At 70.2% G+C, this 46,269-nt stretch carries 52 protein-coding genes; 34 read left to right on the forward strand and 18 right to left on the reverse strand.

What is annotated here, in order from left to right; genetic code table 11:
• The first annotated feature begins 62 nt into the window (after positions 1-62).
• From ACV530_RS22010 to ACV530_RS22035, 6 genes are all read left to right on the forward strand, one after another.
• Positions 63-1,439, forward strand: coding sequence for a hypothetical protein (locus ACV530_RS22010; RefSeq protein ID WP_494334299.1), 1,377 nt, complete (start codon positions 63-65; stop codon positions 1,437-1,439).
• A 160-nt stretch (positions 1,440-1,599) separates the two neighbouring features.
• Positions 1,600-3,123, forward strand: a complete 1,524-nt coding sequence (locus ACV530_RS22015) for a S8 family peptidase (RefSeq protein WP_494334300.1) — start codon at positions 1,600-1,602, stop codon at positions 3,121-3,123.
• Between the two features lie 243 nt (positions 3,124-3,366).
• On the forward strand, positions 3,367-3,570 hold the full coding sequence (locus tag ACV530_RS22020) for a bacteriocin immunity protein (protein WP_494334301.1): 204 nt from the start codon (positions 3,367-3,369) through the stop codon (positions 3,568-3,570).
• Between the two features lie 7 nt (positions 3,571-3,577).
• The gene (locus ACV530_RS22025; protein ID WP_494334302.1) at positions 3,578-4,012 is read left to right on the forward strand and encodes an SMI1/KNR4 family protein; all 435 of its coding nucleotides are present in this window, start codon (positions 3,578-3,580) and stop codon (positions 4,010-4,012) included.
• Between the two features lie 2 nt (positions 4,013-4,014).
• Complete coding sequence (locus ACV530_RS22030) at positions 4,015-4,305, forward strand: hypothetical protein (RefSeq protein ID WP_494334303.1); 291 nt, start codon at positions 4,015-4,017, stop codon at positions 4,303-4,305.
• Positions 4,306-4,341: 36 nt separating this feature from the next.
• Positions 4,342-4,872, forward strand: a complete 531-nt coding sequence (locus tag ACV530_RS22035) for an SMI1/KNR4 family protein (RefSeq protein ID WP_494334304.1) — start codon at positions 4,342-4,344, stop codon at positions 4,870-4,872.
• A gap of 402 nt (positions 4,873-5,274) precedes the next feature.
• Here the strand turns inward: ACV530_RS22035 and ACV530_RS22040 are convergent, their stop codons facing one another.
• A complete protein-coding gene (locus tag ACV530_RS22040; RefSeq protein WP_494334305.1) occupies positions 5,275-6,126 on the reverse strand; it encodes a helix-turn-helix domain-containing protein in 852 nt (283 codons plus the stop codon).
• A gap of 232 nt (positions 6,127-6,358) precedes the next feature.
• Here ACV530_RS22040 and ACV530_RS22045 point away from each other — a divergent pair, with 232 nt between their 5' ends.
• Together ACV530_RS22045 and ACV530_RS22050 are read left to right on the forward strand one after the other, a co-directional pair.
• Complete coding sequence (locus tag ACV530_RS22045; protein ID WP_494334306.1) at positions 6,359-6,811, forward strand: ATP-binding protein; 453 nt, start codon at positions 6,359-6,361, stop codon at positions 6,809-6,811.
• On the forward strand, positions 6,808-7,374 hold the full coding sequence (locus ACV530_RS22050) for a GNAT family N-acetyltransferase (RefSeq protein ID WP_494334307.1): 567 nt from the start codon (positions 6,808-6,810) through the stop codon (positions 7,372-7,374). Before ACV530_RS22045 ends, ACV530_RS22050 begins: the two co-directional genes overlap by 4 nt.
• A gap of 116 nt (positions 7,375-7,490) precedes the next feature.
• Here the strand turns inward: ACV530_RS22050 and ACV530_RS22055 are convergent, their stop codons facing one another.
• Positions 7,491-8,255, reverse strand: a complete 765-nt coding sequence (locus ACV530_RS22055; RefSeq protein WP_494334350.1) for a GNAT family N-acetyltransferase — start codon at positions 8,253-8,255, stop codon at positions 7,491-7,493.
• A 198-nt stretch (positions 8,256-8,453) separates the two neighbouring features.
• On the opposite strand from ACV530_RS22055, the gene ACV530_RS22060 reads away from it, so the two are divergent.
• The gene (locus ACV530_RS22060) at positions 8,454-8,855 is read left to right on the forward strand and encodes a hypothetical protein (protein WP_494334308.1); all 402 of its coding nucleotides are present in this window, start codon (positions 8,454-8,456) and stop codon (positions 8,853-8,855) included.
• Positions 8,856-9,071: 216 nt separating this feature from the next.
• On the opposite strand, the gene ACV530_RS22065 is transcribed toward ACV530_RS22060, so the two are convergent.
• The 4 genes from ACV530_RS22065 to ACV530_RS22080 are packed head-to-tail and all read right to left on the reverse strand — an operon-like array spanning position 9,072 to position 13,314.
• Entirely contained in the window at positions 9,072-10,577 is a 1,506-nt protein-coding gene (locus tag ACV530_RS22065; RefSeq protein ID WP_494334309.1) for a helix-turn-helix domain-containing protein, read from the reverse strand.
• Positions 10,574-11,194, reverse strand: coding sequence for a lysoplasmalogenase (locus tag ACV530_RS22070; RefSeq protein ID WP_494334310.1), 621 nt, complete (start codon positions 11,192-11,194; stop codon positions 10,574-10,576). The genes ACV530_RS22065 and ACV530_RS22070 overlap by 4 nt, the downstream gene beginning before the upstream one ends.
• Positions 11,191-12,072: a sterol desaturase family protein gene (locus ACV530_RS22075; protein WP_494334311.1), complete on the reverse strand. Its 882-nt coding sequence runs from the start codon at positions 12,070-12,072 to the stop codon at positions 11,191-11,193. The genes ACV530_RS22070 and ACV530_RS22075 overlap by 4 nt, the downstream gene beginning before the upstream one ends.
• A gap of 42 nt (positions 12,073-12,114) precedes the next feature.
• Positions 12,115-13,314, reverse strand: coding sequence for an FAD-dependent monooxygenase (locus ACV530_RS22080; protein WP_494334312.1), 1,200 nt, complete (start codon positions 13,312-13,314; stop codon positions 12,115-12,117).
• An 89-nt stretch (positions 13,315-13,403) separates the two neighbouring features.
• Here ACV530_RS22080 and ACV530_RS22085 point away from each other — a divergent pair, with 89 nt between their 5' ends.
• The 4 genes from ACV530_RS22085 (at position 13,404) to moaA (ending at position 17,524) form a co-directional block, all read left to right on the forward strand.
• Positions 13,404-14,018: a PadR family transcriptional regulator gene (locus tag ACV530_RS22085; protein ID WP_494334313.1), complete on the forward strand. Its 615-nt coding sequence runs from the start codon at positions 13,404-13,406 to the stop codon at positions 14,016-14,018.
• 449 nt (positions 14,019-14,467) lie between these two features.
• A complete protein-coding gene (locus ACV530_RS22090; protein ID WP_494334351.1) occupies positions 14,468-14,785 on the forward strand; it encodes a DUF485 domain-containing protein in 318 nt (105 codons plus the stop codon).
• A 5-nt stretch (positions 14,786-14,790) separates the two neighbouring features.
• Positions 14,791-16,425 (forward strand): monocarboxylic acid transporter, encoded by a 1,635-nt coding sequence (locus ACV530_RS22095; RefSeq protein WP_494334352.1) that lies wholly within the window; start codon positions 14,791-14,793, stop codon positions 16,423-16,425.
• Positions 16,426-16,534: 109 nt separating this feature from the next.
• Positions 16,535-17,524: a GTP 3',8-cyclase MoaA gene (gene moaA / locus ACV530_RS22100; RefSeq protein ID WP_494334314.1), complete on the forward strand. Its 990-nt coding sequence runs from the start codon at positions 16,535-16,537 to the stop codon at positions 17,522-17,524.
• On the opposite strand, the gene ACV530_RS22105 is transcribed toward moaA, so the two are convergent.
• A complete protein-coding gene (locus ACV530_RS22105) occupies positions 17,521-17,757 on the reverse strand; it encodes a hypothetical protein (RefSeq protein WP_494334315.1) in 237 nt (78 codons plus the stop codon). The genes moaA and ACV530_RS22105 overlap by 4 nt on opposite strands.
• A gap of 204 nt (positions 17,758-17,961) precedes the next feature.
• On the reverse strand, positions 17,962-18,324 hold the full coding sequence (locus tag ACV530_RS22110) for a DUF3099 domain-containing protein (RefSeq protein ID WP_494334353.1): 363 nt from the start codon (positions 18,322-18,324) through the stop codon (positions 17,962-17,964).
• A 127-nt stretch (positions 18,325-18,451) separates the two neighbouring features.
• On the opposite strand from ACV530_RS22110, the gene ACV530_RS22115 reads away from it, so the two are divergent.
• Positions 18,452-18,733: a GlsB/YeaQ/YmgE family stress response membrane protein gene (locus ACV530_RS22115; protein WP_494334316.1), complete on the forward strand. Its 282-nt coding sequence runs from the start codon at positions 18,452-18,454 to the stop codon at positions 18,731-18,733.
• A 54-nt stretch (positions 18,734-18,787) separates the two neighbouring features.
• Here ACV530_RS22115 and tyrS read toward each other — a convergent pair whose 3' ends face one another.
• The 3 genes from tyrS to ACV530_RS22130 form a co-directional block, all read right to left on the reverse strand.
• Positions 18,788-20,206, reverse strand: a complete 1,419-nt coding sequence (tyrS, locus tag ACV530_RS22120; RefSeq protein WP_494334317.1) for a tyrosine--tRNA ligase — start codon at positions 20,204-20,206, stop codon at positions 18,788-18,790.
• A 98-nt stretch (positions 20,207-20,304) separates the two neighbouring features.
• Entirely contained in the window at positions 20,305-21,723 is a 1,419-nt protein-coding gene (locus ACV530_RS22125) for a metallopeptidase TldD-related protein (protein WP_494334318.1), read from the reverse strand.
• Positions 21,720-23,243: a TldD/PmbA family protein gene (locus tag ACV530_RS22130; RefSeq protein WP_494334319.1), complete on the reverse strand. Its 1,524-nt coding sequence runs from the start codon at positions 23,241-23,243 to the stop codon at positions 21,720-21,722. The genes ACV530_RS22125 and ACV530_RS22130 overlap by 4 nt, the downstream gene beginning before the upstream one ends.
• Positions 23,244-23,436: 193 nt before the next feature.
• Between ACV530_RS22130 and fabG the strand changes: the two genes are divergently transcribed.
• From fabG to ACV530_RS22145, 3 genes are all read left to right on the forward strand, one after another.
• Positions 23,437-24,156: a 3-oxoacyl-[acyl-carrier-protein] reductase gene (fabG, locus tag ACV530_RS22135; protein ID WP_494334320.1), complete on the forward strand. Its 720-nt coding sequence runs from the start codon at positions 23,437-23,439 to the stop codon at positions 24,154-24,156.
• Between the two features lie 5 nt (positions 24,157-24,161).
• Positions 24,162-24,923: an enoyl-ACP reductase FabI gene (gene fabI, locus ACV530_RS22140; protein WP_494334321.1), complete on the forward strand. Its 762-nt coding sequence runs from the start codon at positions 24,162-24,164 to the stop codon at positions 24,921-24,923.
• Positions 24,924-25,010: 87 nt separating this feature from the next.
• Complete coding sequence (locus ACV530_RS22145; protein ID WP_494334322.1) at positions 25,011-25,352, forward strand: hypothetical protein; 342 nt, start codon at positions 25,011-25,013, stop codon at positions 25,350-25,352.
• Here ACV530_RS22145 and ACV530_RS22150 read toward each other — a convergent pair.
• Entirely contained in the window at positions 25,331-25,999 is a 669-nt protein-coding gene (locus ACV530_RS22150; protein WP_494334323.1) for a FadR/GntR family transcriptional regulator, read from the reverse strand. The genes ACV530_RS22145 and ACV530_RS22150 overlap by 22 nt on opposite strands.
• Positions 26,000-26,050: 51 nt before the next feature.
• Between ACV530_RS22150 and ACV530_RS22155 the strand changes: the two genes are divergently transcribed.
• The 4 genes from ACV530_RS22155 to ACV530_RS22170 all read left to right on the forward strand — a co-directional run bounded on the left by ACV530_RS22155 (position 26,051) and on the right by ACV530_RS22170 (position 28,448).
• Complete coding sequence (locus tag ACV530_RS22155) at positions 26,051-27,310, forward strand: MFS transporter (protein ID WP_494334354.1); 1,260 nt, start codon at positions 26,051-26,053, stop codon at positions 27,308-27,310.
• Positions 27,311-27,374: 64 nt separating this feature from the next.
• Positions 27,375-27,491, forward strand: coding sequence for an SGM_5486 family transporter-associated protein (locus ACV530_RS22160; RefSeq protein ID WP_494334324.1), 117 nt, complete (start codon positions 27,375-27,377; stop codon positions 27,489-27,491).
• 163 nt (positions 27,492-27,654) lie between these two features.
• Positions 27,655-27,855 (forward strand): hypothetical protein, encoded by a 201-nt coding sequence (locus tag ACV530_RS22165; RefSeq protein ID WP_494334325.1) that lies wholly within the window; start codon positions 27,655-27,657, stop codon positions 27,853-27,855.
• A gap of 74 nt (positions 27,856-27,929) precedes the next feature.
• Entirely contained in the window at positions 27,930-28,448 is a 519-nt protein-coding gene (locus tag ACV530_RS22170; RefSeq protein ID WP_494334326.1) for a SixA phosphatase family protein, read from the forward strand.
• Positions 28,449-28,467: 19 nt separating this feature from the next.
• Here ACV530_RS22170 and serB read toward each other — a convergent pair whose 3' ends face one another.
• Positions 28,468-29,700, reverse strand: a complete 1,233-nt coding sequence (gene serB / locus ACV530_RS22175; RefSeq protein WP_494334327.1) for a phosphoserine phosphatase SerB — start codon at positions 29,698-29,700, stop codon at positions 28,468-28,470.
• Between the two features lie 76 nt (positions 29,701-29,776).
• Positions 29,777-31,291: a streptophobe family protein gene (locus ACV530_RS22180; RefSeq protein WP_494334328.1), complete on the reverse strand. Its 1,515-nt coding sequence runs from the start codon at positions 31,289-31,291 to the stop codon at positions 29,777-29,779.
• Between the two features lie 172 nt (positions 31,292-31,463).
• Here ACV530_RS22180 and ACV530_RS22185 point away from each other — a divergent pair, with 172 nt between their 5' ends.
• Positions 31,464-33,983 carry an ABC transporter ATP-binding protein/permease gene (locus ACV530_RS22185; RefSeq protein ID WP_494334329.1) on the forward strand — a complete coding sequence of 840 codons (2,520 nt, stop codon included), beginning with the start codon at positions 31,464-31,466 and terminating at the stop codon, positions 33,981-33,983.
• A gap of 70 nt (positions 33,984-34,053) precedes the next feature.
• Here ACV530_RS22185 and ACV530_RS22190 read toward each other — a convergent pair whose 3' ends face one another.
• Entirely contained in the window at positions 34,054-34,764 is a 711-nt protein-coding gene (locus tag ACV530_RS22190) for a transglycosylase SLT domain-containing protein (RefSeq protein WP_494334330.1), read from the reverse strand.
• Positions 34,765-35,095: 331 nt separating this feature from the next.
• Positions 35,096-35,794: a nitroreductase family protein gene (locus ACV530_RS22195; RefSeq protein WP_494334331.1), complete on the reverse strand. Its 699-nt coding sequence runs from the start codon at positions 35,792-35,794 to the stop codon at positions 35,096-35,098.
• Between the two features lie 107 nt (positions 35,795-35,901).
• Between ACV530_RS22195 and ACV530_RS22200 the strand changes: the two genes are divergently transcribed.
• From ACV530_RS22200 to ACV530_RS22220, 5 genes are all read left to right on the forward strand, one after another.
• Positions 35,902-37,035, forward strand: coding sequence for a GAF domain-containing sensor histidine kinase (locus ACV530_RS22200; protein WP_494334332.1), 1,134 nt, complete (start codon positions 35,902-35,904; stop codon positions 37,033-37,035).
• Positions 37,028-37,675: a response regulator gene (locus ACV530_RS22205; RefSeq protein WP_494334333.1), complete on the forward strand. Its 648-nt coding sequence runs from the start codon at positions 37,028-37,030 to the stop codon at positions 37,673-37,675. Before ACV530_RS22200 ends, ACV530_RS22205 begins: the two co-directional genes overlap by 8 nt.
• 154 nt (positions 37,676-37,829) lie before the next feature.
• The gene (locus ACV530_RS22210; RefSeq protein WP_494334334.1) at positions 37,830-38,066 is read left to right on the forward strand and encodes a chaplin; all 237 of its coding nucleotides are present in this window, start codon (positions 37,830-37,832) and stop codon (positions 38,064-38,066) included.
• Between the two features lie 178 nt (positions 38,067-38,244).
• Complete coding sequence (locus ACV530_RS22215) at positions 38,245-38,592, forward strand: chaplin (protein WP_494334335.1); 348 nt, start codon at positions 38,245-38,247, stop codon at positions 38,590-38,592.
• 201 nt (positions 38,593-38,793) lie between these two features.
• Positions 38,794-39,135, forward strand: coding sequence for a chaplin (locus ACV530_RS22220; protein WP_494334336.1), 342 nt, complete (start codon positions 38,794-38,796; stop codon positions 39,133-39,135).
• 73 nt (positions 39,136-39,208) lie between these two features.
• Here ACV530_RS22220 and ACV530_RS22225 read toward each other — a convergent pair whose 3' ends face one another.
• Positions 39,209-40,015, reverse strand: a complete 807-nt coding sequence (locus ACV530_RS22225; protein ID WP_494334337.1) for an Rv1486c family protein — start codon at positions 40,013-40,015, stop codon at positions 39,209-39,211.
• 90 nt (positions 40,016-40,105) lie between these two features.
• Between ACV530_RS22225 and ACV530_RS22230 the strand changes: the two genes are divergently transcribed.
• From ACV530_RS22230 to ACV530_RS22245, 4 genes are all read left to right on the forward strand, one after another.
• Positions 40,106-40,915: an ABC transporter ATP-binding protein gene (locus tag ACV530_RS22230; RefSeq protein WP_494334338.1), complete on the forward strand. Its 810-nt coding sequence runs from the start codon at positions 40,106-40,108 to the stop codon at positions 40,913-40,915.
• 59 nt (positions 40,916-40,974) lie between these two features.
• The gene (locus ACV530_RS22235; RefSeq protein ID WP_494334339.1) at positions 40,975-41,397 is read left to right on the forward strand and encodes an NfeD family protein; all 423 of its coding nucleotides are present in this window, start codon (positions 40,975-40,977) and stop codon (positions 41,395-41,397) included.
• Between the two features lie 86 nt (positions 41,398-41,483).
• Entirely contained in the window at positions 41,484-42,416 is a 933-nt protein-coding gene (locus tag ACV530_RS22240; protein ID WP_494334340.1) for an SPFH domain-containing protein, read from the forward strand.
• Positions 42,417-42,551: 135 nt separating this feature from the next.
• Complete coding sequence (locus tag ACV530_RS22245) at positions 42,552-43,319, forward strand: sulfite exporter TauE/SafE family protein (protein ID WP_494334341.1); 768 nt, start codon at positions 42,552-42,554, stop codon at positions 43,317-43,319.
• Between the two features lie 298 nt (positions 43,320-43,617).
• Here ACV530_RS22245 and ACV530_RS22250 read toward each other — a convergent pair whose 3' ends face one another.
• Positions 43,618-44,160, reverse strand: coding sequence for a YbhB/YbcL family Raf kinase inhibitor-like protein (locus tag ACV530_RS22250; RefSeq protein ID WP_494334342.1), 543 nt, complete (start codon positions 44,158-44,160; stop codon positions 43,618-43,620).
• A gap of 122 nt (positions 44,161-44,282) precedes the next feature.
• Here ACV530_RS22250 and ACV530_RS22255 point away from each other — a divergent pair, with 122 nt between their 5' ends.
• Genes ACV530_RS22255 through ACV530_RS22265 form a run of 3 tightly spaced genes read left to right on the forward strand, consistent with a single transcriptional unit; the run spans position 44,283 to position 45,865 of the window.
• On the forward strand, positions 44,283-44,729 hold the full coding sequence (locus ACV530_RS22255) for a guanyl-specific ribonuclease (RefSeq protein WP_494334343.1): 447 nt from the start codon (positions 44,283-44,285) through the stop codon (positions 44,727-44,729).
• Positions 44,726-45,157 (forward strand): barstar family protein, encoded by a 432-nt coding sequence (locus tag ACV530_RS22260; protein ID WP_494334344.1) that lies wholly within the window; start codon positions 44,726-44,728, stop codon positions 45,155-45,157. Before ACV530_RS22255 ends, ACV530_RS22260 begins: the two co-directional genes overlap by 4 nt.
• Before the next feature lie 48 nt (positions 45,158-45,205).
• Positions 45,206-45,865, forward strand: coding sequence for a DNA-3-methyladenine glycosylase (locus ACV530_RS22265; RefSeq protein WP_494334345.1), 660 nt, complete (start codon positions 45,206-45,208; stop codon positions 45,863-45,865).
• The last annotated feature ends 404 nt before the right edge of the window (positions 45,866-46,269 follow it).

Genomic DNA, 46,269 nt, shown 5'->3' on the forward strand with positions numbered 1-46,269 from the left:
TTCTTTCCTTCCCCCCTCCCCCCTCCCCCCCCCCCCCCCCCCCCCCCCCCGCGGCCGCACGGGTGCTGGAACGTGCCGCCGCCGACACCTCGATGCCCGTCCATTACCGCACCGACGCGATCCGTGCCGCCGCGTGGATCCCGGAGTACGGCACCCAACTCCTGCTGCGGTACGCGAAGTCCGCGGAGGTTCCGGTCGCCGAGGCGGCGCTCGCCGCCCTCGCGCGTACCGAGCGTCCGGGGGAGCACCTGTCCGCCCTCCTCGCCCACGCCGGAGGGGACCGGGCCCGTGTCGCGGTGTACGCGGCGACCCGCGCGAGCCGCTACGTCCCGCCCTCCCGGCTCGCGGGGCAGCTGCGGGCGCTCCTGCTCGCGGACAGCGGGGTGAAGGTGACCAGCCGCAAGGAGGCGGCGCGCATCGCGGCCACCACGCTTCCGGTGCGGGAGGCGGCGGCACTGCTCGCCGAGGTCTGCGCACAGCCCGGCCGGCACCACGACGTACAGGCGGCCTGCGTGGCGTTCACCACCGGGCTGCTCGCGTGCGAAGAGGCCTGGACGCTGCTGGAGCACGCCGCGTCCGGGCGGCGCGAACTGCGCCTGGCCGTGCTCACGACCCGGCCGGAGCAACTGCCGGAGTACCACCGGCCGCGCTACGCCGCGTTGATACGCGCCCTGTGCGACACCGACGACCCCGAGGTCGCCGTCGACGGCTACGCGGCACTCGGCCGGTGGGAGCGCTGGGTGCCCGGCGGCACGGCGACGCTCGTCGCCGCGCTCACCGACCTGGACAACCGCGCGAGCTGGCGGCCCGCGGCCCAGGCCCTGTGCGCCGCCGTCCTGACCGGCGCGTCGGACGCCGCCCCGCTCCTCGACGCGCTCGGGCAGCTGATTGCCGCCGATGCGCTCGCGGGCACCCCCGACGCGGAGCCGGACCGCGACCGTCCCGCCCGCCGCCGGATCCAGAACCTGACCGTCCGCATGTCCGGGAGCGCCCGGACGATGCCGCGCACCGCAGGACCGGTGGCGCGGGAAGCCGCCGAACTCCTCGCCGCACACGACGACTTCGTCGGCGAGGCGACGGGCCTGCTCGTCCAGGCCGTCGGCCTCGGCGGCCGCGATGCGGACGCCCTGACGGCCGAGCTGACGCACCTGGCCCGGCTGCACGAGGGCCGCCCCGCACTCGCGGTCCGTACGGCCGGCCTGCTCGACGGTCGGCTGCGCTCGCGGGCGGACATCAACGCGGCGTTCGGGCCCGTGGCCCGGGCCCTGGCCGAGGACGGCGGCCACGCCGCCGGGCTGTTCGCCGCGGCCCTCGTCGCCGACGGCGGGCGCCGTACGCTCTGGGCCGAGCCCTGGCGCGACCGGCTGCGGTCACTGCGCCGCCACGCCCACCCGGACGTACGGGACGCGGCGTTCGCCCTGACCACGGCGGAGGAGTGACGTGCGCCCCCACCACCCGGCCCAACCCTGGATGCTGAACCGCTTTCTTGGGGATTTCATTGCCTAAAGGGCCTGGTGGGCGCTAGCTTCACTCGTCATGTACCCGCCCGGGCACGGCAGGTGTCCGGGCGGCATCACGGATGATGTGGAGAACCCACCCATGGCTCATCTTCGTCCCAGACGCCGGCACGCGCTGCTCGCTGCGCCCGTCGGACTGGCCCTCACCGCGTCGCTCGGCCTCCTGCCCGGCGCCGCCTCGGCCGCCACCCAGGGCACACACCCGGCAAAGGCCCACGTCCGGACGGACGGCCCGCTGCTGTCATACGTGATCAACTCCGACACCGAGCGCGGCACCCTGGCCCGGGTGAAGAAGGCCGTCGCCGAGAACGGCGGCACCGTCCTCACGGCCTACGGCCAGATAGGCGTGGTCGTCGCGCACTCGAAGAACCCCGACTTCGGCACGGCACTGCGCGCGGTCCCGGGCGTGCAGTCCGCGGGCGCCACCCGCACCGCGCCCATCACCTCGGCCGCCACCACCGACGTCGGCAAGCCCGAGAAGCTCAAGCTGTCCAAGTCCGCCCAGTTGGCCGCCGGCAAGACCGCCGCGCGCGGCAACGAGCCGCTCGAGAGCCTCCAGTGGGACCTGCGGGCCATCAAGGCCGACAAGGCCGCGAAGGTCAACCCGGGCAGCAGGAAGGTCACCGTCGGTGTCATAGACACCGGCGTCGACGACACCCACCCGAACCTCGCCCCGAACTTCTCCCGCGCGCAGTCGGCCAGTTGCGTCACCGGCAAGGCCGACACCCGCCCCGGCGCCTGGCGCCCCTTCGACCCGGCCAAGGACTACCACGGCACCCACGTGGCCGGCACCATAGCCGCGGCCCGCAACGGCCACGGCGTGGCCGGCGTCGCGCCGGGCGTGAAGGTCTCCGCCATCAAGGTCAGCACGCAGGGCAACAGCATGTTCTACGCCGAGAGCGTGGTGTGCGCGTTCGTCTTCGCCGCCGACCACCACATCTCGGTGACGAACAACAGCTACTACGTCGACCCGTGGATGTTCAACTGCGCCGACGACCCCGACCAGAAGGCGATAGCCGACTCGGTCGGCCGCGCCGCGAACTACGCGAAGCGCAAGGGCGTCGTCAACGTCGCCTCCGCGGGCAACTCCAACTTCAACCTGTCGTCCCGGCAGATCACGGACAACTCCAGCCCCGACGACGGCAAGCCCGGCCCGCGGAAGATCGACCCCGCCACCTGCCTCGACGTCCCGGCCCAACTGCCCGGCTTCGTCACGGTCTCCGCGACCGGCGTCAAGTCCCTGAAGTCGTACTACTCCAACTACGGCCTGGGCTCCATCACCGTGGCGGCCCCCGGCGGCGACAACCTCCAGGTTCCCGACGCCCCCGCCAAGGACGGCCGCATCCTCTCCACCCTCCCGGGCGGCGACTACGGCTGGCTGCAGGGCACGTCCATGGCCAGCCCGCACGTGGCCGGTGTCGCGGCGCTGCTGAAGAGCACGCACCCGGACGCCAGCCCGCAGGAGATCCAGTGGATGCTCAAGGCCCAGGCGAACAACCCGGGTTGCCCGGTCGCCCCGGCCGACGCCACCTGCACCGGCACCAAGAACATCAACAGCCACTTCGGCTACGGCATCGTCGACGCCCTCGCGGCGGTCCGCGACTGACGCGGACGCCCTGACGGTGGCAGGGGGCCGGGCGGCGACGCCCGGCCCCTTTGTGCTCTCATGGGGCGGTGACTCGTACCACCCCGGGCCTCAGTTGGGTTCCCGTTGAGGATCGAGCGCTCATCGATGAGTCGGAGACGAACACGCCGACTCGGATCGCTGCGGTGCGCTGCGCATCTTCACATGCCCCGCTGATCCAAGGCATCCGCACCAGCTCGGTCTGCAGTGACCGGGATGTCCCGCATGGCGCGTGATGAGCTCGTCGAGCTCGTGCAGAAGATTATGGAGGCCGACTGCACGGAGGCCGAACACGACGCTCTTGTTGCCCTCTTGGAGAGGAGTGTTCTTCATCCGCGGGTGCTGGGTCTGATCTATCACGCCAGGCCTGAACTCACGGTGGAGGAAGTGGTGGACAAGGCCCTCGCCTATCGTCCCATTGCCTTGTAGGAAAGTTATGTGGCATGAGTTGATCTCGCGGTCGAGCGAGGATGCTGAGATCGCCGATCCAGCGCTTGAGGCTGTAGTCGAATCCATTGCTGAGCGCCTTGGGCAGGTTGTGCCTGCCGATTTAGTGGCCCTCTTGCTGGAGAGTAACGGAGTGGTGGACCGGTATGGCGCGGATGTTGTCTGGTCTGCTGAGCGGATCTCCAAGGAGAATGAGGCGTTCCGGGCCAACCCCGACTACGCGGACCTCTACGAGTCGTTCACCTCGCTCATGTTTTTCGGTGACGACGGAGGCGGCGATCAGTTCGCGTTCATGCGCGCACCCGACTGCGCGGGAGTGTTCGTCTGGGACCACGAGACCGACGAACGGCGTGTGGTGGCCGAGTCCCTGGAGCAGTATCTGATCCGGGTTCTCGCAGGTGATGGCGAGGACTGGTACCGCTGATCATGGCGCGATTTCTGGGTAAGGCTGATTACTTCAGTATCGAAGTCGAGACCGCCGTGGATGGACGGGACGGCGTGGCTTACTACGAGTTTGTGGACACCGTTCCAACGCGACAAGTGACGCACGTCGGCGATCTGTGGCTGACCTCGCGGAGGGAATTTCACTCCATGATCGGCCCTCTGATCTCGGATCAGTACCTGCAGCCAGGAGAGTTTGAGGAGGAGGCCAGGGTTTCATGCGAGGAATTCGAAGCTGCATGGCAGCAAGCTCTGGAACAAGAGCACGGCTCATGATGGTTGTTGAGTGTCGTGTGGGCAGAGGGAGCGTCGGTGTCCTTTGAAACCCTTAAGGAGATGGTTCCACCACCTCCCGAGCGCGGGGGTCACACATGCGATTGGGCAGCGATCGAGCGTGACTTGAATCGTTGCCTGCCGGATGACTACAAGCAGCTCGTCGAGACGTACGGGCCGGGTTGGTTCGGTGGCTTCCTGCACATCTACCAGCCCCGGGCTCCGTGGCAACAGCTTGATCTCAAGCAGCAGAACGATGAGGAGTTGTCGGCGCTTCGGGAGCTTCAAGAGGACGGCGAAGAGATTCCCTTCCCGGTCGACGAGCGCCCCGAAATCTTCAGTTTCGGCAGGAGTGGCAACGGAGACTCTCTGTTCTGGCACTGTCCTGAAGGGGCAGACCCTAACTCCTGGACGGTTTCCGTCAAGGAGGCTCGGGGCGAGGAATGGTTCACATTTGGTGGTGGCGTGACGGATTTCCTCCGTGCAGCATTGTCCCGAGAAGTCAGAGTGTCGGTGTTTCCGGGTGACTTCCCGGTTGAGGGGCCTGTCTTCACCCCGTACGAGGTTTGAGAAGGGTGGCGGCGATGTCTGGGTACGTTCGAAGTTATCAAGCCGCTGCCTTCACAGGCGGAGCAGAGGGTTGGGAGTTCGGAACTGAGCGCTGTGGAGCCGCTCGTGCGGGATGGCTCCGTGGTTCGGGTGCTATGGGGTATGCGTGCTGGGAGAGTTGGACACGCAGGCGTGGATGAGTAGGGCGCGTAGTGCCGTGACGGTGGTAGCGATCACGGTGGCGGGGCTGTCGCCTTCACGGATTAGTATGCGGTCGGCACTTGGGGTGAGTTCCAGGAAATCGTCCTCTGGACCAGTTGAGTAAGGGGACTTGAGCCACCGGGATATTCGTATCTCGACGCATGAGTTTCCCGCTTGACAGAAGGACGACTTCTGCCAGCCACTCTCAAACATTTCTTCCTCTCACAGTTGTCTCGCGATGCTCTGGATGCGGTCACGGGACTCCGGGACCGAGAGGGCCTTGGCCTTCATGCGGTCCAGCAGGCTTCGGTAATTCCGCAGCTGCGCAGGTGAGTCCAGGAAGACCACGCCGTGGGTCGCGTCCAGCTGGATTGTGTCGAGCGCCTCGACGTCACCCTGGGCGTAGAAGATGGATTGACCTGACCCGGCGAATCCACCTGCTTCGAATGGGATTACCCGGATCGTGATGTGTTCTCTTTCGCTCATGGCCAACAAGTGCTTCAGCTGGGCGCGTGCGACCTTCGCGCCGCCGAACTGCATCCGTAGAGCGGCCTCGTGGATCACGGACTCGTACGGTGGTGGGTCTTCATGGCCGAGTACCTCCTGTCTGCGCACTCGGTATGTGACGCGCCTTTCGAAGTCGGGGCCGAGGAGTGGTGGGTCCGCTTCGGCGAAGATCGCGTCGATGTGTTCCTTGGTCTGGAGGAGCCCAGGGATGTGTGCGATCTGAAAGGTGCGCAGGCCGCGAGCGTGGTGCTCCAGCTCTGCGATGTCCAAGAAGTCTGCGGGGAGAGTGTTCCTGTACTCCAGCCACCACCCCTTGGTGCGGTCCTCGGCAATCTCGACCAAGGCGTTGACGTACTCAGGGTCGTCGCAGCCGTAGTGGCAAGCAAGTGTTCGGACTCGGTCGCCACTCACCCCGAACCGTGCCGATTCCATGTGGCTGATCTTGGTGTGGTCGATCCCGAGCTGGGCAGCGGCCTCACGGGAGTTGAGGCCGGCAGCCTCTCGCAGCCTTCGCAACTCCGCACCGAGGCGTCGTTGACGAGCGGTGGTGGTTGTCCTGGGTGGCATGCGGTCAGTGTGCCTCTCACGGGTGAATCGATGCCACCAGGATCACCATTGTTCCCGGAAGCGGTAGCTCTATTGATCCCGCGTGTCCTATGGTCCGGTCAGCGCCGTGCAGCTCGATCGAGGGTCCGAAGTACCTTTAGTCGCACGCCTGTTGGAGGGTGTTGAGCGATGGCTGGGTCACTGGTGGCAGCGGCACACCCGAAGCCTCAAGCCTGTGTTGGGAGCTCCGCCAATGCGTAGTACCGCCGTGCTCAGTCGCGCCCGCATCAGCTTCACCCCTGAACCCGCGAAGCCCTACGTGATGACCGCACCCGCGGATCCCACTACCGCCCGTCTCGCCAGAGAGTTCGTCACCGCAGCGCTCAACGCGGCGGATCGCCCCGCCCTCATCGAGAACGCCCGCATCTGTGTCTCCGACGCCGTCGCCAATGTCGTACTCCATGCCCGCGTCGCCGACCTCACCGTGGAGATGGCCGTCCACCCCGCCCACGTCGTGGTCGCCGTTCGCGACGACGACCCCACCCGTCTCCCCTGGCCGCGCCCGGCATGCACGGACACGGAAGGCGGCAGGGGGCTGACGCTGGTGCGCCATCTCTCCGATGCCTCCGGCATCACGTGGGTGTGGGACGGCCTCAACTTGGTCGGTAAGAAGGTCTGGTTCCAACTGGGCAAGGAGAAGCCATGAACTCAGACCAGGATTCGGACATCTCGATCCGTACGTACAGGCCCGGTGAGATCCTGCCCCTGCTCGACGTCCTCGCGGACATCTGGGCCGACGCGCACCCGGAAGCCGCCGGGGCACCCGCGGCCGACACCGACGGCCTGTCCGTCGCATCCTTCCGTCGCCAGGTCATCGGCCACCTCGCCCATGAGGGGTTCACGCTTGTCGGCTCATACGCGCATGGATCCTTGACCGGATTCGGTTATGGCTTCCCCTGCACCCCTGCCTACTGGTTCGGCACTGAGCTGTTGCCGCGGATCCCCGAGCCGGCTCGCACCACGGACCGGCTCATGGGTCTGTGCGAGTTGGCGGTGCGCCCGCCGTGGCAGTCCCGGGGGATGGGGACTGCCATGCATGGGGCGTTGCTCAAGGCGATTGACCCGCAGTGGTCTTCGCTGCTCGCCTTGCCTGAGAACACGCGTGGCCGAAGGCTCTACGAGCGCCTTGGGTACCGCTACGCCGGGCCTTACCGCAACAGCCCGGGCGGTCAGGTCTTCGACCTGCTACTGCTGCGCGTCACCGTGTAATGGCGAACCGGGTACGGGTTTCCCCGCAACTGAGGGTAGTTCTTGCGGGGAAACCCGTACCCGGTTCGCCATTCACCCTCCGCGGCGGGAACGGGTGCGGTGCCTGGGGCTGGGGGTCAAGGGGTGATGGTGTATTCGGTGAACTGGCCGCAGGAGCGGAAGCCCAGGCGTTGGTAGACGGGCTCGCCGTCCGCCGATGCCTGGAGGACCGCGATGCGGTGGTCCAGGCGGCGGGCGGTGTGGAGGGCGGCGAGGGTGATGGCGCCGCCGTACCCGCGGCGACGGTGGGTGGCCAGGGTGCAGATGTTGTAGATCCCCGCGACTTGCGCATGGTGGAAGACCTCGGCCGAGCAGACCGGGCGGCCTTCCGCATAGCCGACCAGGTAGCGGGCAGGGCAGTCGGCGGCGAGTGCCTGCGGGGCGGCCCGGTCGAAGAAGCGGCGCACGGTGGCGGCGGGCGGGTCCCAGTTGGCGGCGAGGACCATGGCGTAGTCGGAGAGTTGTCCGGGGGTGGTCACCGGGCGGATGTCCAGCCCGTCCGTGTGCGGTTGAGGGAGGGTGTCCTCCAACTCGGCCCACATCGCCGTCTCGTGTTCGGCGGCCGGCAGACCGGCGGCCGACAGGCGGGCTCCGAGGTCTCCCGGTGCGGAGGCGGGACCCACCCACCAGGAGAAGGGGCGGCCGGTGGCGGCCAGTGTCCGGGTCGTCTCGGCGATGCGTGACCGGGCGGTGTCCGGGGTGAAGCGGGCAGCGGCGACGATGTTGAACGTGTCGTCATCAAGGCCGCTGTCGGCGACCAGGAGGTCGCCGGTCTCCATGACGGTCGCGCCTGTGACCTGCCGGTGCAAGTGGCAGGCGTGTTCGGCCAGGTTCTGCTCCATCCTGACCAGCAGATCGCTCTCGTCGTGGGAAGAGGGCTTCATCGGGTTCACGAGATCGATCCCATCACAGCTGCGCGCAGTGCCCGCACTCCGCCCCGTATGGGTGATCTTCCGAGTGTCCCCGGTGAGGTTGGAAAGCCTGGTCATGCAAGCCCGGTCCGAGGAGCGGCCGGAGAGGGACGAGGGGTGGTCGCGCTGATGAACCGCAGCACTGTGAGAACTCGCTGGGCCCTGCGGGCCGCCGCGACGGGGGTCGGTGCCATGGCCCTGTTCGCCGCCACGGCGCCCCCGGCGTCCGCGAGTTGGGGAGGCTGTTCGGGGCTGACCTGTCTGGAGGCCGAGGGCACGGGGCTGTATGTGACGCGGCTGACGGTCACCCCTGCACCGGGCCCACAGTTCAACGGCCACTTCCGTCTCACCGGCCCCGGCGTCAACAGCGAGAGCGCGGTGCAGCACTGGCACAAAGGCTCGCGGTACAGCGTCGGTATCGGCCACGGGGTGAGCAACCACACCAAGTTCTGCGCCGAGGGGTGGGAGGACGACATCACCGGCGCCGTCAAGCGATCCGTCGGCCGGGTCTGCGTCGACGTGCACATGTGAACGGCGAACCGGGTACCGCTTTCCGCACGAGAACTGCCCTCAGCCGTGCGGAAAGCGGTACCCGGTTCGCCGCACACCATCCGAACGTGAGCCGGGGCCCAGACTGTTGCCCGGACCCCTCTGGTTCCCCCGTGTGCCACCGCCTGTGCGGCGGTGATGGGAAGACCGTACGGCGCCACGGCGGGCGGCAATACCTCACGGGTGCACGGTCACGCGCTACCCGCTGTCACGCGTGCACGGTCCGGACGCGTGACCTGCGCGCATCGGGCCCGGCAGCGGCGGGAGGTTCGTACGGTCCAGTGCGGTGAACGCGAGCGCCGTCTCGTACAACGCGCTGCCGCCGGTGAAGAGTTGGCGGCGCAGCAGGGGTTCCGCGCTGCGGATGTGTTCGCGGACGGTCTGCGGGTGCAGGCCCAGGCGGCGGGCCGTGCGGTTGACGCCGGTGTTCTCGGCGATCCAGGTGCGTACGGTGCGGCGCAGCTCGCGGTCGGCGTCGTCGAGCCTGTCCAGGAGGTCCGTCGCCCAGGCTCGGACCGGCTCGGTGGTTAGTAGTTGTTCCGGCGTGGCTGCTTCGGCCGGGCCGTCGGGGGCGTGGATGGCGAGGGCGAGGTGGAGCACCGCCCGGGCCCGTACGTCGGTCAGGTCGGTGCGCAGCAGGGCTGCGGCGCGGTCCATGCGTGCCCGTACGGTGTTGCGGCTCACGCCCAGGATCTTGGCGGCGTTGACCGCGGTGAACTCCAGGCCGAGGCCGAGGGTTGCCAGCAGCGTGCCTCTGGTCTGGGGCGGGAGGGAGTTCAGGGGGCGTAGGGCTGCGGCTGCCCAGGGGGCGGACGTCGCGGGGTCCAGGACTTCCGTCAGCTGGGTCTGGGCGGTGTGGGCCGCCGTGCGGTCGGGGCGGGCACGGGCAACGGCGAGGGCGCGGTGCGCCTCGCGGTACGACTCCGCGGTCTGTTCCAGTGGGTGCCGTCCGCCGACGCCCAGGAACACGCCCTCCCGCGCGGACACGATGCGCCGCAGCGCGTGCCCGGCACCGTCCGCCCGTTCGTCGCGTGCCGTCGCGTGTCCCGTGAACGGAACGACGGTGATGAGGTGTTGCTCGTAGGCGGGGCAGCGTACGACCAGGGCGCAGCCGGCGATGGCCGCGTCGCATTCGTGTGCCAGGGCGTCCCGTTGGTCCTCCGGGGCCTCGACGATGTAGAGGTCTGTCCATTCCGCGTCGAGCAGGCCGGGGTGCAGGCCGCCTACGGTGCGTTGTGCCAGGGGTACGTCGCCGCCCATCAGGAGTTGCAGCACGGCCAGGCGCAGTGCCGAGACGGCCTCTCCTGCCCTGCGGCGCTGCTCGTCGGCGTCCTGTGTGCGCAGGAGCAGCGTCAGTACGTCGGCGGCGTGGCTGACCAGTGTGCTGTCCTGCTCGTCGAACGGGTGGTCCCGGGCGACGGCGAGCACCGGGTGCGGGGCGTGGCGCCCCAAGGCGAACAGCCGCAGGTGGACGTGGTCTTCCTCGACGGCTGCCGCGCGCAGTCTGCCTCCGGCCACTTCGGGGAGCAGGTCCCGGGCGGCGCGCGTGGGGACGGTGGTCTCGCCGTCGTGGACTGTCAGGGTCACCGTGCCGTTGACGGCGTTGCCGAGCCAGGCGGTCAGGCGTCGTATCGCGGTCCGGGTGTCGTAGGTGCCCGCCCTGGCGAACTGCAGGAGTTCGGCGAGCCGTGGCGAGTGGCTCATCGGGGAACTGTCCTCAACAGGCCCTCTGTCAGGAGGTATTGGGCTCCCGTGTATGTGAGCATCACCCAGAACTGGGGTGCGGGCAGCTGTGGCCGGCCCGCGAGGTTGCCGGCGATGAGGGCGTCCGACAGGAGGAACAGCGCGCCGCCTGCCGCGGTGGCCGGGCCGGTGCGGGTGGCGGTCAGGGCCGTGGTGGTGAGGAGCAGGCTGTAGAGGGCGACCGGCAGGCGCAGGTCCTGGGGCAGGCCGGGCCAGAGGAGGGCGAGCGTGCCCAGCCAGGCCGTGCCGTAGGCGGCGGTCAGGCGGTGGGTGACGGTCCGTGTGCCGTGGCGGGTGCACAGGGTGAGGTAGCAGGCGTGGCCGGCGGCGAAGGAGGCCATGCCCGCGAGGAAGGCGGGTTGGCCGCCCGTCTGCAGGAGTACGTCGCCTGCGCAGCCGAACAGCAGGGCCAGGGCCAGGAGTCGGGGGCCGCCTTTGTGGAGTACGTACTCCGCGAGGAGCGGCATGAGTACCGGCTTGGTGGTCTGTGCCAGGTGGGGTGTGTCCCGTAGCAGGCCGCCCAGGTGGGTGGCTGTCGCCGCTGCGAAGACGGCCAGGCGTCTGCGGACGCCCCTCATGCCGCGTGCTCCCGTACCGCACGACGTCCGGGGCGGCGGGCCTCCGGAGGTCTGGGCTGCCAGCCCGGGCCCCGGAAGACCCGTCCCGCCCGCTCGCTCCAACTGCGCGCCGCCCGCACATCCCGTGCGATGGCCGCGTACTCGTGGGTGGCCACGCGCAGGGGGTTGAAGGTGTGGATGTTCTTCGTCAGCCCGTAGACCGGGCGTTCGCCCTCCGGGACGAACGAGCCGAACATCCGGTCCCAGATGATGAGGATGCCGCCGAAGTTGCGGTCCAGGTAACCGCCTTGGGAAGCGTGGTGCACGCGGTGGTGGGACGGGGTGTTGAGAACGTACTCGAAGGGCCTGGGGAGTTTGCCCACGCGTTCTGTGTGCACCCAGAACTGGTAGACGAGGTTCGCCCCCGAGCAGAAGGCCACTGCCGCCGGGTGGACGCCGAGGGCGACCATCGGCACGTAGAAGGGCCAGACCGTCCATGTGGTCCACGGCTGGCGCAGGGCCGTGGTGAAGTTGAACTTCCTGCTGGAGTGATGCACCACGTGGCACGCCCACAGGACTCTGATGACGTGGTGGCCACGGTGCGACCAGTAGTAGAAGAAGTCCTGCGCGAGGAGCATCAGCGGCAGCGTCCACCACAGCACGGGCACGCGCAGCGGCGTCAGTTCGTAGACCGCCGAGTAGACCGCCACGATCGGGATCTTCCACAGTGTGTCGAAGAACAGGCTGCCCACGCCCATGCCGACGCTGGTGACCGCGTCCTTGGCCTCGTAGCCCTCGGTCTCCTCGTCGGGGTGCAGCCGGTGGCTCACCACCTCCACGGCGGTGAGCACGGCGAAGGCGGGGACGGACCACAACACGACATCGGGAAGGTGCGGCATGGCCGCACCATAAGCCGCCGACGGCCGTGTCGCTAGGGGTTGTTACCCTCGGGTACCCAAGGTCACGGGGGTCACGGGCTCGTGCCAGTCGATGCGGTGACGGTGGACGGGGCCGAACATCTGCTCGGGCGTGGGCATGGCGGCCGTCGCGGGCCTGGTCGTGGTCTGCCCTGCCTTCATCTTGTTGGTGGCGGCGGCGCCCGCGCCGATGAGCTCGACCCGGGAGCGGCGCAGCCGGTCGTAGGCCGCGAAGGCGTCGGGGACCGGCAAGTCCCGCAGGCAGCGTGCCAGTTCGACGGCGCTCTCGATGGCGAGCGAGGCGCCCTGACCCGAGCTGGAGGACGGGGCGTGCGCCGCATCGCCCACCAGCACCATCCGGTCCCGGTGCCAGTGCGGCACCGACGGCATGCGCTCCATCGGGCCCACCAGCATCAGTCCGGCGGGGTCGGTCTGCGCCAGGATCGCCTCGCCGGGCACATGGCCGGTGTACAGCTCGCGCAGTTGCGCCAGCCAGTCGGCGGCCGGGATGCGGTGGACCTCGGCCGCCGTCAGCGGCTCGGTGCGGGGAAGGCTCGCGAACCAGCAGATGCGGCCGTCGGGTTGGCGCCAGTAGCCCATGAAGACGCGGCCGAACGCGAAATACATCTGGCCGGGTTCGGCCGTCACCCCGCTGTCGGCGGAGTGGCCGCCGAGGCTGAGGACGCCGCCGTACTCGGGGCCCGGCGCCTTGGGGTCGATGAGGTGGCGGACGGTGGAGCGGATGCCGTCGGCGCCGATCAGGACGTCGGCGGTGGCGGTCGAGCCGTCGGAGAAGACGGCGGTGACGGAATCGGCGGCCTCGTCGACGCCGACGAGCCGCTTGCCGTACTCGATGGGCACGCCTTCTGCCGTGGCGTGGTCGGCCAGGGCCCGGAACAGGTCCGTGCGGGCCATCACCAGGGTCTCGGGCAGTCCGGGGAAGCCGTGGAACTCGCTGAGCGCGGTGCCGTTGCCGTCCGCCATCACCACACCGGGCACGCGGTGGCCGAGGGTCTCCAGGACCTTGAGGACCTTGTCGGCGCCGATGGTCCGCAGCGCCTCCTGTCCGTTGGGTGCCAGGCCCAGCCATGCCCCCACACCGTCGGCGGCGACCGGGTGCGACTCGTACACCGTGGCCCGGATGCCCGCCTCGGCCAGTGCCAGTGCCGTCACGGGTCCGGCGATGCCGCCGCCGATCACCAGTGCTGTCCTCGCCTTGCTCATGCTCGCTCCTCGTTCGGTGGCTACGAGGAGATAGTTGCAGTGAAACTAGTTTCGCGTCAACTAGTTCTTTCGAGGCTAGCATCGGTGGCATGAGCACCCCCGTCCGCAGTTCCCCACTCGCCCTGACCGTGCTGGCGCTGCTGCACTACAAGCCTCTGCACCCCTACGGTGTGCAGAGGCTGCTCAAGCAGTGGGGCAAGGACCAGGTCGTCAACGTGGGCCAGCGCGCAGGCCTTTACCGGACGATCGACCGCCTGCACGCCGAGGGGCTGGTCACGGTCCGCGAGACGGGGCGTGACGAGGCCTATCCCGAGCGGACCGTCTATGAACTCACCGACGCCGGGCGGCGGACCGCCCGCGCCTGGCTGGACGAGATGCTGGCCGCGCCCAAGCGGGAGTACCCGCAGTTCCCGGTGGCCCTGTCGCACCTGCTGCTCCTCACCCCGCAGGAGGCCCTCGAGTCGCTGGAGCGGCGTGCGGCCCTGCTCGCCCGCAGCCGGGCGGACCTCGAAGCCGTGACGGCCGAGAGCGGCGCGTTCCCGCGCGTCGCCGTGCTGGAGATCGAGTACCTCCTCGCCGTCACCGTGGCCGAGGAGCGCTGGGTGTGCTCGGTCGTCGACGACCTGCGGACCGGCCGGCTCGCGTGGTCGGCCGAGGAACTGATCGCCCTCGCCGAGTCCGAGGAGGCGAAGGGAGGCGACTGACGCGCCGTCAGCGCGTGCGCAGGGTGTCGATGCTGAGCAGGGGGAGCGGCACTCTCGGTCCGTACCAGCGGCCCGCCGTGGGAATCACGGCGGGCCGTTCTGTATGTACGGCCGGTATGGGGGCCGTCAACCTGACGATTCCGAACGGACGTCGGCCGGGCGACTGCGGCAAAGGCGGCGGCTCTGTGCTCACACCAGGTCAACGAGGCCGTGGCCGGCCGGTATTGCCTCACCTGGCCCAGACGTGTCATCTCGTGACCATTCGTCTGTCGCATACTGCGGTGTCCTTCTACGATGCGTGACCCGGATCACACTATCGGCTCGCGCCCCGTCGGTCGTTTTGTCATCGGTCGTTAGGAGAAGCCGTGGACTCGGAAGAGATTTCGGAAGAGACCGTGGAAAGCACGCCCACCACATCCCAGGGACAGGACGAGGCCGTCCGCCCCACCATCCCCGCCCAGGCCGACCGCTTCGCCGAGACGCAGGCGAGCGACGAGTTCGGCGAACTGCGCCGGGCCCACCGCTCGTTCGCCTTCCCGCTCACGGCGGCGTTCGTCGCCTGGTACCTGCTGTACGTCCTGCTGTCCAACTACGCGGGCGGCTTCATGTCCACCACCCTCGTCGGCACCATCAACGTCGCCCTCGTCCTCGGGCTGGCCCAGTTCGTCACCACCTTCCTGATCGCCTGGTGGTACGCCTGGCACGCCGGGGAGAACATCGACCCCAAGGCCAAGGCCATCAAGACGCGTCTGGAGGCCGGGGAATGAGCTCCATGCCGGCAGTTGCCCATCCGCTCGCCGCCGCCGCCGCGGGCGGTGCCGGTGAGCACCGTACGCTGATCATCACGCTGTTCTCGGTCTTCGTCGCCATCACCCTCGGCATCACCGTGTGGGCGGGGCGGCAGACCAAGGACGCCACCGACTTCTACGCCGGCGGCCGGTCCTTCACCGGCTTCCAGAACGGCCTCGCCATCTCCGGCGACTACATGTCCGCCGCCTCCTTCCTCGGCATCGCCGGCGCCATCGCCCTGTCCGGCTACGACGGCTTCCTCTACTCGATCGGCTTCCTCGTCGCCTGGCTGGTCGCGCTGCTGCTCGTCGCCGAACCGCTGCGCAACTCCGGCCGCTTCACCATGGCCGACGTGCTCGCGCACCGCCTGAAGCAGCGGCCCGTGCGCACGGCGGCCGGCACCTCCACCATCGTCGTCTCGGTCTTCTACCTGCTGGCCCAGATGGTCGGCGCGGGCGCGCTCGTCGCGCTGCTGCTCGGTGCGAGCGGCGAGGGGGCACGGCGCTGGATCATCGTGGCGGTCGGCCTGGTGATGGTGCTGTACGTGACGGTCGGCGGGATGAAGGGAACCACCTGGGTGCAGATCGTCAAGGCGGTGCTGCTCATCGCGGGCACGGTGCTGATCACCGTCCTGGTGCTCAGCAAGTTCCACTGGAACCTCTCGACGCTCCTCGGCCACGCCGCCGACAAGAGCGGCAAGGGCAAGGCGTTCCTCGAGCCCGGCCTGAAGTACGGCAAGACCGGTACGTCCAAGCTCGACTTCGTCTCGCTGGCCCTCGCGCTCGTCCTCGGCACCGCGGGGCTGCCGCACATCCTGATCCGCTTCTACACGGTGCCCACCGCCAAGGCGGCGCGGACGTCCGTGAACTGGGCCATCGGCATCATCGGTGCCTTCTACCTGATGACCCTCGCGCTCGGCTTCGGCGCCGCCGCCCTGGTCGGACCCAAGGCGATCATCGCGTCCAACGAGTCGGGCAACACGGCCGCGCCGCTGCTCGCCGAGTCGGTCGGCGGCGGCGCGGGGTCCACGGGTGGCGCGATCCTGCTCGCGGTCATCTCCGCCGTCGCCTTCGCCACCATCCTCGCCGTGGTGGCGGGCCTCACCCTCGCCTCCTCCGCCTCCTTCGCGCACGACCTGTGGGCGAACGTGATCCGCAAGGGGCAGACCGGCGAGAAGGAGGAGATCCTCACGGCGAAGATCGCCGCGGTCGTCATCGGCGTGATCTCCATCGCGCTCGGCATCTTCGCCCACCGGCTCAACGCGGCGGCCCTGGTGGCCCTCGCCTTCGCGGTCGCCGCCTCCGCCAACCTCCCCACGATCCTCTACAGCCTCTTCTGGAAGCGCTTCACCACCCAGGGCGCCCTGTGGTCGATCTACGGCGGACTCGTCTCGTCCGTCACGCTGGTGATCTTCTCGCCGGTCGTCTCCGGCAACCCGAAGGCGCTCTTCCCCGGCATGACGTTCGACTGGTTCCCGCTCGAGAACCCGGGCCTGGTCTCCATCCCGCTCGGCTTCGTGCTCGGCTGGCTGGTCTCGCTGCTCACCAGCGAGTCCGTGGAGCCGCGCAAGTACGCCGAGTTGGAGGTCCGGTCCCTGACCGGCTACGGCGCGCACTGATCCTTCGCGTCCTTCGCGGTCGGCCCCGGGCCTTCCTCTTTGGGGGAGTCCCGGGGCCATCACGTACCCTGCGGATCAATGCACTCACGTCCGCGGGAGGGGCCGTACCGTGCTCATCGACACTTTCGGCCGCGTCGCCACGGACCTCCGCGTCTCACTGACCGACCGCTGCAATCTCCGCTGCACCTACTGCATGCCCGAAGAGGGGCTGCAGTGGCTCTCCAAGCCCGATGTGCTCACCGATGACGAGATCGTCCGCCTCGTGCGCATCGCGGTCACCCTCCTCGGCGTCACCGAGGTCCGCTTCACCGGCGGCGAACCCCTGCTGCGGCCCGGCCTGGTCTCCGTGATCGGGCAGTGCGCCGCCCTCGACCCCCGGCCCCGGCTCTCCCTCACCACCAACGGCATCGGCCTGGCCCGTACCGCCCGCGCGCTGGCGGACGCCGGGCTGGACCGGGTCAACGTCTCCCTCGACACCCTGCGCCCCGAGGTCTTCGCGGCCCTGACCCGGCGCAAGCGCCACCAGGACGTCCTGGACGGGCTCGCCGCCGCCCGCGCGGCCGGGCTCGCCCCCGTGAAGGTCAACGCCGTCCTGATGCCCGGCCTCAACGACGACGAGGCCCCCGACCTGCTCGCCTGGGCCGTCGAGAACGACTACGAGCTGCGCTTCATCGAGCAGATGCCGCTCGACGCCCAGCACGGCTGGAAGCGCGAGGGCATGATCACCGCCGAGGAGATCCTGGCCTCCCTGCGCACCCGCTTCACCCTCACCCCCGAGGAGCGGGACGAGCGCGGCTCCGCGCCCGCCGAGCGCTGGACCGTCGACGGGGGGCCCGCCCGGGTCGGGGTCATAGCCTCCGTCACCCGCCCGTTCTGCCGGGCCTGCGACCGCACCCGGCTCACGGCCGACGGACAGGTGCGCACCTGTTTGTTCGCGACCGAGGAGTCCGACCTGCGCGGGGCGCTGCGCTCCGGCGCCACGGACGAGGAGATCGCCGGGTTGTGGCGGCGTGCCATGTGGGGCAAGCGGGCGGGGTCGGGGATCGACGACCCGGAGTTCTCGCAGCCGAGCCGGCCGATGTCGGCGATCGGCGGTTAGCGCTCTTCCCATTCCCCGAGCGTCACGACTTCCTTCAAGAACCCCCGCAGGCCAAGGAAGTTGGCGAGGTGTTCACGGTGCTCGTCGCACGCGAGCCACGTCTTGCGGCGCTCGGGGGTGTGCAGCTTCGGGTTGTTCCACGCCAGCACCCACACCGCCGCGGCGCGGCAGCCCTTGGCGGAGCAGATCACGGTCGTATCAGGGGAGTTCGGGGGGTTCGCGGGGGAGTTCACCCCGCCGACTCTACGTGACCTGCACGAAGACACGACGACGCCGGGCAGCCACGGGGGGAGCCGCCCGGCGTCGTTCATTCGCTCCGACGGGGGATGCGGAGCGCCTACGAAGTATGTCACGGAGAGCCCCGTGAAGGGCACCGAAAGACATGATTGATTTGAGGTTTTCTTGAGCTTGTCGGATAGGTGTCCGGAAGCGAAGGTTCAACTCCGGTCGGACTGTTGATCGTCGCGGTCCTTAGCGGGCGCGGAGTCCGTCGTTTCGGCGGGGCCCGACGGGAGAGCGGGCCTGGTGGGCGCGGGAACGAAGGTACCGGGCAGCGAAGGGGCGTTCTCCCGGCCCGCGTTGGCTATCACCACGGCCACGTACGGCAGCAGCGCACCGAGCACCAGCGTGCCCAGCGCGACATAGCGCTCGACGTCCCACAGCACCACCGTGAGGATCACGGAAATCGTCCGGATGCCCATCGAGATGACATACCGGCGCTGCCGGCCGCGGACGTCCTCCGTGAGCCCCTGCCGGGCCCCGGTGATCCGGAAGGCCTCGGCGGTGCCATGCCTGCGCATCACCATGTGTCCAACGGTACGCCGCACCCGCGCCGGACACGAGACCGGGGCGCCTCCGTATGGCGCCTGACATGCACGCACGCCGCTCGGAATGCGCCGTACGCCCCGCAGGCCGACACTGGCGGACATGAACTGGTTGTGGGCCATCGTCGTCGGCCTGGTCCTGGGCGTGATCGCTCGGGCGATCCTGCCGGGCAAGCAGAACATCCCGCTCTGGCTGACGATCGTCTACGGCATGCTCGGCAGCGTCCTGGGCAACTGGGCGGCCACCGGGCTGGGGGTCAACGACACCAGCGGCGTCGACTGGACCCGGCACCTGCTGCAACTGCTCGGCGCCGTCGTCGTGGTGGCGATCGGCAGCAGGCTGTGGGCCGTGGTGCGGGGCAAGGACAAGACGAAGGCCGGGTGACGCGGACGGCCGGTGCGCATCCCGCGCACCGGCCGTCCGCCTTACGTCCTTACGTCAGAGCCCGCGGACCTCGGCGATCTTGCGGCCCGCCTTGAGGTAGACGCTGCATCCGTCGGCCACCGTACCGGCCTTGGTCAGGACCTCCGCGGCCACCTCCGCCAGCGGGCGGATGGCCTCGGCCTCGGCGAGCACGATCGACTCCTGGCCGCCGGCGGTCTCGATCACCAGGCGCAGACCGTTCTGCTTGGCGACCCGGCGGGCGGCCGAGGCGCTCGGCTGGAAGCCCAGCACCTTGCTGAGGACGGCGGTGACCGGCTCGGCGCCGTGTTCGGCCGCGTCCACCACCGGCAGCGCCTCGACGTCGGTGAAGCTCTTCTTCGAGAACTGCGCGATGAAGCCCGCACGCGCCGCCATGGCCGCCTCCACGCCGTACAGCGCGGACACGACCTCGCCCGCGAGGACCTTCTTCAGGTCCATCGGGTGCAGCGACTTGTCCTCGAGGCGGGAGAGGGCGAGCGCGAGCTCCTCGTCCGTCCACTCCGTCCACGCCTTGAGGTACGGCTCCATCAGCCGGTCCGGAACCGACATGATCTTGCCGAAGACATCGTCGGCGGTCGCGCTGAGCCCGACGTAGTTGCCCTTGGACTTGGACATCTTGGCGCCGGTGCCGTCCGTGCCCTCGATCAGCGGCATGGTGACCACGAGCTGGGGCTTCTGCCGGTGGATCTCCATCAGCTTGCGGCCCATCTGCAGGTTGAGCAGCTGGTCCGCGCCGCCGAGCTCGACGTCGCAGTCCAGGGCCACCGAGTCGAGGCCCTGGGCGATCGGGTACATCAGCTCCGACATCGTCAGGCCCGAGCCCGCGGCGAGGCGGTTGCGGAAGTCCTCGCGCTGCAGCAGCTGCGAGGCCGGCACCTGCGTGAGCAGGCCGAGCAGCTCGGGGAAGGTGTACGGCGCCAGCCACTCGCTGTTCTGCCGGAAGCTCACCTTCTCGAAGTCGAAGAAGGGGCGCACCTGCTCGCGGTAGCCCGCCAGGTTCTTCGCGATGTCGTCGTCGGTGAGCGGCGGGCGCTCGGCCGTACGGCCCGTCGGGTCACCGATCTTGGCCGTGAAGTCGCCGATGATCAGCGTGACATCGTGCCCCATCCGCTGGAAACGGCTGAGGATGATCATCGGCACCGTGTGGCCGAGGTGGACGTCCGCAGCCGTGGGGTCGATGCCCAGCTTGACGTGCAGGCCCTTGCCCGCGGCGCGGCGCTCGTCGATCCGCTCGGCCAGCTTGTCCTCGCCGGGCAGCACCTCGACCGCGCGGCCCGCGATCAGGGCGGCCTGCTCCTTGCCCGACAGGTCCGTCAGGTCCAGATAGCGCCGCGCCTTGGTCTCCGTCAGCAACTGCTGGACGGTCGAGTCGGTGGAGAGGTCCTGCTTGAGGAGCTCACTGGCGCGGGCGACGGATTCGCCGAGGCGTGTCATGGCGTTCCTGAGGAGTCGGAAGAGAGGGACAGGTGGGACGCGACCAGTCTATTCGGCCCGGTCGCAGGCCTCCCTGTCCCACCCTCCCGGCCGGCCGGTCAGACCCCCTTGCTGACGGAGCTCATGTGGAAGTCCGGGATGCGCAGGGCGGGCATCGCGACCCGCGGGAAGTCCTTGATGCCGTCGCGCGGCAGCGTGCGCTCCGTACGGCCCGCCTCCGTGGCGCGGGACAGCAGGCTCACCGGGGACTCGTTGAAGCGGAAGTTGTTGACCTCGCCCACGACCTCCCCCCGCTCCACCAGGTACACGCCGTCCCGGGTCAGCCCGGTCACCAGCAGCGAGGCCGGGTCCACCTCGCGGATGTACCAGAGGGAGGTCAGCAGCAGGGCGGGCCCGTCGTGCCCGCTCGCGGCGATCAGCTCCTCCGTCGAACGGGTGCCGCCGCCGTCCAGGACGAGGTTGCCGATGTACGGGGTGAGCGGCAGGCCCGTCAGGGCGGCGCTGTGCCGCGTGGTGACCAGGTGCTCGAGCACGCCCTCGCGGATCCACTCCGTGGCGGTCAGCGGCAGGCCGTTGTCGAAGACCGACGTGTCCGGCAACGCCCTGCCGGTCGCCGAGACGGTCGTGAGGACGAACGGCGCGCACTCCAGCCCCGCGGCGTGCGGATCGCTGCGCAGCGTCAGCGGCAGCCCCGACAGCTTCTCGCCCACCCGCGTCCCGCCGCCCGGTGCGGAGAAGACCGTACGGCCCTCGGCGGCATCCCGGGCGTTGGCCCGGCACTGCTGGTGGACGAGCAGGTCCGCCACCGCGTGCGGCGGCAGCAGCGTCTCGTACCGCCCGGCGGGCAGCTCGACCCGGCGCCGCGAGTGGGCCAGCCGTCCGGCGAGTTCGGCGTCGAGGTCGAGGGGGTCCACGTCCGTGAAGTCGCGGGTGGGCCGGGCCAGCCACGCGGAGCCGCCGTGCGCGGGGGACTTGGCGTTGAGCTCCACGCGGCCGGCGGGCTGGTCGTGGCGCAGTCGCAGCCCGGCGGAGGTGCCGAGGTAGCTCGAGACGACCGCGTGCTCGGCGAAGCCGTACAGTTCGCGGCCCTCCGCTCGGGCGCGTGCGAAGGACTCGCCGAGCGCCGGGGCGAAGCCCTCGAGGACGGCGGCGGAGGTCTCCGCGGGCGCGTCGGTGAAGCCGGGGGAGTGGGGTACGTCCGTCACCGGCGGTGCGGCGTCCTCGGCCGGGCCCGCCTCGCGGGCGGCGGCCTCGGCGGCCCGTACCAGCGGCTCGAGTCCGTCGGCGGTGACCGCCGAGCGCGTGACGGTCCCGGCGGCCGTGCCCGTCGCGCCGCCGACGGTCGCGATCACGGTCACCGTCTGCCCGCGGGTGACGCCGTTGGTGGTCGGCGCGTTGCGCGCCCAGCGCAGCTGGGCCGTGGACCGCTCGGCGACGATCACCGCGCAGCCGTCGGCCCGGGAGAGGGACAGCGCCCGCTCGACGATCTCGTGCGGCCTGCTCAGACGGTTGCTCATCGACCGGCCTCCTGAACCGTGTTGAGGACGTTGACGCCCCGGAAGAGTGCCGACGGGCAGCCGTGCGAGACGGCGGCGATCTGGCCGGGCTGGGCCTTGCCGCAGTTGAACGCGCCGCCCAGGACGTACGTCCGCGGACCGCCCACGGCGGTCATCGAGCCCCAGAAGTCGGTGGTCGTCGCCTGATAGGCGACGTCGCGCAGCTGCCCCGCCAGCCGGCCGCCGCGGATGGCGAACGCCCGCTGCTGGGTGAACTGGAAGTTGTAGCGCTGCTGGTCGATCGACCACGAGCGGTTGCCCACGATGTAGATGCCGCGGTCCACGCCCGCGATCAGCTCCTCGGTCGACGGCCCGTCCGGCGCGGGCACGAGCGACACGTTCGCCATCCGCTGGACGGGCATGTGCGCGGGCGAATCGGCGTACGCGCAGCCGTTGGAGCGGCCGAGGCCGGTGAGCCGGGCGATCCTCCGGTCCAGCTGGTAGCCCGTGAGGACGCCGTCCTTGACGAGGTCCCAGGACTGGGCGGCGACCCCCTCGTCGTCGTACCCGATGGTCGCGAGGCCGTGTTCGGCCGTACGGTCCCCGGTCACGTTCATCAGCGGCGAGCCGTACCGCAGCGTGCCGAGCCGGTCCGGGGTCGCGAACGAGGTGCCCGCGTAGGCGGCCTCGTAGCCGAGCGCGCGGTCCAGTTCGGTGGCGTGGCCGATCGACTCATGGATCGTCAGCCAGAGGTTGGACGGGTCGATCACCAGGTCGTACGCGCCCGGCCGCACGCTCGGCGCGCGCAGCTTCCCGGCCAGCAGCGAGGGCATCCCGTCCAGTTCGGCGTCCCAGTCCCAGCCCGTGCCGGTCAGGTACTCCCAGCCGCGGCCGGCCGGGGGCGCGAGGGTGCGCATCGAGTCGAAGTCCCCGGTCCTCGGGTCCACGGCCACCGCGGTGAGCTGCGGGTGCAGCCGGACGCGCTGCTGTGTGGCCGTGGTGCCCGCCGAGTCCGCGTAGAACTTGTTCTCGTGCACGGCCAGCAGTGAGGCGTCCACGTGCGAGACGCCCTCGCCGGCCAGGAGGCGCCCGCTGAAGTCGGCGAGCAGGGCGGTCTTGTCGGCCGCGGGGACGTCGAAGGGGTCGGTCACGTACGAGGAGACCCAGGTCCGCTCCTCGTGCACGGGCTCGTCCGCCAGCTCCACGCGGTCCCCGGAACCGGATGCCGCCGTCACCTTGGCCGTGAGCTTCGCCATTGCGACGGCCTGCGAGGCCACGCGCGCGGCGGCGTCCATCGTCAGGACGGTGCCCGAGGCGAACCCCCAGGAGCCGTCGTGCACCACTCGTACCGCGTAACCGAGGTCGGTGGTGTCCGACGAACCGGAGAGGCGGGCGTCGCGCAGCTGCCACGCGGCATGGCGCACCCGCTCGAGACGGAAGTCGGCGTGGGCGGCGCCCAGGGCACGGGCCCGGGCGAGGGCGGCGTCGGCCAGAGGGCGCAGGGGAAGGGCGAGAAAGGACGCGTCGATGGGGTGGGTCACAAAGCCTCCCGGTGGTCGTCGGCGTGCATCATGCCCACACCCGGGCCCGGAAGAAGCAGTTCCGTTCTGTAGAGATCCAACAGTGACCGTCCGCCGCCCCTGTCGCTGCCCGATTGTCTCCCAGGCAACGTCTACCGATACGTTCGTGTAGTCCAGCTCCATTCATGGATACGCACACGGAAAGGGTGGTCCTTTGAGCCGCTCGGTTCTCGTCACCGGAGGAAACCGGGGCATCGGCCTCGCCATCGCCCGCGCCTTCGCCGAGGCGGGCGACAAGGTCGCCATCACCTACCGCACGGGAGAGCCGCCGGAGGCCCTCGTGAAGCTCGGGTGCCTCGCCGTCAAGTGCGACATCACCGACACCGAACAGGTCGAGCGGGCGTACAAGGAGATCGAGGAGAAGCAGGGCGCGGTCGAGGTGCTGGTGGCCAACGCCGGCGTCACCCGCGACCAGCTGCTGCTGCGCATGTCGGAAGAGGACTTCACCTCGGTGGTGGAGACCAACCTCACCGGTACGTTCCGGGTCGTCAAGCGCGCCAGCAAGGGCATGCTGCGCGCCCGCAAGGGGCGGATCGTGCTGATCTCGTCCGTCGTGGGCCTGATGGGCTCCGCGGGCCAGGCCAACTACTCCGCCTCCAAGGCCGGGCTGGTCGGCTTCGCCCGCTCGCTCGCCCGTGAGCTGGGCTCCCGCAACATCACCGTCAATGTCGTCGCGCCCGGCTTCGTGGACACCGACATGACCCGCGTGCTCAGCGACGAGCAGCGCGAGGGCATCGTCGGGAACGTCCCGCTGGGCCGTTACGCGCAGCCCGAGGAAATCGCCTCCTCGGTGCGCTTCCTCGCCTCCGACGAGGCCGCATACATCACCGGAGCCGTCATTCCTGTCGACGGCGGATTGGGCATGGGTCACTGAACGTCATGAGTGGAATCCTTGCAGGCAAGCGCATTCTGATCACCGGCGTCCTCACCGAGGCGTCGATCGCTTTCCAGGCCGCCAAGGTCGCCCAGAACGAGGGCGCCGAGGTCATCCTGACCGGCTTCGGCCGGCTGTCCCTGGTCGAGCGCATCGCCAAGCGCCTGCCCAAGCCGGCTCCGGTCATCGAGCTGGACGTCACCAACCAGGAGCACCTGGACGGGCTGGCGGACAAGGTCCGTGAGCACGTCGACGGCATCGACGGCGTCGTGCACTCGATTGCCTTCGGCCCGCAGGGCGCCTTCAACTTCCTGGAGGCCTCGTGGGAGGACGTCTCGACGGCCGTCCACGTTTCGGCGTACTCCTACAAGGCGCTGGCCATGGCCCTGCTGCCGCTGATGCCGGCGGGCTCGTCGATCGTCGGCCTGACCTTCGACGCGCAGATGGCCTGGCCGAAGTACGACTGGATGGGCGTGGCCAAGGCGTCCCTCGAGGGCACCAACCGCTACCTGGCCCGTGACCTCGGCCCCAAGGGCATCCGCTGCAACCTGGTCTCGGCCGGCCCGCTCAAGTCGATGGCCGCCAAGTCCATCCCGGGCTTCGAGGAGCTCGCGGACGTGTGGAACCACCGGGCCCCGATCGGCTGGGACCTGGCCGACCCGGAGCCGGCGGGCCGCGGCGTCGTCGGCCTGCTGTCGGACTTCTTCCCGCGCACCACGGGCGAGATCGTGCACGTCGACGGCGGCGTGCACATGATGGGCGCCTGATGTCCTTCTGAGCTTCTTCCCGGGCCTCCCGAGTCGTGATCAGGGCCGTGCGCCCGCACACTGGGAGTACCGGGAGGAGGTACGGGCGTGGCATCTCCCCGCATACCCTGGCGGCGTGCGGCGGCCTTCGTGCTCGCCGCCGCCGCGCTGGCCGGCTCCATGGCCCCGGCCGCTCCCGCCGCCGCGGCCCCGTTGCCCGAGGCCGAGTGCCACACCCGCGTCCGCGGTTCCCACGCCACCGCGGACTGCTACAACGGCAATGCCTATCCCGACCGCGTCCAGCTGCACGTCAGCTGCGTCCGCTGGTGGGACCCCGCCATGGACACCGCCCCCGCCGTCGTCGGCCCGGCCCGCCATGTCACCCTCGCCCAGCGCTGCTGGCTCGAGATACGCCGCGCCTGGCTCACTCACGCTTCCGGCGTGCGGTAGGGGTGCGTGCTCGCCTCCTCCGCCGCCGCGTCGGCGTCCCCGGCACGGATCGCCGCCACCAGCCGTGCGTGGTCGCTGAGTTCACGGGGGCGCGGCTCGGCCGTGATGTCCGTCCGCAGGAAGCCCCGCACCACGGTGCCCAGGTCCGCGTACAGCTCGGCCAGCACCTCGTTGTGCGCGGCGGCGACGACCGCGGTGTGGAAACCGGCATCGGCCTCGACGAACCGCTCCGGGTCGCCCGAGCGCCAGGCGTCCTCGCGGCGGGCCAGGAGCTTGTCGAGCTGGCGGAGATCCGTTTCCGTACGCCGCTGCGCCGCCAGTGAGGCTGCCTTGGTCTCCAGCGCGCTGCGCAGCTCGGCCACCTCCCGCGGATCGGCGTGCGCGAAGCGGCGGTTCATCACCCCGGCCAGCTCGCTGGTGGCGACGACGTACGTGCCCGAGCCCTGCCGGATGTCCAGCAGACCGTTGTGCGCGAGGGCGCGGACGGCCTCGCGCACGGTGTTGCGGGCCACCCCCAGCCGTTCGACCAGTTCGGGTTCGGTGGGGATGCGCGAGCCCACGGGCCACTCGCCGGAGGTGATCTGACCGCGCAGCTGGGCGATCACCTGGTCCACGAGCGGGGTGCGGCGGGGGGAGGTCAGAGGCACAGTTAATTCATCCCATGATTCGATGACCGGCGCTATCGTGCGTGCATGAGCATGGCAGACGATCACGTGACTTCGACGGTCGGTACGGCGGAGCCGCACCGTGATCCCGGGAAGGCCCCGCCCCGGCGGCGACTGGCCCTCGCCGTGTGCCTGGTCCTCGCGGCCCTCAACCTCCGTCCCGCCGTCACCAGCCTCGGCTCGCTCCTGGAGGAGGCGCGGGACGGACTCGGGATGAGCGGCACCGTCGCCGGCCTGCTCACCTCCGTCCCCTCCCTGTGCTTCGCGCTCCTCGGCGCGGCCGCACCCCGGCTGGCCCGGCGCTGGGGCACGGCGACGGTGGTCTGCGCGGGGCTGTCCGCGGTCTGCGCGGGCCTCGCCCTGCGTCCGTTCGCGGGCGGCACGGCGGGCTTCCTGCTGCTCAGCGCACTGGCGCTGGCGGGCATAGCGCTGGGCAACGTCCTGATGCCCGTCGTCGTCAAGCAGTGGTTCCCCGACCGGGTCGGGCCGATGACCGGCCTGTACTCCATGGCCCTCGCCGCCGGTTCCGCCGTCGCCTCGGCCGTCACCGTGCCGCTGACCGGGGCCCTGGGCGGCGGCTGGCGGCTCGGCCTCGGGGCGTGGGCGGTGCTCGCCGCGGCGGCCGTGGTGCCGTGGGGCGTTGTCGCCCGCCGCTGCGCCGCCCGGCCGGAGGCCGGGCCCGCCACCCAGGACGCCCCGGCGGTGCGCATCACCCGCAGCCCGACGGCCTGGGCGCTGACCGTCTTCTTCGGGCTCCAGGCCGGCAGTGCCTATGTCGTGATGGGCTGGATACCCCAGATCTTCCGCGACGCGGGCGTGTCCGCCTCCACTGCCGGGGTGCTCGCGGCGCTGACGATGACGGCGGGCATCCCGCTCTCCCTCGTCCTGCCGCGCATCGCGGCCCGCATGCGGCACCAGGGCGCGCTGGCGCTCCTCCTCGCCGCCTTCGGGCTCGCCGGGTACACGGGGCTGTGGCTGGCCCCGGCCGCCGGTGCCTGGGCCTGGGCACTGCTGCTGGGCGTCGCCAACTGCGCCTTCCCGCTGGCGCTCACGATGATCGGCATGCGGGCCCGGTCCGGGGCCGGGGTGGTGCGGCTGTCCGCCTTCGCCCAGAGCGCGGGCTATCTGATCTCCCTGCCCGTACCGATGCTCGTGGGCGGGCTGTACGGGCGGACCGGGAGCTGGGGGCCGCCGATCGCCCTGATGGCGGCGCTGATGGTGCCTCAGGCGGTGGCGGGCGTCCTGGCCGGGCGCGACCGCGTCGTCGAGGACGAGCTCCGCGGCGCCCCGTAACCCGACTCCGGTGTCTGACCCGACCCCGGCGTCGGGGCCGTGAGCGGGATGGGACACTGATGCCATGCCCGTGCTCGAACCGAATCCCCAGAACGGCCAGAAGACCCTCCTCACCATCCTCGGCGTGATGCTCGGCATCACCGCCGTCATCGCGGTCATCGCGACGTTCGCCTCACGCTGACCGCGCCCGGTGGGGATGGTGGTGCTGGCCCCACCATCCCCTAGGGGGCGGTCATCAGGGGCGTGTGGGTGGTTTACCGGATGGGGGAACACGGCTCTTTTCCTTAGGTTGTTGAGTACACCGCGACGCTGCGGTGCACCGACACCGTCCGGAGGAGACCGCCATGTCCGTCGGCCAGAGGGGGCCTGGCCCCGTGCAGACCAGGCTGCCGTGGTGGGCCGTCGCGCTGCCCGCCGTCGCCTTCATAGCCCTCTTCACCCTGCTGGCCACCCCGGCCTCCGCCCAGTCGCGCGAGACGGGCGACGGGCCGATCGCGCGCGTCCTCGAGCTGGTGCACGACTCCCTCGAGCACCGGCTGCCATGAGCCGTACCACCCGTCGAGGTCAAGCCTGTCAACACCCCGCGCCGCGCGGCTGGTTTCATGCGAAGCTTGACGGCATGAGCGCCGAACCGACCCGCAGGATCGTCCTTCTCCGGCACGCCAAGGCCGAATGGTCCGACATCGACGATCACGAGCGTCCCCTCGCCGAACGAGGCCGCAAGGACGCCCCCGTGGCCGGCCGCTGGCTCGCCGGTTCCGGAATCGCCCCCGAGCTGGCCCTCTGCTCCACCGCCGCCCGCACCCGCGAGACCTGGAAGCTCGCGGTCCACGAGCTGCCGCAGCGCCCCCGCACCGTCTATGACGACCGGCTGTACGAGGCCTCGCTCGGCGAGCTGATCGCGCTGGTCAACGAGGTCTCCGACGAGGTGGACGACATCCTCGTCATCGGGCACAACCCCGGCATGCACGCCCTGGCCGACGCGCTGGCCGGCGAGGCCGACGGCGATCTGCTGGCACGGATGAACCGCTCCGGGTTCCCGACGGCCTCGATCGCGGTGCTCACCTTCAGCGGCTCCTGGAAGTCCGTCGAGCACGGAGCGGCCCGCCTGGCCGCCTTCTGGACCCCGAACGTATAAGAGCCTCAGGGCGGCCCGCTCACTCGTGGGTGTTGGCCGCCTCGACCTCTTCGCGGGTGACCCCCAGCAGATAGAGCACAGTGTCCAGGAAGGGCACGTTCACGGCGGTGTGCGCCGCCTCCCGCACCACGGGCTTCGCGTTGAACGCCACGCCCAGGCCCGCCGCGTTGAGCATGTCGAGGTCGTTCGCACCGTCCCCGACCGCCACCGTCTGCTCCAGCGGCACCCCCGCCTCCGCCGCGAACCGGCGCAGCAACCGGGCCTTGCCGGCCCGGTCCACTATGTCCCCGGTGACCCGGCCGGTCAGCTTGCCGTCCGCGATCTCGAGCGTGTTGGCCGAGGCGAAGTCCAGCCCCAGCCGCTCCTGCAGATCGTCCGTGACCTGGGTGAACCCGCCGGAGACCACACCCACCTGGAAACCGAGCTGCTTGAGCGTACGGATCAGGGTCCGGGCGCCCGGCGTGAGCCGTACCTCCGCGCGCACCTTGTCGACGACCGACGCGTCCAGGCCGGCCAGCAGCGCCACCCGCGCGTGCAGCGACTCCTCGAAGTCCAGCTCGCCGCGCATCGCCCGGGCGGTCACCTCGGCGACCTCGTCCTCGCAGCCCGCGTGCGCCGCGAACAGCTCGATGACCTCGTCCTGGATCAGCGTCGAGTCGACGTCCATCACGACCAGACGCTGCGCCCTGCGCTGGAGACCGGCCGCCACGACCGCCACGTCCACCCCGAGCTTCGAGGCCTCGACGGCCAGAGCCGTGCGCAGCGTCTCCGTCTCCGTGCCGGAGACCGCGAACTCCACTGCGGTCACCGGGTACTTGGCGAGCCGGAAGATGCGGTCGATGTTGCCGCCGGTGCCGGTGATGCAGGCCGCGATGGACGCCGCCGCCTCGGCGGTGAGCGGGTGGCCGAGCACGGTGACGTGCGAACGGCCCACGCCGCGCGGCCTGTTGTCGCCCGTACCCGAGATGATCTCCGTCTGCAGGTGCATCGACTCGGCCCAGCTGTGCACGGTCGCCCGGAGTCCGCCCTCCGACGCGCCGCCCCCCTGGGGTGCCGTGACCAGTGCGCACAGGGTGATCCGGCCCCGCGTGACGATCTGCTCGATGTCGATCACATCGACGGCGTAGGCGGCAAGGGTGTCGAAGAGCCCGGCGGTGATGCCCGGCCGGTCCTTCCCGAAGATCTTGACGAGGAGAGTGGGGACATCGTCACCGGCGACAGCGGTGGCAGGCGGGGTCTGCGATGCGCTCATGGTGCTTCTACCGTATCCGGTGCCCGATTGGCGTCAGCAGGGGGAGCGGGCAGAGGGAGCACTGTTCACCGTGCGGCTACCGGCGCGGCGGCTCGTCGTCCGCACCCGGCCACCCCCGGGAGGGCGGGCGCAGATAGGGGTTGGTGTCGTCGCGCGCGGGCCGGTAGCCCGTGGACGGGCGGTACGGGCCCGGCTCCGTTTCCGCCCGCGGCCGCGGGACCGGGCCTGCGGTGGGGGTGGCGCGCCGGCCCGCGGCGCCCACGGCGTACGCGAGCAGCGCCCCGAACGCGCCCGCGCCCAGCCCCCACAGCAGGCCCAGCCCCGCGGCCGCGAGCGGGTCGCCCCGCAGGTCGAGCCCGGCCCCGACCGCGTCCACGCCGAGGACGGCCAGTCCCGCGTCGGCCTTCACCCGGGTCGCCAGCACCAGCAGCGGCAGGGCCAGGGCGGTGGCCGCCCCCAGCGAGAGCGCGCAGCGCCCCGCGAACGCCGCCGCGCCCCGGCCGCCGTGCGGGGTACGGACCGCGGTGAGCACTCCGGCGAGCAGCATGAGCAGCGCGCTGCCCACGGCCAGCAGCCACACGGGCGGTGCGAGCTCGGCGAGGCGGCGCACCGACACCGGCTCGTCGGCCTTGCCGGACAGCAGCTTGTCGAGCGGGTCGGGCAGCACCTGCAGCAGTGAACCGCTCGCCGTGCCGTGCCAGGGGACGAACAGCCCGAGCGGCACTCCCGTCCACACCCCGTTCGGCGTCCCGAGCAGCGCGGCGCCCGCGATCCGCCGCGGGTGGTCGTCGCCCGCGGCCGCGACGGCCGCCGCGGCCCAGCCGGCCCCGACCGGCAGCACCAGGACGGTGCACAGGGCCGAAACCGCCGGACGTACCCCCCGGTTCAGGACGGTCCAGCCCGGCGGCAGCGCGCTCCGGCGTGCGGCGAGCATCGTGAGCAGCAGCACCGCGAGCACCCACACCGCGCCGCCGAGCAGCGACGGGCCGGTCCGCACGGTGAAGCCGACGGTCGCCTTGGCGCGGGCGAGGCCGGAGAGCCCGTCGGGCAGTCCGCCACCGATGTCGCCGATGTCCCCGAGGCCCGGGATATCCAGGCCGCCGCTGTTTCCTCCTGTATTCCCGCCCGGGACAAGGTCGTTGCCGTCGAACGTGATCGTGGAGGACGCCACCCAGCACAGCCCGCCGAGGACGAGCAGGAAGAGAACGGCCACCGTGCCCGCGCGCAGGGCCAGTTCACGTCCGCGCGGTGCGAGCCCCGCCGCCCGCAGCGAGCGGGCGAAGACCAGGCCGAGCAGCAGTGCCCCGGCCAGGCTCACGCCAAGTGGCGCGATGTCGATGGTGGTGTGCGCCCCGGCGCCCTGGATGCCGAATGCTTCCACTGCCCCCGAGGGGCTGATGGACCCCCCGACCGCGAGCACGACCAGCGCCGCGGCCATCGGGCCGAGCGAGCCCGCGCCGTCCGCGCCGAGCAGATGCAGCCCCAGCGCCGCGACCGCGGCCATGGCGAGGAAGGACCAGCTCACTGCCGCGATCGCGGTGAGGAACACATCGGCGCCGCGCGCCGTACGGCCTGTTCCGGCAATGGTCATCACGGCCCCCCGGTCCACTGTCCGGGGAGGGGTTCCCTCCGTCAACCACACCTGTTACCGGGCCGTGTCAATCCCCGACTTTCGATCGGAGGACTGTGCCTGAAATAGTTCCTCCCGATGTTCGCCATCCCTAGACTCCCTGAACAGCAGGGGGTACATCGGGGGACAAGTAGTGGGGCATGGAGTGCCTGATCTCGTACTGGAATTGAATGGACAGACCTGGGCATTGGACCCATCCAGGTCGTACACCCTCGGGCGTGATCCGCAGGGTGATGTGGTGCTGGAGGACGCCAGGGTCTCGTGGCGGCACGCCACCGTCCGCTGGAGCGGGCACAGTTGGGTCATCGAGGACCATGGCAGCACCAACGGCACATATGTGCAGGGGCAGCGTGTCCATCAGACGGAGATCGGCCCCGGTTCGGCCGTGCATCTGGGCAACGCGACCGACGGCCCGCGGCTGAGCCTCAGCGCCGCCGTGGCGTCGGCCGCGGACCTCCACGGTGCGCAGACCTCCATGGCCGCGCCGCACCAACAGCCGGTCCAGGGCTGGGCCCAGCCGTACCAGCAGGCGCCGCAGCAGGTACCGCAGCAGGCGGCCTGGCAGCAACAGCAGCCCTACGTACCGCAGCAGCAGGCCCCGGCCCCGTCGGCCTCGCAGGCCGCGCAGGCCGCGCCCGGCCCGTCGCCCGCCGCCGGCGACCGCAGCCCGACGAGCTTCCACCAGATGTCGGTCGGCCGCGTCATGCGCATCGGCCGTGCCCTGGAGAACGACCTCGTCGTCGCGGACCTCCAGGTCTCGCGCCACCACGCCGAGTTCCGGGCCACGAACGACGGCCGCTTCGAGATCGTCGACCTCGGCAGCCACAACGGCACCTATGTCAACGGTCAGCCGGTCAGCCGGCAGATCATCGGCCCGAACGACATCGTCGGCGTCGGCCACTCCACCTTCCGTCTCGTCGGCGACCGTCTCGAGGAGTTCGTCGACACCGGCGACGTCTCCTTCTCGGCCCGCCACCTGACCGTCACGGTCGACGGGGGCAAGCAGATCCTCAAGGACGTCTCCTTCGGCGTCCCGGAGAAGTCGCTCATCGCGGTCATCGGCCCCTCGGGCTCAGGCAAGTCCACCCTGCTGAAGGCCCTCACCGGTTACCGGCCGGCCAACCAGGGCGACGTGCTCTACGACAACCGCAACCTCTACAAGCAGTTCGCGGAGCTGCGCCAGCGCATCGGCCTGGTGCCGCAGGACGACATCCTGCACAAGGAGCTCACGGTCCGGAAGGCCCTGCGGTACGCGGCCAAGCTCCGCTTCCCCGGCGACACCGCGCCCGCCGAGCGCGAGGCCCGCATCGACGAGGTGCTGCGCGAGCTCAAGCTCGACATCCACAAGGACAAGAAGGTCACCGCCCTCTCCGGCGGCCAGCGCAAGCGCGTCTCCGTCGCGCTCGAGCTGCTGACCAAGCCGTCGCTGATCTTCCTGGACGAGCCGACCTCCGGCCTCGACCCGGGCATGGACCGCGATGTGATGCAGCTGCTGCGCGGCCTCGCCGACGACGGCCGTACGGTCCTCGTCGTCACGCACTCCGTGGCGGAACTGGCGCTCTGCGACAAGCTGCTGGTCATGGCCCCCGGCGGCTCGGTCGCCTACTTCGGCCCGCCCGAGGAGGCGCTCAACTTCTTCGGCTACGAGACCTGGGCCGATGTCTTCTCGGCGTTCGAGAACTACCGCGACTACGACTGGGCGGGCCGCTGGAAGGGCTCCCAGCACTACCAGATGTACGCGGCCGACATCGACGCCGTGGCGCCGCAGCAGGTGACCCCGCAGGTGGTGAAGCCGCCCAAGCCGCAGAGCTGGGGCGCCCAGCTGTGGACGCTGATGCGCCGCTACTGCTCGGTCATCGCCTCCGACCGGGGCTTCATCGGGCTGATGCTGATCCTGCCGGCCGTCCTCGGCGGCGTGAGCTGTGTGATCCCCTCCGACTTCGGCCTGGGCGCGCCCACCCCGGGCCACTTCAACCAGGACGCCGGCACCATCCTGCTGATCCTCGCGGTCGGCATGTGCTTCTCGGGCGCGGCCAACTCCGTCCGTGAGCTGATCAAGGAACGGGTGATCTACGAGCGGGAACGCTCCGTCGGCCTCTCCCGCTCCGCGTACCTGATGTCGAAGGTGATCGTCCTCGGCGTGATCACGGCGTTCCAGGGCATCATCATCTGCGGCATCGGCTTCTCGATCCGCAAGCTGCCCGAGCACGGCCTGATCCTCAAGAACCTCCCGGCCGTGGAGCTGTGCGTGACGATCATCGCGCTCGGCTTCACGTCGATGATGATCGGCCTCGTGATCTCCTCGCTGGTCAAGACCGCCGAGAAGACCATGCCGCTGCTGGTCATGTTCGCGATCGTCCAGGTCGTCTTCACCGGGATCATGTTCAAGATCTACGGTTCGCCCGGCATCGAGCAGTTCGCCTGGCTGATGCCGTCCCGCTGGGCGGTCGCCGGCACCGGCGCCACGCTGGACCTCTCGCACATCATGGCGCCGATGGACAAGAACGACCGCAGCAACCACGACCCCCTGTGGGCCCACACGGCGAGCCAGTGGGGCATCGACCTGATCGTTCTCATCGCGCTCGGAGTCCTCTGCGGATTCGCAGTCGCGCGTTTGCTCCGCCGTCATGAGCCGGAGGTCATGCGCAAGTAGCGGCACCCATGACAAAGGGCGGCGGGACCCGGGAAACCGGGCCCCGCCGCCCTTTTGCTGTCCGCGCGGCTCAGTAGGCGGAGTTGACGTTGTCCATCGAGCCGTAGGTCTTCGCCGCGTAGTTGCAGGCGGCGACGATGTTGGCGACCGGGTCGTAGATGTTCCAGGAGGTGCCCTCGACGTGGTACGCCTGGAAGGTCGGGTCGATCACCTGGAGCAGGCCCTTGGAGGGGGTGCCGGCCGTGGCGTTGGAGTCCCAGTTGTTGATCGCCTGCGGGTTGCCGGTCGACTCCCGCATGATGTTGCGGTAGAGGCCGTCGTAGCTGCCCGGGATGTTGTGGGCGGCCATGATGTCCAGCGCCTGGCGGATCCAGCCGTCGAGGTTGTTCGCGTAGGCCTTCGGGGCCGGGGCGGCCGGGGCGGCGGTCGAGGCCTCGACGGGCTTGCGGGCCTCGGACCGGCTCGCGGCCTCCTTCTGGGCGCGCTCCTTGTCGGCCTTGGCCTTCGCCTCGGCCTCGGCCTTCTTCTTGGCCGCGGCGTCGGCCTGCGCCTGCTTGGCGGCGTTGTCCGACTGCTTGGTCAGCTCGCTGCGCTGCTCCTCGGTACCGAAGGACTGGGCGTTCCACGCCACCGGCTTGACGGCGACCGCCTGCGAGTCCTCCTTCGCGGAGCTGCCCGGGACGACTGCGAATGCCAGAGCCGCGACGCCTGCCGCGGCGATGCCCGCGGCGGAGAACGTGTGGACCTTGGTGAGACGGCTATAGCCGGAGATGGAGCGCATGACTGTGCTGAACCTCTTCCAATCGCCCGAGTCGCAGTGACCCGGTTTTCGGCGCAAAAGAAGCGCCGTCTGTCGGTCACGGCGCCCTGCGGCTGGGCAATTGTTAGCGGCAGCAAAAAGCTGTGGCAAAGGTGTGACGTACTATCCAGCATCGTTGCGACGCCCCGCGGCGAGCGGTCCCCGAACCCGCTCGCCGCCAGCTCAACGCGGTGCTTACTACGCTCTTACACAGCAACTAGGCAGGGTCGTAGGTGATCTGCGTCCTATGCGCGGGCTCACATCGCGAGGAGGTTTGCGTCGCGCAGCGTCATGCTTCCGGCGCGCTGTGTGCTCAGATCTCGACCAGCACCTGGTCGAGGCTCTTGCGCACCAGATCCGGGACCTCGCAGTCCTCCGCCGGATACCCCACGGGGATCACCGCGAAGGCCTTCTCGTTCGCCGGGCGCCCCAGCACCTCGGACAGGAACCGCATCGGGCTCGGCGTGTGCACCAGCGCCGCGAGCCCCGACAGGTGCAGTGCCGACAGCAGCATCCCGACCGCGATGCCGACGGACTCGTCCACGTAGTAGTGCTTGCGCTTGCCGCCGTCCGCCCCCAGCCAGTAGCGCTGCTGGAAGACCACGACCAGCGCCGGCGCGTCCGTCAGATGCGGCTTCACCTCGTCCGTACCCAGCGGCCGCAGCGCCGCCAGCCACTCCTCGCCGAGTCGTCCCTCGTACGAGACGCGCTCCTCTTCCTCCGCCGCCTCGCGGATGCGGCGGCGCACCCCGGGGTCCTTCACCAGGACGAACGTCCACGGCTGCTGGTGCGCCCCGGACGGCGCGGTGGCGGCGCAGGCGATCGCGTCCCTCACCACCTGCTCGGGCACCGGGTCGGCGGAGAACTGCCGTACGGTCCGCCGCTCGGCCATCCGTGCCCTCAGCCCGGCGGCGCGAGCGAGGGACTCCTCGGCGGGCATCCGCGCGGGCCGGTAGGGGACCGGCCGGTAGGGAGCGCCATGGGTGGGGGTCCACTGCACAGGTATCGGCATGGTCCGAGTCTGGTGCCGGCAGGGCCCTTCGGCCTAGGGCGCGGGGCGTAAGCGACCGCCGCCGCCGGTCCGATCCCCGGACGCCCGCCGCTCGGTACGGTGAGGCCATGAGCACTGGCCAACGCTCCGGCCTGACCGCCGTGAGCACCGCGATCCTCGCCATGAGCCGACATCTCGAGGTGCGCGACGTCCTCCAGACGATCGTCGTCTCGGCGCGTGAGCTCCTCGGCGCCGAATACGCGGCACTCGGCGTCCCCGATGACCACGGCGGCTTCGCCCAGTTCGTCGTCGACGGCATCAGCGAGGAGGAGTGGAAGGCCATCGGCCCGCTGCCCCGTCAGCACGGCATCCTCGCCGCGATGCTCGAGGACGCCACGCCGCAGCGCCTCGCCGACGTCCGCGAGGACCCCCGCTTCGAGGGCTGGCCCAAGGCCCACCCCGAGATGTGCGACTTCATCGGCATGCCGGTGGCCGACGGCGACGAGATCCTCGGCGCGCTGTTCCTCGCCAACAAGACCGTGCCCTGCAGCGGGTTCACCGCCCAGGACGAGGAACTCCTCGCCACCCTCGCCCAGCACGCCGCCATCGCCCTCACCAACGCCCGCCTCTACGAGCGCAGCCGCGAGCTGACCATCGCGGGGGAGCGGGCCCGGCTCGCGCACGAGCTGCACGACGCCGTGTCCCAGAAGCTGTTCTCCCTGCGCCTCACCGCCCAGGCCGCGACGGCCCTGGTCGACCGCGACCCGGTCCGCGCCAAGGGCGAGCTGCACGAGGTCGCCCGTCTCGCCGCCGAGGCCGCCGACGAACTGCGCGCCGCCGTGGTCGAACTGCGGCCCGCCGCGCTGGACGAGGACGGGCTCGTCGCCACCCTGGGTACCCAGGTCAAGGTGCTCGACCGCGCCCATTCCGCTCACGTCACCTTCTCCGCCCACGCCATGCGGGCCCTGCCCGCCTCCCAGGAGGAGGCGGTGCTGAGAGTCGCGCAGGAGGCCCTGCACAACGCCCTGCGCCACTCCGGGGCGCAGGGCGTCGAGGTCAGCCTCACCCGGGCGGGCCAGGGCGCCGTGCTGCGGGTCGTCGACGACGGACAGGGCTTCGACCCCTCCGCCGTCCGGCGGGCCGGGCGGCACCTGGGGCTGGTGTCCATGAGGGACCGCGCGAACGGCGTGGGCGGCAGGCTGACCGTTGTGTCGGAGCCCGGCAAGGGCACGGCGATCGAGATGGAGGTGCCCGGTGGCTGACGAACGAGTGATCAAGGTTTTGCTGGTGGACGACCACCAGGTGGTCCGCCGGGGGCTGCGCACCTTCCTCGAGGTCCAGGACGACATCGAGGTGGTCGGCGAGGCCGGGGACGGCGCCGAGGGCGTCGCCCGGGCCGAGGAGCTGAGCCCCGACGTCATCCTCATGGACGTGAAGATGCCCGGCACCGACGGCATCGAGGCGCTGCGCAGGCTCCGGGCGCTGGACAACCCCGCCCGGGTGCTGATCGTCACCAGCTTCACCGAGCAGCGCACCGTGGTTCCGGCCCTGCGGGCCGGTGCCGCGGGTTATGTCTACAAGGACGTGGACCCCGATGCCCTCGCCGGTGCCATCAGGTCCGTGTCGGCCGGGCACGTACTGCTCCAGCCCGAGGTCGCCGGCGCCCTCCTGTCGCAGGAAGACGGGGGCGGCGGCCAGGGCCGGGGCAACGCGCTCACCGAGCGCGAGCGCGAGGTGCTCGCCCTGATCGCGGACGGCCGGTCCAACCGGGAGATCGCCCGCGCCCTGGTGCTGTCGGAGAAGACCGTCAAGACCCACGTCTCCAACATCCTGATGAAGCTCGACCTCGCCGACCGGACCCAGGCGGCCCTGTGGGCCGTGCGGCACGGGATGGGCGACTGAGCCGCACGGTTGCGGAACGTCGCATTCCGATCAGTAATTCATGCGGTCGTGTGATTGGCCATATGACCCAGAAACCTGACCGGCGGTGGACCGTTCTCCATGGCGTAACCGCGGCGGCTGGCCGTGGCAACGTTTCAGGAAGGTCAGAAGAAAAGTGAAGAACATGAAGAAGGCCGCTGCCATCACGCTCGCCGTCGGCGGTCTTGCCCTCGCCGGTGCCGGTGTCGCCTCCGCGCACGGCGCCGAGGGCATCGCCAAGGACTCGCCCGGTGTCGTCTCCGGCAACGTCGTCCAGGTCCCGGTCGACGTGGACGCGAACGTCTGCGGCAACACCATCAACGTGGTCGGCCTGCTGAACCCGGCGCACGGCAACCTCTGCGTCAACGAGTAAGGACCGCTGCGCCATCCGGTCGGTCGGCCCCGCTTCGGCGGGGCCGACATCCGTGGGGGACCAATCGTCCGAATGAGGGCAAACGCCGTTGATGGCCGTGCCATCGACCGCGCAGTGGCGTTCATCAGGGCGCGACTCCGTCGTCTGGGTCGCAAGTCACCAGCAAAGGAAGACCCCCATGAACCCTGCTCAGAAGGTCGCCCTCATTCTGGCCTCAGTGGGCGTGACCCTCGGCGCCTCCGTCGGCAGCGCAGCAGCCCACGACGAAGGCGGCTCCCAGGCCCGTGCTGTTGCGAAGGGCTCGCCCGGCGTTCTCTCGGGTGACATCATCCAGATCCCGCTCGATGTCCCGATCAACCTGTGCGGCAACAGCATCGACATCGTCGGGCTCCTCAACCCGACGTTCGGCAACACCTGCATCAACGCGGAGCCGGAGCGCCACACGGAGATTCGCGACTACCATCACCACGAGCGCCGTCACGAGCTTGAGAACATGCACGAGCACGAGGACGCGTACGAGCGCTGACCCCACCGCACTCCGCCGACACACAGGGCGAGACCCCGCGGGCGTTCCGTCCGCGGGGTCTTCCAGGCATCCGTGGGGGATCAATCGTCCGAATGAGGGCAAATGCCATTGATGGCCGTGCCATCGACCGGACAGTGGCGTTCATCAGGGCGCGACTCCGTTCTCGGGGGTCGCAAGTCACCAGCAAAGGAAGACGCCCTCATGAACTCTGCTCAGAAGGTCGCTCTCGTTCTGGCCTCCGTAGGTATGGCAGTCGGTGCCTCCGTCGGAACGGCCGCAGCCACCGACGGAGGTGGCTCCCAGGCCCGTGGTGTCGCGACGCACTCGCCCGGCATCCTCTCGGGTGACGTCATCCAGATCCCGATCGACCTCCCGATCAACCTGTGCGGCAACTCCATCGACATTGTCGGGCTCCTCAACGCGGCGTCCGGCAACACCTGCGTCAACGCGGAGATCCACCCCCAGGAGATGCACTACGAGCGCCACTATGAGCGCCACTTCGAGGGTGGCCGTCACCACGAGGGTGACCACCACCACGAGTAATGGCCGCGGCGGGCACTCGCCCCGCAAGCAAGGCCCCGCGGACCCCTTCGGTCCGCGGGGCCTTCCGCGTGCGTCAGTGCCGGCGCCGCTCCCGGTCCTCCACCAGCGCGTTGTACGCGGCCACCTGGGCCCGCCGGGCCGTACGCTCGACGGGCCGCAGCGCCGCCGCCCGGGCCGCGATCTCCGAGGCGCTCACCGCGGCCCCGTGCTCCCGGCCCCCCTCGTGCCCGGGCGCGTACGCGATCGAGATCAGCGCCCCCACCCGCCGGGCCAGCTCCAACACCCGTGCCGCGCGCGGCGGATAGCCCGGCGCGAGCACCTCGCGCCCCTGCTCGGCCCGGGCCCGGTAGGCCTCGAGGGCTGCCTGGGCCGCCGGGCCCGAGCCCGCCACGTCCAGCCGGGACAGCGTCTGGGTCGCCTCGCGCAGCGCCTCCGCCAGTTCGCGCTCCGCCTCGGAGAGCGACGGAACGTCGGCGGGCGGCGCGTCCCGTACGGCCATGCAGTGCCAGAGGACCTCCACGTGCACATCGCCCGCGGGGCCCGCCTCGTGCACCTCCGGCACCAGACCCAGCCCGGCGCCCGAGGCGATCACCGCCTCGCCGGCCTCCAGGGCGCGGGCGTTGAACTCCGGGGGTCCGCTCAGCCCCAGCGGATGCCCGGGGGCCGGCAGGGCGAGACGCAGTCCGGTGGCCCCGAGAGCGCGCAGCCTGCCCAGTGCGAGCGTGAGTCCGACCGGCCCGGGTTCACCCGGGATGCCGATGACACGGTGCACCGCGTCATCTCCGGTGATGTGATGCACCGCGTCGTCGGGCGCGGCAAATCCGGCAAGTACGGCATTTCCCCATGCGCAGAGCCGCCCTGAGTGATGTTCATCGAGCATGGCCCCCAGCCTAGGGACTGGCATCGACGACCGGTGGCGTAGGTTTTCCTTGGGGGCTGCGCCGACAGGCGCCAGCGACGACGAACTGCAATGGGAGACAAGGCGCTCATGAGCGATGTGCTGGAACTGGTGGACGTATCCGTGGTCCGCGAGGGCCGGGCTCTGGTGGACCAGGTCTCCTGGTCGGTCAAGGAGGGCGAGCGCTGGGTGATCCTCGGCCCCAACGGTGCGGGCAAGACCACCCTCCTCAATGTCGCTTCCAGCTACCTCTTCCCGACCAAGGGCACCGCGAAGATCCTGGGCGAGAAGCTCGGCGCGGTCGACGTCTTCGAGCTGCGGCCGCGCATCGGTATCGCCGGCATCGCGCTCGCCGACAAGCTGCCGCGCAGCCAGACGGTGCTGCAGACGGTGCTCACCGCCGCGTACGGCATGACCGCCACTTGGCACGAGGACTACGAGGCCGTCGACGAGCAGCGCGCCCGCGCCTTCCTCGACGTGCTGGGCATGACGGAGTACCTCGACCGCAAGTTCGGCACGCTGTCCGAGGGCGAGCGCAAGCGCACGCTCATCGCCCGCGCGATGATGACCGACCCCGAGCTGCTGATGCTGGACGAGCCCGCCGCGGGCCTCGACCTGGGCGGCCGCGAGGACCTCGTACGCCGCCTGGGCCGGCTCGCCCGGGACCCGCTCGCGCCCTCGATGATCATGGTCACCCACCATGTCGAGGAGATCGCCCCCGGCTTCACCCACGTGCTGATGATCCGTCAGGGTCAGGTGCTGGCGGCGGGTCCGATCGAGCTCGAGCTGACCTCCCGGAACCTGTCCAAGTGCTTCGGCCTGCCCCTGGTGGTGGAGCGCCGCAAGGACCGCTGGACGGCGCACGGACTGCCGCTCTCCTGATCTGCCACGCCTGCGAGATGCCCTGTCCGTGACACGGCCCGCACGCCTACCATGACCATGTGAACACTTGGGCGTGGTGGCTCGTGGCCGCTGTCGGACTGGGCATTCCGCTGGTGGTGACCGCACTGCCCGAGTTCGGCATGCTCGCGGTCGGCGCCGTCGCCGCGGCTGTCACCTCGGGGCTGGGCGGCGGAACCGTGACCCAGTTCGTCGTGTTCGCCGTCGTCTCCGTCGCCCTCATCGCCGTGGTGCGGCCGATCGCCAACCGGCAGCGGTCGCGCCACCCCGTGCTGAGGTCGGGCGTGGAGGCGCTGAAGGGGAAACAGGCCGTCGTCCTCGAGCGCGTCGACGGCCACGGCGGCCGCATCAAGCTCGGGGGCGAGATCTGGTCCGCGCGCTCCCTCGACGGCGAGCGGACGTTCGACGTGGGGCAGCAGGTCGACGTCGTCGACATCGACGGTGCGACGGCGGTGGTGATGTGAGGGATCCGGGTCCGCCGCCTGCGCCGGACCGCAGGTTCTGAAAGACTCAACCCGCTCGACCAACGACAAAGGCACGAGGAGCCACGATGGCGATCATCATCGTCCTGATCATCCTGGTGGTGCTCGTCTTCATCGCGCTCATGAAGACGGTGCAGGTCATTCCCCAGGCCAGCGCGGCAATCGTCGAGCGTTTCGGCCGTTACACCCGCACACTCAACGCGGGCCTCAACATCGTCGTCCCCTTCATCGACTCGATCCGCAACCGCATCGACCTCCGCGAGCAGGTCGTGCCGTTCCCGCCGCAGCCGGTGATCACCCAGGACAACCTGGTCGTCAACATCGACACTGTCATCTACTACCAGGTGACGGACGCCCGTGCCGCCACCTATGAGGTGTCCAGCTTCATCCAGGCCATCGAGCAGCTCACTGTCACCACGCTGCGCAACATCATCGGCGGCATGGACCTCGAGCGGACCCTCACCTCCCGCGAGGAGATCAACGCGGCCCTGCGCGGCGTCCTCGACGAGGCGACCGGCAAGTGGGGCATCCGCGTCAACCGCGTCGAGCTCAAGGCGATCGAGCCGCCGACCTCCATCCAGGACTCGATGGAGAAGCAGATGCGCGCCGACCGGGACAAGCGCGCCGCGATCCTCACGGCCGAGGGCATCCGCCAGTCGCAGATCCTGACGGCCGAGGGCGAGAAGCAGTCCGCGATCCTGCGGGCCGAGGGTGAGGCCAAGGCCGCCGCGCTCCGCGCCGAGGGCGAGGCCCAGGCGATCCGTACGGTCTTCGAGTCCATCCACGCGGGCGACCCGGACGAGAAGCTGCTCTCGTACCAGTACCTCCAGATGCTTCCGAAGATCGCCGAGGGCGACGCCAACAAGCTCTGGATCGTGCCCAGCGAGATCGGCGACGCCCTCAAGGGCCTGAGCGGAGCCGTCGGCAACTTCGGCCCGAAGGGCGGCGGCGCGAGCCTCGCCAAGGAGACCCCGCGCCGGGAACAGCCCACGATCGACTGACGATTGAGGCACTCTCTCTTCTGAGGCACTTTCTCTTCGCACGGTGATCGATTTCCGGATCGGTCTCATGCATGATCAGTGCGGCCCCTCGACCTCCATGGCGGGGAGGCACCGTACTGATCGGAGGAGATGGCCTTGTCCATCTGGGAAGCAATCGCGGTCTTCGCGGCCGGCATCGGCGCCGGCACCATCAATGTCATCGTCGGCTCGGGCACCCTGTTCACCTTCCCGGTGCTGCTCGCCGTCGGCCTGCCGCCGGTCACGGCCAATGTGTCCAACACACTCGGACTGGTCACCGGCAACATCAGCGGCGTCATCGGCTACCGCCGTGAACTGCGCGGCCAGCGCGCCCGGCTCGTCCGCTTCTGCGGCGTCGCCCTGGTCGGCGGCCTCGCCGGCGCGATCCTGCTGCTCGCGCTGCCGCCCAGGACCTTCGCCACCGTCGTGCCCTGGCTGATCGGGATGGCCCTGGTGCTCGTCGTCCTCCAGCCCCGGCTCGCCAGGGCGCTGGCCCGCCGCCGCGAGCGCAACGGCACCGACGCCCACGCCGACGGAGGCCTCGCCCTACTGGCCGGTCTGCTGCTCGCGAGCGCGTACGGCGGCTACTTCGGCGCCGCCCAAGGGGTCATGTACCTCTCCCTCATGGGCATCCTGCTCAACGACGATCTCCAGCGCATCAACGCGGTCAAGAACGCCCTCGCCGTCGTGGTCAACGGTGTTGCCGCGCTCTTCTTCCTCTTCGTCGCGCACATCGACTGGCGTGCGGTGCTGCTCGTCGCCGCGGGCTCCACGCTCGGCGGTCAGATAGGCGCCAAGGTCGCCCGCCGTCTGCCGCCCACGGCCATGCGCGCCGTCATCGTGGCGGTGGGTGTGGTGGCCATCGTCGAACTCCTGCTCCGCTGACGGGAGTTCACGGAGCCCGCGGAGTTCACGGAGCTCACCTGGAAACGGGGAACGCTCCGGGCCCTTCCCCCGTGTGACGTGGGCCCGGAGCGTATGGCAGCGGACGCGGTCGCCCGGAGCCGGCTCCGGACTCCGGCGGACGGGTGGGCGAGCAATACGCCCTCCCGCCCCCGCCACTGCGGTGTCCACTGCCCGACGGCCACTGTCGAAGCCGTCGGCCGGCTACCACTGTGCGACGCCGGGCGAGAGGGCGCAACGCATTTTCCGTACGCGCGTTTTCCGTGCGCGCACGGGGAGTTCAGCCCGCCGCGGGCGCCTCGTACACACCGATGAGCTGAGCGCGTGCCAGGGCGTGGAAGCGAAGGTGGAAGCCCACGACGGCCGGCGAGGCGTCCGTGTCGGGGCCGAGCACCTCCCGGTCCACCGCGTACACGGTGAACACATAGCGGTGCGGGCCGTCCCCGGCGGGCGGGGCGGCGCCGCCGAAGTCCCGTGTCCCGTAGTCGTTGCGGACGTGCACCGCGCCCTCGGGCAGCCCCTTCATGTCACCGCTCGCGGCACCGGCCGGCAGCTCCGTCACGGTCGCGGGGATGTCGAAGAGCACCCAGTGCCAGAATCCGCTGCCGGTCGGCGCGTCCGGGTCGTAGCAGGTGACGGCGAAGCTCTTCGTATCGGCGGGGAAGCCCTCCCAGCGCAGCTGGGGCGAGACATTGCCGCCGCTGTACACCTGACCGCTCTTCAGCCGCTCGCCCGGTGCCACGTCATCGCTCACCACGGTGAACGAGGGCACGGGCGGGTGGAAATCATGGGGGAGCGGCCGCAGCTTCTGTGCGTCGGACACAGAGACACCTCCTGAACGCGGAGACGAAATGGAGGTGCCAGCCTAACGACGAGGTGTCAGTGCGAGCTGCGACCATACGAGGTGTGCTGAGAAGTGTGTTCCGACGACCGGCAAGCCGTGCCATGCGCACGCTGACCGTGCTCCTTGCTGCCCTGCCCCTGCTCCTGCTCCCCGCCTGCTCCTCCGGCGGCGGCCACGGCAAGTCCGGAAAGGCCACCGCGACGGCCGCCGGCACCGCGGCACCGCCCGTGTCCGGCACGTCCGGTGGCGTTCCGTCATGGGCGAAGGGCATGAAGACCGTCACACCGGACAAACTCCCTGCCGAAGCCCGCCGTACCCTCGAACTCATCGACAAGGGCGGCCCGTTCCCGTACTCCAGGGACGGCATCGTCTTCGGCAACTACGAAAACCGCCTGCCCAAGCAGTCCCGCGGCTACTACCACGAGTACACCGTCCCCACCCCCGACGCCCGCAACCGCGGCGCCCGCCGCATCATCACCGGGAACCACTCCGAGCGCTACTACACCAGCGACCACTACAAGACCTTCGAAGCGGTGGTGCACCCATGACCGGCCAACTGCCCGCCCCTGGCGTCGCCGGACTCATCGACGGCTCCGTCGCGCCGGGGATCTACCGGCTGCCCCTGACCGAGACGCCCGCTCACGCCACGGCCCTCGCCGCCGACGCCGGCTGGCGCACGGCCCGGCTCCTCCTCGACGGCATCGGCGACAAGGCCGCCTTCCTCGACAGGTGCGCCGCCGACCTGGACTTCCCCGGATGGTTCGGCCACAACTGGGACGCCCTCGCTGACTGCCTCATGGACCTGTCGTGGTGGCGGAAGGACGGCGAGCCCCGTGGCTATCTGCTGCTGGCGGAGGACTGGGACACCTTCCACAAGACCGCCCCGGAGGAGGCACGTACGGCAGAGGAGATCCTCACCGACGCCGTCGACTACTGGGCAGGCCAGGACACACCCTTCGCGGTGCTCCTCGCCTGATGACGGTGTCCCTGCCACGCAGACGGCACTCCATTACGCTCGGTCCGCATGACCGCGCCTGATCGCATGCCGCTCGCCCGCGCCTTCTTCGACCGACCGGTGCTGGAGGTGGCCCCGGAACTGCTGGGGCGCACCCTGGTCCGCACCACACCCCAGGGGCCGATCGAGCTCCGCATCACAGAGGTCGAGGCCTACGCGGGCGAGCTGGATCCGGGATCGCACGCCTACCGGGGGCGTACGGAGCGGAACGCCGCGATGTTCGGACCGCCCGGGCACGCCTACGTGTACTTCATTTACGGGATGTGGTTCAGCCTCAATCTGGTCTGCGGCCCCGAAGGCACGGCGAGCGGCTGTCTGCTGCGCGCCGGCGAGGTGATCAGCGGCGCGGACCTCGCACGCGAGCGCCGTCCCAAGGCGCGCAAGGACCGGGAACTGGCCCAGGGCCCCGCCCGCCTCGCCACCGCCCTCGACGTCGACCGCGCCCTCAACGGCACCGACGTCTGCGCCGGTCCGGACTCCCCGCTGATCGTCCTCGAGGGCACCCCCGTCCCCGCCGACCTGGTCCGCAACGGTCCTCGTACGGGCGTGGGCGGAGAGGGGGCCACCCATCCCTGGCGCTTCTGGGCCGACGGCGAACCGACGGTCAGCCCGTACCGGGCCCATGTGCCCCGACACCCGCGCAAGAAGGGTGCCACGGCCGGTGCTTGACTCTTCGGCGGCGAGGGCCTAACGTAGCCCAAGCCGCTGGAGACGGGCAACGCCATGGGCGTGGACCGATGGGCGGCGCAACCACCACTACGAGGAAATCCCCGGATCGGGGTCTGTTTCGCTGTGCCGAAATTCGACTTCGATTGGCTCGATTAGGAGCCGCCGAGGAATTCCGCTAAAGTAGTGGACACGCCGGAAGGCGCGAAGGAAAAGAAAGAAACCCCGATCCAACAGGGGGCCGGAGCCGGAAATCGGATCTGGTAAGGTTGGAAACAACGAAGGGAAGCGCCCGGAGGAAAGCCCGAGAGGGTGAGTACAAAGGAAGCGTTCGTTCCTTGAGAACTCAACAGCGTGCCAAAAGTCAACGCCAGACTATAAAACAACCCCGTCCCCTTGTGGGATGA

This window comes from Streptomyces sp. SX-6 (genome assembly GCF_059089585.1).

Excerpts from the sequence above, each read along its gene's own strand:
- ACV530_RS22015 (WP_494334300.1), top strand. The coding sequence starts at position 1,600 with ATGGCTCATCTTCGTCCCAGACGCCGGCACGCGCTGCTCGCTGCGCCC.
- ACV530_RS22020 (WP_494334301.1), top strand. The coding sequence starts at position 3,367 with ATGGCGCGTGATGAGCTCGTCGAGCTCGTGCAGAAGATTATGGAGGCC.
- ACV530_RS22025 (WP_494334302.1), top strand. The coding sequence starts at position 3,578 with ATGTGGCATGAGTTGATCTCGCGGTCGAGCGAGGATGCTGAGATCGCC.
- ACV530_RS22030 (WP_494334303.1), top strand. The coding sequence starts at position 4,015 with ATGGCGCGATTTCTGGGTAAGGCTGATTACTTCAGTATCGAAGTCGAG.
- ACV530_RS22040 (WP_494334305.1), bottom strand. The coding sequence starts at position 6,126 with ATGCCACCCAGGACAACCACCACCGCTCGTCAACGACGCCTCGGTGCG.
- ACV530_RS22045 (WP_494334306.1), top strand. The coding sequence starts at position 6,359 with ATGCGTAGTACCGCCGTGCTCAGTCGCGCCCGCATCAGCTTCACCCCT.
- ACV530_RS22050 (WP_494334307.1), top strand. The coding sequence starts at position 6,808 with ATGAACTCAGACCAGGATTCGGACATCTCGATCCGTACGTACAGGCCC.
- ACV530_RS22055 (WP_494334350.1), bottom strand. The coding sequence starts at position 8,255 with ATGGAGCAGAACCTGGCCGAACACGCCTGCCACTTGCACCGGCAGGTC.
- ACV530_RS22060 (WP_494334308.1), top strand. The coding sequence starts at position 8,454 with ATGAACCGCAGCACTGTGAGAACTCGCTGGGCCCTGCGGGCCGCCGCG.
- ACV530_RS22065 (WP_494334309.1), bottom strand. The coding sequence starts at position 10,577 with ATGAGCCACTCGCCACGGCTCGCCGAACTCCTGCAGTTCGCCAGGGCG.
- ACV530_RS22070 (WP_494334310.1), bottom strand. The coding sequence starts at position 11,194 with ATGAGGGGCGTCCGCAGACGCCTGGCCGTCTTCGCAGCGGCGACAGCC.
- ACV530_RS22075 (WP_494334311.1), bottom strand. The coding sequence starts at position 12,072 with ATGCCGCACCTTCCCGATGTCGTGTTGTGGTCCGTCCCCGCCTTCGCC.
- ACV530_RS22080 (WP_494334312.1), bottom strand. The coding sequence starts at position 13,314 with ATGAGCAAGGCGAGGACAGCACTGGTGATCGGCGGCGGCATCGCCGGA.
- ACV530_RS22085 (WP_494334313.1), top strand. The coding sequence starts at position 13,404 with ATGAGCACCCCCGTCCGCAGTTCCCCACTCGCCCTGACCGTGCTGGCG.
- ACV530_RS22095 (WP_494334352.1), top strand. The coding sequence starts at position 14,791 with ATGCCGGCAGTTGCCCATCCGCTCGCCGCCGCCGCCGCGGGCGGTGCC.
- ACV530_RS22110 (WP_494334353.1), bottom strand. The coding sequence starts at position 18,324 with ATGCGCAGGCATGGCACCGCCGAGGCCTTCCGGATCACCGGGGCCCGG.
- ACV530_RS22115 (WP_494334316.1), top strand. The coding sequence starts at position 18,452 with ATGAACTGGTTGTGGGCCATCGTCGTCGGCCTGGTCCTGGGCGTGATC.
- tyrS (WP_494334317.1), bottom strand. The coding sequence starts at position 20,206 with ATGACACGCCTCGGCGAATCCGTCGCCCGCGCCAGTGAGCTCCTCAAG.
- ACV530_RS22125 (WP_494334318.1), bottom strand. The coding sequence starts at position 21,723 with ATGAGCAACCGTCTGAGCAGGCCGCACGAGATCGTCGAGCGGGCGCTG.
- fabI (WP_494334321.1), top strand. The coding sequence starts at position 24,162 with ATGAGTGGAATCCTTGCAGGCAAGCGCATTCTGATCACCGGCGTCCTC.
- ACV530_RS22155 (WP_494334354.1), top strand. The coding sequence starts at position 26,051 with ATGGCAGACGATCACGTGACTTCGACGGTCGGTACGGCGGAGCCGCAC.
- ACV530_RS22160 (WP_494334324.1), top strand. The coding sequence starts at position 27,375 with ATGCCCGTGCTCGAACCGAATCCCCAGAACGGCCAGAAGACCCTCCTC.
- ACV530_RS22165 (WP_494334325.1), top strand. The coding sequence starts at position 27,655 with ATGTCCGTCGGCCAGAGGGGGCCTGGCCCCGTGCAGACCAGGCTGCCG.
- ACV530_RS22170 (WP_494334326.1), top strand. The coding sequence starts at position 27,930 with ATGAGCGCCGAACCGACCCGCAGGATCGTCCTTCTCCGGCACGCCAAG.
- serB (WP_494334327.1), bottom strand. The coding sequence starts at position 29,700 with ATGAGCGCATCGCAGACCCCGCCTGCCACCGCTGTCGCCGGTGACGAT.
- ACV530_RS22180 (WP_494334328.1), bottom strand. The coding sequence starts at position 31,291 with ATGACCATTGCCGGAACAGGCCGTACGGCGCGCGGCGCCGATGTGTTC.
- ACV530_RS22190 (WP_494334330.1), bottom strand. The coding sequence starts at position 34,764 with ATGCGCTCCATCTCCGGCTATAGCCGTCTCACCAAGGTCCACACGTTC.
- ACV530_RS22195 (WP_494334331.1), bottom strand. The coding sequence starts at position 35,794 with ATGCCGATACCTGTGCAGTGGACCCCCACCCATGGCGCTCCCTACCGG.
- ACV530_RS22200 (WP_494334332.1), top strand. The coding sequence starts at position 35,902 with ATGAGCACTGGCCAACGCTCCGGCCTGACCGCCGTGAGCACCGCGATC.
- ACV530_RS22215 (WP_494334335.1), top strand. The coding sequence starts at position 38,245 with ATGAACCCTGCTCAGAAGGTCGCCCTCATTCTGGCCTCAGTGGGCGTG.
- ACV530_RS22220 (WP_494334336.1), top strand. The coding sequence starts at position 38,794 with ATGAACTCTGCTCAGAAGGTCGCTCTCGTTCTGGCCTCCGTAGGTATG.
- ACV530_RS22225 (WP_494334337.1), bottom strand. The coding sequence starts at position 40,015 with ATGCTCGATGAACATCACTCAGGGCGGCTCTGCGCATGGGGAAATGCC.
- ACV530_RS22230 (WP_494334338.1), top strand. The coding sequence starts at position 40,106 with ATGGGAGACAAGGCGCTCATGAGCGATGTGCTGGAACTGGTGGACGTA.
- ACV530_RS22240 (WP_494334340.1), top strand. The coding sequence starts at position 41,484 with ATGGCGATCATCATCGTCCTGATCATCCTGGTGGTGCTCGTCTTCATC.
- ACV530_RS22255 (WP_494334343.1), top strand. The coding sequence starts at position 44,283 with ATGCGCACGCTGACCGTGCTCCTTGCTGCCCTGCCCCTGCTCCTGCTC.
- ACV530_RS22260 (WP_494334344.1), top strand. The coding sequence starts at position 44,726 with ATGACCGGCCAACTGCCCGCCCCTGGCGTCGCCGGACTCATCGACGGC.
- ACV530_RS22265 (WP_494334345.1), top strand. The coding sequence starts at position 45,206 with ATGACCGCGCCTGATCGCATGCCGCTCGCCCGCGCCTTCTTCGACCGA.